Origin of the sequence: Microbacterium oleivorans, assembly GCF_001691565.1 — a bacterium.
GTDB lineage: Bacteria > Actinomycetota > Actinomycetes > Actinomycetales > Microbacteriaceae > Microbacterium > Microbacterium oleivorans_B.
On the sequence record NZ_MAYO01000002.1, the window covers coordinates 423,818 to 478,796 of the forward strand.

The 54,979-nt window shown below is 70.5% G+C and carries 59 protein-coding genes, 1 tRNA gene and 1 pseudogene (2 of these 61 cut by a window edge); 29 read left to right on the forward strand and 32 right to left on the reverse strand.

From position 1 onward, the window contains the following. Together BBA86_RS02340 and BBA86_RS02345 are read left to right on the forward strand one after the other, a co-directional pair. Positions 1–20: the final stretch of an MMPL family transporter gene (locus BBA86_RS02340; protein WP_065570080.1), read on the forward strand. Its footprint begins 2,173 nt before the window's first position; the window shows 20 of its 2,193 coding nt (coding positions 2,174–2,193); its start codon lies off the left edge, out of view; the stop codon is at positions 18–20. Between the two features lie 112 nt (positions 21–132). Next, a complete protein-coding gene (locus BBA86_RS02345; RefSeq protein WP_065570081.1) occupies positions 133–645 on the forward strand; it encodes a MarR family winged helix-turn-helix transcriptional regulator in 513 nt (170 codons plus the stop codon). Between the two features lie 12 nt (positions 646–657). Here the strand turns inward: BBA86_RS02345 and BBA86_RS14235 are convergent, their stop codons facing one another. Next, on the reverse strand, positions 658–1,047 hold the full coding sequence (locus BBA86_RS14235) for a DUF2510 domain-containing protein (protein ID WP_083199417.1): 390 nt from the start codon (positions 1,045–1,047) through the stop codon (positions 658–660). A 41-nt stretch (positions 1,048–1,088) separates the two neighbouring features. Beyond that, positions 1,089–1,370, reverse strand: a complete 282-nt coding sequence (locus BBA86_RS02355) for a hypothetical protein (RefSeq protein ID WP_065570082.1) — start codon at positions 1,368–1,370, stop codon at positions 1,089–1,091. A 76-nt stretch (positions 1,371–1,446) separates the two neighbouring features. Between BBA86_RS02355 and BBA86_RS02360 the strand changes: the two are divergent. From BBA86_RS02360 to BBA86_RS02370, 3 genes and pseudogenes are all read left to right on the forward strand, one after another. Then, positions 1,447–1,760, forward strand: a pseudogene (locus tag BBA86_RS02360) (glyoxalase); the annotation flags it as partial. A 35-nt stretch (positions 1,761–1,795) separates the two neighbouring features. Beyond that, entirely contained in the window at positions 1,796–2,839 is a 1,044-nt protein-coding gene (locus tag BBA86_RS02365) for a DUF1266 domain-containing protein (RefSeq protein ID WP_065570083.1), read from the forward strand. Continuing rightward, a complete protein-coding gene (locus BBA86_RS02370; protein WP_065570084.1) occupies positions 2,836–3,237 on the forward strand; it encodes a GNAT family N-acetyltransferase in 402 nt (133 codons plus the stop codon). Before BBA86_RS02365 ends, BBA86_RS02370 begins: the two co-directional genes overlap by 4 nt. Before the next feature lie 15 nt (positions 3,238–3,252). Here the strand turns inward: BBA86_RS02370 and BBA86_RS02375 are convergent, their stop codons facing one another. Continuing rightward, positions 3,253–3,549 carry a rhodanese-like domain-containing protein gene (locus BBA86_RS02375; RefSeq protein ID WP_065570085.1) on the reverse strand — a complete coding sequence of 99 codons (297 nt, stop codon included), beginning with the start codon at positions 3,547–3,549 and terminating at the stop codon, positions 3,253–3,255. A 62-nt stretch (positions 3,550–3,611) separates the two neighbouring features. Between BBA86_RS02375 and BBA86_RS02380 the strand changes: the two genes are divergently transcribed. The 7 genes from BBA86_RS02380 to BBA86_RS02410 are packed head-to-tail and all read left to right on the forward strand — an operon-like array spanning position 3,612 to position 9,960. Beyond that, a complete protein-coding gene (locus tag BBA86_RS02380; protein WP_065570086.1) occupies positions 3,612–4,490 on the forward strand; it encodes a hypothetical protein in 879 nt (292 codons plus the stop codon). Between the two features lie 44 nt (positions 4,491–4,534). Beyond that, positions 4,535–5,167, forward strand: coding sequence for a LysE family translocator (locus BBA86_RS02385; RefSeq protein ID WP_065570087.1), 633 nt, complete (start codon positions 4,535–4,537; stop codon positions 5,165–5,167). A gap of 42 nt (positions 5,168–5,209) precedes the next feature. Beyond that, positions 5,210–6,079, forward strand: a complete 870-nt coding sequence (locus BBA86_RS02390; RefSeq protein ID WP_065570166.1) for an aldo/keto reductase — start codon at positions 5,210–5,212, stop codon at positions 6,077–6,079. Positions 6,080–6,128: 49 nt separating this feature from the next. Next, a complete protein-coding gene (locus tag BBA86_RS02395) occupies positions 6,129–6,455 on the forward strand; it encodes an antibiotic biosynthesis monooxygenase family protein (protein ID WP_223247000.1) in 327 nt (108 codons plus the stop codon). 1 nt (position 6,456) lies between these two features. Continuing rightward, positions 6,457–7,248: an MOSC domain-containing protein gene (locus tag BBA86_RS02400; protein WP_065570088.1), complete on the forward strand. Its 792-nt coding sequence runs from the start codon at positions 6,457–6,459 to the stop codon at positions 7,246–7,248. A gap of 42 nt (positions 7,249–7,290) precedes the next feature. Then, a complete protein-coding gene (locus BBA86_RS02405) occupies positions 7,291–9,600 on the forward strand; it encodes an acyltransferase family protein (RefSeq protein WP_065570089.1) in 2,310 nt (769 codons plus the stop codon). 60 nt (positions 9,601–9,660) lie between these two features. Next, positions 9,661–9,960, forward strand: coding sequence for a Dabb family protein (locus tag BBA86_RS02410; protein ID WP_065570090.1), 300 nt, complete (start codon positions 9,661–9,663; stop codon positions 9,958–9,960). A 17-nt stretch (positions 9,961–9,977) separates the two neighbouring features. Here the strand turns inward: BBA86_RS02410 and BBA86_RS02415 are convergent, their stop codons facing one another. The 4 genes from BBA86_RS02415 to BBA86_RS02430 form a co-directional block, all read right to left on the reverse strand. After that, positions 9,978–11,069 (reverse strand): alkene reductase, encoded by a 1,092-nt coding sequence (locus tag BBA86_RS02415; protein WP_065570091.1) that lies wholly within the window; start codon positions 11,067–11,069, stop codon positions 9,978–9,980. A gap of 44 nt (positions 11,070–11,113) precedes the next feature. Further along, complete coding sequence (locus tag BBA86_RS02420) at positions 11,114–13,153, reverse strand: ABC transporter ATP-binding protein (RefSeq protein WP_065570092.1); 2,040 nt, start codon at positions 13,151–13,153, stop codon at positions 11,114–11,116. Further along, entirely contained in the window at positions 13,150–14,877 is a 1,728-nt protein-coding gene (locus BBA86_RS02425) for an ABC transporter ATP-binding protein (protein WP_065570093.1), read from the reverse strand. The genes BBA86_RS02420 and BBA86_RS02425 overlap by 4 nt, the downstream gene beginning before the upstream one ends. 75 nt (positions 14,878–14,952) lie before the next feature. After that, a complete protein-coding gene (locus BBA86_RS02430; protein ID WP_223247001.1) occupies positions 14,953–15,327 on the reverse strand; it encodes a response regulator in 375 nt (124 codons plus the stop codon). Positions 15,328–15,399: 72 nt separating this feature from the next. Between BBA86_RS02430 and BBA86_RS02435 the strand changes: the two genes are divergently transcribed. From BBA86_RS02435 to BBA86_RS02450, 4 genes are all read left to right on the forward strand, one after another. Continuing rightward, on the forward strand, positions 15,400–15,549 hold the full coding sequence (locus tag BBA86_RS02435) for a hypothetical protein (RefSeq protein WP_223247002.1): 150 nt from the start codon (positions 15,400–15,402) through the stop codon (positions 15,547–15,549). Between the two features lie 93 nt (positions 15,550–15,642). Beyond that, complete coding sequence (locus BBA86_RS14735) at positions 15,643–17,307, forward strand: ParA family protein (RefSeq protein WP_065570094.1); 1,665 nt, start codon at positions 15,643–15,645, stop codon at positions 17,305–17,307. A gap of 7 nt (positions 17,308–17,314) precedes the next feature. Next, entirely contained in the window at positions 17,315–17,704 is a 390-nt protein-coding gene (locus tag BBA86_RS02445) for a hypothetical protein (RefSeq protein WP_065570095.1), read from the forward strand. A 50-nt stretch (positions 17,705–17,754) separates the two neighbouring features. Then, positions 17,755–18,597 carry a hypothetical protein gene (locus BBA86_RS02450; protein WP_065570169.1) on the forward strand — a complete coding sequence of 281 codons (843 nt, stop codon included), beginning with the start codon at positions 17,755–17,757 and terminating at the stop codon, positions 18,595–18,597. On the opposite strand, the gene BBA86_RS02455 is transcribed toward BBA86_RS02450, so the two are convergent. Beyond that, the gene (locus BBA86_RS02455) at positions 18,598–18,867 is read right to left on the reverse strand and encodes a hypothetical protein (RefSeq protein WP_065570096.1); all 270 of its coding nucleotides are present in this window, start codon (positions 18,865–18,867) and stop codon (positions 18,598–18,600) included. Positions 18,868–18,972: 105 nt separating this feature from the next. Then, entirely contained in the window at positions 18,973–19,851 is an 879-nt protein-coding gene (locus tag BBA86_RS02460) for a LysR family transcriptional regulator ArgP (protein ID WP_223247003.1), read from the reverse strand. A gap of 85 nt (positions 19,852–19,936) precedes the next feature. Here BBA86_RS02460 and BBA86_RS02465 point away from each other — a divergent pair, with 85 nt between their 5' ends. Further along, on the forward strand, positions 19,937–20,602 hold the full coding sequence (locus BBA86_RS02465; RefSeq protein WP_189318409.1) for a LysE/ArgO family amino acid transporter: 666 nt from the start codon (positions 19,937–19,939) through the stop codon (positions 20,600–20,602). A 70-nt stretch (positions 20,603–20,672) separates the two neighbouring features. On the opposite strand, the gene BBA86_RS02470 is transcribed toward BBA86_RS02465, so the two are convergent. Both BBA86_RS02470 and BBA86_RS02475 read right to left on the reverse strand, forming a co-directional pair. Further along, a complete protein-coding gene (locus BBA86_RS02470) occupies positions 20,673–21,035 on the reverse strand; it encodes a histone-like nucleoid-structuring protein Lsr2 (protein ID WP_065570097.1) in 363 nt (120 codons plus the stop codon). Between the two features lie 28 nt (positions 21,036–21,063). After that, complete coding sequence (locus tag BBA86_RS02475; RefSeq protein WP_065570098.1) at positions 21,064–21,912, reverse strand: helix-turn-helix transcriptional regulator; 849 nt, start codon at positions 21,910–21,912, stop codon at positions 21,064–21,066. A gap of 125 nt (positions 21,913–22,037) precedes the next feature. Here BBA86_RS02475 and BBA86_RS02480 point away from each other — a divergent pair, with 125 nt between their 5' ends. Both BBA86_RS02480 and BBA86_RS02485 read left to right on the forward strand, forming a co-directional pair. Then, the gene (locus BBA86_RS02480; RefSeq protein ID WP_065570099.1) at positions 22,038–22,388 is read left to right on the forward strand and encodes a DUF485 domain-containing protein; all 351 of its coding nucleotides are present in this window, start codon (positions 22,038–22,040) and stop codon (positions 22,386–22,388) included. Next, positions 22,385–24,004 (forward strand): cation acetate symporter, encoded by a 1,620-nt coding sequence (locus tag BBA86_RS02485; RefSeq protein ID WP_065570100.1) that lies wholly within the window; start codon positions 22,385–22,387, stop codon positions 24,002–24,004. Before BBA86_RS02480 ends, BBA86_RS02485 begins: the two co-directional genes overlap by 4 nt. 59 nt (positions 24,005–24,063) lie before the next feature. On the opposite strand, the gene BBA86_RS02490 is transcribed toward BBA86_RS02485, so the two are convergent. Next, positions 24,064–24,588 carry a methylated-DNA--[protein]-cysteine S-methyltransferase gene (locus BBA86_RS02490; protein WP_065570101.1) on the reverse strand — a complete coding sequence of 175 codons (525 nt, stop codon included), beginning with the start codon at positions 24,586–24,588 and terminating at the stop codon, positions 24,064–24,066. A gap of 193 nt (positions 24,589–24,781) precedes the next feature. Here BBA86_RS02490 and BBA86_RS02495 point away from each other — a divergent pair, with 193 nt between their 5' ends. Then, positions 24,782–28,474 carry a DEAD/DEAH box helicase gene (locus tag BBA86_RS02495; RefSeq protein ID WP_065570102.1) on the forward strand — a complete coding sequence of 1,231 codons (3,693 nt, stop codon included), beginning with the start codon at positions 24,782–24,784 and terminating at the stop codon, positions 28,472–28,474. Positions 28,475–28,644: 170 nt separating this feature from the next. Here BBA86_RS02495 and mscL read toward each other — a convergent pair whose 3' ends face one another. The 3 genes from mscL to BBA86_RS02510 are packed head-to-tail and all read right to left on the reverse strand — an operon-like array spanning position 28,645 to position 30,017. Beyond that, positions 28,645–29,103 carry a large conductance mechanosensitive channel protein MscL gene (mscL, locus tag BBA86_RS02500; RefSeq protein ID WP_065570103.1) on the reverse strand — a complete coding sequence of 153 codons (459 nt, stop codon included), beginning with the start codon at positions 29,101–29,103 and terminating at the stop codon, positions 28,645–28,647. A 36-nt stretch (positions 29,104–29,139) separates the two neighbouring features. Beyond that, positions 29,140–29,412 (reverse strand): FmdB family zinc ribbon protein, encoded by a 273-nt coding sequence (locus BBA86_RS02505; RefSeq protein WP_065570104.1) that lies wholly within the window; start codon positions 29,410–29,412, stop codon positions 29,140–29,142. Between the two features lie 14 nt (positions 29,413–29,426). Continuing rightward, a complete protein-coding gene (locus BBA86_RS02510) occupies positions 29,427–30,017 on the reverse strand; it encodes a 5-formyltetrahydrofolate cyclo-ligase (RefSeq protein ID WP_065570105.1) in 591 nt (196 codons plus the stop codon). 76 nt (positions 30,018–30,093) lie between these two features. Here BBA86_RS02510 and galU point away from each other — a divergent pair, with 76 nt between their 5' ends. The 4 genes from galU to BBA86_RS02530 all read left to right on the forward strand — a co-directional run bounded on the left by galU (position 30,094) and on the right by BBA86_RS02530 (position 32,813). Next, entirely contained in the window at positions 30,094–30,972 is an 879-nt protein-coding gene (galU, locus tag BBA86_RS02515; RefSeq protein ID WP_065570106.1) for a UTP--glucose-1-phosphate uridylyltransferase GalU, read from the forward strand. A 22-nt stretch (positions 30,973–30,994) separates the two neighbouring features. Next, a complete protein-coding gene (locus BBA86_RS02520) occupies positions 30,995–31,615 on the forward strand; it encodes a GNAT family N-acetyltransferase (protein WP_065570107.1) in 621 nt (206 codons plus the stop codon). 72 nt (positions 31,616–31,687) lie between these two features. Further along, complete coding sequence (locus tag BBA86_RS02525; RefSeq protein WP_223247004.1) at positions 31,688–32,683, forward strand: large exoprotein; 996 nt, start codon at positions 31,688–31,690, stop codon at positions 32,681–32,683. A gap of 54 nt (positions 32,684–32,737) precedes the next feature. Continuing rightward, positions 32,738–32,813, forward strand: a tRNA-Ala gene (locus BBA86_RS02530). Positions 32,814–32,893: 80 nt separating this feature from the next. On the opposite strand, the gene BBA86_RS02535 is transcribed toward BBA86_RS02530, so the two are convergent. The 4 genes from BBA86_RS02535 to BBA86_RS02550 are packed head-to-tail and all read right to left on the reverse strand — an operon-like array spanning position 32,894 to position 36,375. After that, complete coding sequence (locus BBA86_RS02535) at positions 32,894–33,304, reverse strand: lipase chaperone (RefSeq protein WP_065570109.1); 411 nt, start codon at positions 33,302–33,304, stop codon at positions 32,894–32,896. A 28-nt stretch (positions 33,305–33,332) separates the two neighbouring features. Then, complete coding sequence (locus BBA86_RS02540; protein ID WP_065570110.1) at positions 33,333–34,895, reverse strand: glycerol-3-phosphate dehydrogenase/oxidase; 1,563 nt, start codon at positions 34,893–34,895, stop codon at positions 33,333–33,335. Continuing rightward, the gene (locus BBA86_RS02545) at positions 34,892–35,704 is read right to left on the reverse strand and encodes an aminoglycoside phosphotransferase family protein (protein ID WP_065570111.1); all 813 of its coding nucleotides are present in this window, start codon (positions 35,702–35,704) and stop codon (positions 34,892–34,894) included. The genes BBA86_RS02540 and BBA86_RS02545 overlap by 4 nt, the downstream gene beginning before the upstream one ends. Further along, a complete protein-coding gene (locus BBA86_RS02550; RefSeq protein ID WP_065570112.1) occupies positions 35,701–36,375 on the reverse strand; it encodes a class II aldolase/adducin family protein in 675 nt (224 codons plus the stop codon). The genes BBA86_RS02545 and BBA86_RS02550 overlap by 4 nt, the downstream gene beginning before the upstream one ends. A gap of 46 nt (positions 36,376–36,421) precedes the next feature. Between BBA86_RS02550 and BBA86_RS02555 the strand changes: the two genes are divergently transcribed. Further along, a complete protein-coding gene (locus BBA86_RS02555; protein WP_065570113.1) occupies positions 36,422–37,057 on the forward strand; it encodes a TetR/AcrR family transcriptional regulator in 636 nt (211 codons plus the stop codon). A gap of 20 nt (positions 37,058–37,077) precedes the next feature. Here the strand turns inward: BBA86_RS02555 and BBA86_RS02560 are convergent, their stop codons facing one another. The 5 genes from BBA86_RS02560 to BBA86_RS02580 are packed head-to-tail and all read right to left on the reverse strand — an operon-like array spanning position 37,078 to position 41,667. Further along, complete coding sequence (locus tag BBA86_RS02560) at positions 37,078–38,235, reverse strand: MFS transporter (protein ID WP_065570114.1); 1,158 nt, start codon at positions 38,233–38,235, stop codon at positions 37,078–37,080. Position 38,236: 1 nt separating this feature from the next. Beyond that, positions 38,237–39,502 (reverse strand): aminotransferase class III-fold pyridoxal phosphate-dependent enzyme, encoded by a 1,266-nt coding sequence (locus tag BBA86_RS02565; protein ID WP_065570115.1) that lies wholly within the window; start codon positions 39,500–39,502, stop codon positions 38,237–38,239. Beyond that, complete coding sequence (locus tag BBA86_RS02570; RefSeq protein ID WP_065570116.1) at positions 39,499–40,278, reverse strand: hypothetical protein; 780 nt, start codon at positions 40,276–40,278, stop codon at positions 39,499–39,501. The genes BBA86_RS02565 and BBA86_RS02570 overlap by 4 nt, the downstream gene beginning before the upstream one ends. After that, a complete protein-coding gene (locus BBA86_RS02575) occupies positions 40,259–40,885 on the reverse strand; it encodes a TetR/AcrR family transcriptional regulator (RefSeq protein WP_065570172.1) in 627 nt (208 codons plus the stop codon). Before BBA86_RS02575 ends, BBA86_RS02570 begins: the two co-directional genes overlap by 20 nt. An 8-nt stretch (positions 40,886–40,893) precedes the next feature. Further along, the gene (locus BBA86_RS02580; protein WP_065570117.1) at positions 40,894–41,667 is read right to left on the reverse strand and encodes an SDR family NAD(P)-dependent oxidoreductase; all 774 of its coding nucleotides are present in this window, start codon (positions 41,665–41,667) and stop codon (positions 40,894–40,896) included. Positions 41,668–41,789: 122 nt separating this feature from the next. On the opposite strand from BBA86_RS02580, the gene BBA86_RS02585 reads away from it, so the two are divergent. Genes BBA86_RS02585 through BBA86_RS02595 form a run of 3 tightly spaced genes read left to right on the forward strand, consistent with a single transcriptional unit; the run spans position 41,790 to position 44,125 of the window. Next, positions 41,790–42,152: a PadR family transcriptional regulator gene (locus BBA86_RS02585; protein ID WP_065570118.1), complete on the forward strand. Its 363-nt coding sequence runs from the start codon at positions 41,790–41,792 to the stop codon at positions 42,150–42,152. Continuing rightward, complete coding sequence (locus BBA86_RS02590; RefSeq protein WP_065570119.1) at positions 42,149–43,537, forward strand: hypothetical protein; 1,389 nt, start codon at positions 42,149–42,151, stop codon at positions 43,535–43,537. Before BBA86_RS02585 ends, BBA86_RS02590 begins: the two co-directional genes overlap by 4 nt. Continuing rightward, on the forward strand, positions 43,538–44,125 hold the full coding sequence (locus BBA86_RS02595; protein ID WP_065570120.1) for a hypothetical protein: 588 nt from the start codon (positions 43,538–43,540) through the stop codon (positions 44,123–44,125). 40 nt (positions 44,126–44,165) lie between these two features. On the opposite strand, the gene BBA86_RS02600 is transcribed toward BBA86_RS02595, so the two are convergent. The 8 genes from BBA86_RS02600 to BBA86_RS02635 form a co-directional block, all read right to left on the reverse strand. Further along, the gene (locus BBA86_RS02600) at positions 44,166–45,239 is read right to left on the reverse strand and encodes a Glu/Leu/Phe/Val dehydrogenase family protein (RefSeq protein ID WP_065570121.1); all 1,074 of its coding nucleotides are present in this window, start codon (positions 45,237–45,239) and stop codon (positions 44,166–44,168) included. A 136-nt stretch (positions 45,240–45,375) separates the two neighbouring features. Then, positions 45,376–45,720 (reverse strand): UBP-type zinc finger domain-containing protein, encoded by a 345-nt coding sequence (locus BBA86_RS02605; RefSeq protein WP_065570122.1) that lies wholly within the window; start codon positions 45,718–45,720, stop codon positions 45,376–45,378. A 17-nt stretch (positions 45,721–45,737) separates the two neighbouring features. Continuing rightward, positions 45,738–47,384 carry an FAD-dependent oxidoreductase gene (locus tag BBA86_RS02610; RefSeq protein WP_223247005.1) on the reverse strand — a complete coding sequence of 549 codons (1,647 nt, stop codon included), beginning with the start codon at positions 47,382–47,384 and terminating at the stop codon, positions 45,738–45,740. Between the two features lie 10 nt (positions 47,385–47,394). Further along, positions 47,395–49,227: a Na+/H+ antiporter NhaA gene (nhaA, locus tag BBA86_RS02615; RefSeq protein WP_065570123.1), complete on the reverse strand. Its 1,833-nt coding sequence runs from the start codon at positions 49,225–49,227 to the stop codon at positions 47,395–47,397. A 56-nt stretch (positions 49,228–49,283) separates the two neighbouring features. Then, positions 49,284–51,188 carry a glycogen debranching N-terminal domain-containing protein gene (locus tag BBA86_RS02620; RefSeq protein ID WP_065570124.1) on the reverse strand — a complete coding sequence of 635 codons (1,905 nt, stop codon included), beginning with the start codon at positions 51,186–51,188 and terminating at the stop codon, positions 49,284–49,286. Next, on the reverse strand, positions 51,185–52,099 hold the full coding sequence (locus tag BBA86_RS02625; RefSeq protein ID WP_065570125.1) for a carbohydrate ABC transporter permease: 915 nt from the start codon (positions 52,097–52,099) through the stop codon (positions 51,185–51,187). The genes BBA86_RS02620 and BBA86_RS02625 overlap by 4 nt, the downstream gene beginning before the upstream one ends. Further along, a complete protein-coding gene (locus tag BBA86_RS02630) occupies positions 52,096–53,217 on the reverse strand; it encodes a carbohydrate ABC transporter permease (protein ID WP_065570126.1) in 1,122 nt (373 codons plus the stop codon). The genes BBA86_RS02625 and BBA86_RS02630 overlap by 4 nt, the downstream gene beginning before the upstream one ends. A gap of 1 nt (position 53,218) precedes the next feature. After that, entirely contained in the window at positions 53,219–54,481 is a 1,263-nt protein-coding gene (locus BBA86_RS02635; protein ID WP_065570127.1) for an extracellular solute-binding protein, read from the reverse strand. A 136-nt stretch (positions 54,482–54,617) separates the two neighbouring features. On the opposite strand from BBA86_RS02635, the gene BBA86_RS02640 reads away from it, so the two are divergent. Further along, positions 54,618–54,979: the 5' portion of a LacI family DNA-binding transcriptional regulator gene (locus tag BBA86_RS02640; RefSeq protein WP_065570128.1), read on the forward strand. 646 nt of this gene lie beyond the right edge of the window; only the first 362 of its 1,008 coding nucleotides appear in the window; it begins with the start codon at positions 54,618–54,620; the stop codon falls past the right edge of the window.

Sequence of the window (54,979 nt, forward strand, 5' to 3'; positions counted from 1 at the left end):
GGGAACCAGCGCTCACCTGAGCGGGGATGCCGGCCGGTGGACCTCCTCCCCCCGGACGCCGGCCGGCGTTCCTCACCTGGCACACTGGGTGCAGAGCGACACCCGCGATCGACCCGAACGGCTGGACGAAGCATGACCGACACGGCGCTGACGCCTTCCGAGGCAGACCCTGCGACCCTCGCTCCCTTCGAGCTGCGCTACCTCGTGCTCGCCGCTCAACGAGAAGGCAACCGCGCTCTCGGCCGCCAGCTGGCGCCGCTCGGCCTCACCTCGTCGCAGTTCGAGATCATCCTGGTGCTCGACCAGTACGGTCCGGTGTCGCTCAAGGAGCTCGGCGAGCTCATCGTCTGCGAGACAGGAAGCCCGAGCAGGATCGTCGACACCCTCGTCAAGCGGGGCTACGTCGAGCGCTCGCCCCACGAGAAGGATCGGCGGGCCCTCGAGCTGAAGCTCACCGACGCCGGACGTCAGATCGTCCCGCACCTGCGCGAGATCGACCGGGTCATCGACGAGGGTGCGCGTCTGCTGCTCGACCCCGCCGACCTCGCGGGCCTCGCGACGGCGCTGCGCATGTACCTCGCGGGAAGCGAGTCCGGCGCCGTGCTCGAGCGCCGATTCCACGGCGCCCCGCTCGCGGAGGACTGACGGCAGCCTCGGTCAGACGAGCTTCTCGAAGACGAGCGTCGCCTGGATCCGGTCGCCGCCGCCGAAACCCGTGCTGCCCGATGATGCGGTCGTGATCGTATGCAGTCGGTATCCGAGGGCCGCCTGCGCATTGATCGCCCGCTCGAGCTCCGTGAGGTTCCCCGAGCCGCTGCCGAAGAACTTCTCCTTCAGCACCACCTGCAGCACGACGTAGCTCATGCCCGCCTGCGCCGGCCGCGGCTGCGCGCCGGACACCGCGTCGGCCTGCGCCTGCGCGATGAAGCCGCCGATCCCGGGTTGCGGGGGAGGAGGCGGCTGCGTCCGCTCGGTCCAGGCGGTCCCGTCCCACCACCGCATCGTGCCGGAACCGTCGTCGTACCATCCTGCTGCCGTATCGCTCATGCGGTCACCGTAGCGGGACGGATGCCGCGGGCAGAAGTGCGTCAGGCGTTACCGCTGAGCAGCCACATCATGAGGGCGCTCGTCGAGATCAAGCCGGTGACCGCGGCGATCGATCCGAGCGAACCGCCCACCAACGCCATCACCTTCGACTGGCCGCGCGTGAGGGCGTAGATCCCGAGCCCGAACGCCGTCAGACCGAGGAGCAGACCGAGCCACGGGACGAGCCCGGTGAGGAACGCGACGATCCCGACGACCAGGGTCGCGACCGCGAGTCGGTTCGACGGTCGCGCAGCGGCGGGCTGACTCATCGGCGTCTCGGTCATCTTTCCCCTCTCATCGGGTGGTGCTCACGCTACCTCGAAACGATGGCGGAGGCCCTACTCGCAACGGAGGGTGCGACGACTCGGCTTCGTCCGCGAGAGCGTGTGGCCCGAGGGGAGTCGTGGGCAGCGGGCGGCGCCTATCTGACCCTCACGACCTCACCGAACCTGTCGACCACCGTGCACGACCGGCGCGCTCCCGGGGTGAACCGCCTCGCCTTCTCCGGCGGATCTCGCGCCGCCGTCGACGCGATCATGGCCGCTGCCCCCGACTACGGCTGGCGCCCGCTGTACCAGAAGCGGTACCCGCGCGCCGGCGGACCGGATCACTACGCCGGATGGCTCGAGAACTCCGCGGGGTTCACGGCCGAGGTCGTCGCCGACGCCCCCTGACGCGATCGCGTCCGCAGCGGTGCCAGGATGGTCCGGTGGCCCCTGACGTGAACGCGCTCCAGAACCATCCCGGTGACGTCGAGTACCCCGTCCGGTCCCGTCGCCGCTACGCGCAGGCCCTCGAAGCCAAGCGCAAGGCCGATCCCGCCGAGATGCGCCGGCGCGCGCTGCCCGTCACCCTGATCGCCGCCCCGTTCGGCATCGCGGCGTTCATCCTGTCGTTCGTGTGGGAGGTCGACGAGATCATCGTCAGCTTCTTCATGTTCGCCGTCGGCATGGCGGTCGGCCTGATGATCGCCTCGATCATCCTCGCGAAACGGGATGCCGGTGCTCCCCGCCGTGCACAGCTCGCCTACATCGCGGCATCCGGTCGGCAGGCACTCACCCCGCGGCAGCAGCAGATCCTCGCGCTCGATGCCGCGAGCGACTTCGCCGTCCGCGGCTGGAACGGCTCGCTCGCCTTCACGCCGACGTTCGCCGAGCTCCCGCAGGAGCTGCGCGCGAAGCACCAGGACGGCGAGAAGGGCTCGCCGTGGTTCTCGCTGCCCGTCGCACCGCTCAAGCAGTTGCGTGGCGCGCTCGATGAGCAGTTCAAGATCGTCACGAAGGCCGATGCCGAGCTCCTCGTCGCCGACACCCTCGTCATGGGGCTCAACTCGCAGCGCTTCGCCGAGGTCGTGCACAGCGACAGCGCCGAGCACATGATGTCGCGCGTCGCCGCCCTCACCGAGCTGCCCGTCTTCGACATCCAGGACCTCGCCCGCGGCACCGAGGAGCACCCCGCGCGGTTGCTTCTCGCCGCCGACATCGAGCGCGGCATCGGCGGCATCCGCTACGCCTACGTCGCCGGCTACCTCACCGCCGACGAGACCTGGTCACTGCTCGAGCCGCTCGCCGAGAAGGCGTTCACCACCTACCGCAGCTGGGACGAGTACTGGCGCGAGGTCCTCATCGCCACCGCGTTCCGCACCGATTCACTGCAGGCCGTGCAGAGTCAGCGCGACGCACTAGCCGAACTCCGGACGACGCCCTGGCCCGCGGCATCCGTCGCCTGGCCGACGAACGGATCACGCGCATGAGGGTCACGACCGACCTCGCCGAGATCAACCTCGGCGTCGTCCACCGGTGGCTCTCCGAGGGCGCCTATTGGGCACTCGGACGCAGTCGCGAGACCGTCGAGCGCGCCGCGCAGAACTCGATCAACTTCTGCGCCCTCGACGACGACGGCACGCCCCTCGGCTACGCGCGCGTCGTCACCGACTCTGCGACGTTCGCCTGGCTGTGCGACGTGTACGTCGATCCGGGAGTGCGCGGCAAGGCCGTCGGCAAGGCGCTCGTCGGTGCCGTCGTCGACACGCTCGAGCCCATGGGGCTGAAGCGCACGCTGCTCGTCACCGCCGACGCGCACGGACTCTACGAGCAGTTCGGGTTCGAGCTGTACCCGACGCCCGAGCGCCTCATGCAGCGCGGCGGCTGACGACGTCAGCCTCAATCACTTCTCGACGTCGCGGCCCTCCGCGATCCACGAACCCGTGCCCCCCTCGACGTTCGTCGTCTCGAGACCGTGGTGCTCGAGGAACGCGGCCGCACGGGCGCTGCGTCCGCCGGCCTGGCAGATGAGGTGCAGGTCGTCGAGTTCGCGCAGCTCGTCCACGTGATCGGGGACCGTGGCGAGGGGGATGTTGCGCGCACCGGGCACGTGACCGGCGGCGAATTCGTCGGGTTCGCGCACGTCGATGATGTTCGCGGGGGAGGCCTCGGCGAGCTGCGCCGTCGTGATGGAGTGCATACCTCGATGGTCGCAGATCTCGCGGGCCGCGGCGCGGAGTCGGCGATCGTTACCCTCGGAGTATGCCGATCCGCTCCGCTCTTCGTGCCCTGAACGATTCCACCTCCATCACCCACGGCGTCGTGTCGTCGTGCGTCGTCGGCGCCCTCACCCTCATCGACCCCCGCCGTCTCACCGTCGGGCAGCGCCTCGTCTACCGCCTGGCCAACGCGGGGCTCGCCGCCTGGACCGTCGGCGTCGGTCTCCGCAGCAGCGATCCGAGCGGCGCCGTCCCGCCGGTCGGGCGGGCGGCCCTCGTCGCGGGCACCGCCGGTGCGGCCCTCGGCTTCGCCGATGCAGGCGAAGCGGTGGATGCCCGCGTGCAAGGCGCGATCGCGCGCACCGGCGCCCGGCATCCGCGCCGTTGGCTGGCAGCAGGAGGGGCCATCCTCGCCTTCGGCTCGTGGTGGGCGAGCCGCACCCTCGACACTCCGGAGGACACCCCCGAGGCGCAGGAGATCGCCGTCGACCTGCCGGAGGACGTCCGGGCTCTCGCTGCGCACCTGCTCGCCGCCACCGACCTGTTCGGTGCGCCGGAGCTCCGCGCCCAGCTCGCGCATGCGGAGCGTCTCGTCTTCGACGACAGCGACGGCGGGTTCTGGCCGGACGCGCAGCTCCTCGTCGCCGACGACCTGCCGCGGGCCGTTCCGGCGCACGCGACGTTCCCGGTCGTCGGTCGGTTCCGCGCCCTGGGCGATGTCACCTTCGACGTGCGGCTCATGGTGACGGACGGTGTGCTCACGAGTGTCTTCGTCGACGAAGGCGCCGACTGGACGTCCGAGCAGCGCGACGCCTGGTACGAGTCCGGCGGCGACCTCGGAGAGCTCGGCGACTGGCCCGCGCTCGGCGACCTGGAGATGCTCATCGAATCGCCCGCGGGGCTTCGCCCGATCGGCGCCTAGGCGCAGGGTCGGGGACGGATGCCGGGGCGCGATAACGTTCCCTCATGATCCCGATCGAGAACCTCCTCGCCTTCGCCTTGGCGTCGATCGTAATCATCGTGATCCCGGGTCCCGGGGTCCTGTTCGTCATCGGCCGTTCCATCGCGCTCGGCCGCCGCGCGGGAGTGCTCAGCGTCCTCGGGAACTCGCTCGGGAACATCCCCGCGATCCTTCTCGTCGCCTTCGGCGTCGGGGCGGTCGTCGCCTCGTCGGTCGTCGCGTTCACGGCGATCAAGATCATCGGCGCGATCTACCTCGTCTACCTCGGCGTCCAGGCGATCCGGCACCGGAAGCACCGAGCCGAGCGGGACGGGCGAGCATCGGCATCCGTCGTCACCCTCCTGCGCCAGGGCTTCATCGTCGGCCTCACCAACCCGAAGACCATCGCGTTCTTCGTCGCCGTCCTGCCGCAGTTCGTCGTGCGCGACGCGGGCCCGATCTGGGCGCAACTGCTCCTGCTCGGCCTCATCTTCCAGGTGCTCGCCGTCGTCTGCGACAGCACCTGGGCCGTCGCCGCCGGGACCGCCCGCACCTGGTTCGGGCGGTCACCGCGGCGACTGTCCACCCTGTCGGGCGCGGGGGGATTCCTCATGATCGGGCTCGGCGGTGCGCTCGCCCTCACCGGCGCGAAAAGCTGACGAACGGGAATGTTCCGGCGCGCTCGTGCGCTGGAACACCCCATGACGAACAACACGAAGCCTGCGCAGTCGTCCGGCACGTTCCGCATCGGCGGAGACCTCGAGGTCAACCGGCTCGGCTACGGCACCATGCAGCTCACCGGCCCCGGCGTCTGGGGTCCGCCGAAGGATCGCGATGAGGCCATCCGCGTCCTCCGTCGCAGCGTCGAGCTCGGCGTGAACTTCTTCGACACCGCCGAGTCCTACGGCCCCTACGTCGCAGAGGAGCTCCTCAAAGAGGCCCTGCACCCCTACGCCGACGACATCGTCATCGCGACCAAGTCCGGCCTCACGCGCACCGGCCCGAACGTGTGGCCCCCGCTCGGACGCCCCGAGTTCCTGCGTCAGGGTGCGGAGATGAGCCTCCGGCGCCTCGGTCTCGAGCGCATCGATCTGTTCCAGCTGCACCGCATCGACCCGAAGGTTCCGCTCGAGGACCAGGTCGGCGAGCTGAAGGCGCTGCAGGACGAGGGGAAGATCCGGTACATCGGCCTCTCCGAGGTCGCGGTCGACGAGGTCAAGGCCGCGCAGGAGATCGCCGAGATCGTCACCGTCCAGAACCTCTACAACCTGCAGCACCGCGACGCCGAGGCGCTCCTCGACTGGTCCGAGGAGCAGGGCATCGGATTCATCCCGTGGTTCCCGCTCGCCACCGGCGGCCTCACCGGAGCGGACTCGCCGCTGACCGACATTGCCGAGCGCAAGAACGCGACGCCCGCCCAGGTGGCTCTTGCCTGGCTGCTGAAGCGCTCGCCGGTCATGCTCCCGATCCCCGGCACGTCGAGCGTCGCCCACCTCGAGGACAACCTCCAGGGCGCCGTCATCGAACTCACCGACGAGGAGTTCGCGGAGCTCTCGAAGCTCGGCAGCTGAGCCCCGGCATCCCTCGCGTCACCCGTCCACCCTCTGCCAGGGTGGGCGGGTGACGTCTTTCACCCCGCAGAGCCCGCCGGTCGTCCGCATGTGGAGCGGCGTGGTCCGCGCCGAGGACCGGGACGCCTACGCCGACTACGTGGAACGCACCGGGATGAGCGCCTACCGCGCGACGCCCGGAAATCTCGACGCGTGGCTGCTCACGCGCGACCTCGGCGGCGGACGCACCGAGATCACGACCGTGTCGCGGTGGGAGAGCCTCGACGCGATCACCGCATTCGCCGGCGACGACATCGAGCGGGCGGTCTTCTACCCCGAGGACGATGAGTATCTCGTCGAGCGCGACGAGCGCGTCCGGCACTACCGGCAGGCGTGACATGGCCGTCGTCTCATCGCTCTACCGCTACCCGATCAAGGGGTTCACGCCCGAGCCGCGCGCCGAACTCGTCGTGCAGGCCGACGGCCGCATCGCCGGAGACCGCGTCCTCGCGTTCCGCTTCGCCGACGCGACGACGCCCGAGGACGACGACGGCCTCGACTACTGGCCCAAGAATCGCGGTCTCGCGCTCATGGACTTCCCCTCCATCGCCCGCCTGCACGTCGAACTCGAGGACGGTGTCGTCCGTATCAGCGAGAACGGCAGCCTGCTGGTCGAGGCGGGTCTTGATGACCCGGGCCGCCGCGTGCTCGAGGACGCCGTCACCGCGTTCGTCGAGCGGTCCTCCGACGCGAGGCTGCTCGACCGACCCGGCGTCCTGCCGCTCCGCCTCATCGGCGACGGCGTCGCACCGCGGTTCCAGGACCGGGCACGCGGCTACATCTCCCTGCACGGCGAGGCGACGGTGGCGCAGGTGGATGCCGCTGTGCCCGCCCCCGTCGACGATCGCCGCTTCCGCTCCAACATCGTCGTCTCCGGCACCGCGCCGTGGGAGGAACTCGACTGGTCGGGTCGTGTGCGCATCGGCACCGTCGAGTTCGAGGTTCAGCGGCCGATCGGTCGCTGCGCCGCGATCACCGCCAATCCGGACACGGGCGAGCGCGATGCGCGCCTGCTGCGCGTGCTGACCACCGAGTTCGGTCAGAGCGAGGCGACTCTCGGCATCCTGCTGCTGCCCATCGGCGACGGCGGGACCGTGCGAGTGGGGGATGACGTCGTCGTCGTGTCGTGACCGCGTGGGACCGATCCCATAGACTCTCCGTCGGCTTTCTTCATGGACTCCCCGACCCACACTCCCGCTCCACCGCGCCGCGACATCCAAGGCCTCCGCGCCCTCGCCGTCCTCGCGGTGATCGGCGCACACGCCGCCGGATGGCCCGCGGGCGGCGTCATGGGCGTCGACGTCTTCTTCGTCATCTCGGGATTCCTTATCACCGGCATGCTGCTGCGCGAAGCGCGCGACACCGGGCGGGTCTCGCTCGGCTCGTTCTACGCGCGCCGAGCGCGCCGCCTGTTGCCGGCGGCGCTGACGGTGTTGATCGCCGTCGCGGTCGCCGGGTGGTTCCTCTTCAACCGCGCCCGCGGGACGCAGACGCTGTGGGATGCCGCCTGGGCGGCCGTCTTCGCCTCGAACTGGAACTTCGCCGCGCAGGGCACCGACTACTTCGCCGACACCGGCGCCGTCTCGCCGTTGCAGCACTTCTGGTCGCTGTCGGTCGAGGAGCAGTTCTACCTCGTGTGGCCGCTGCTCCTCCTCATCGTCGTCGCCCTCACCGGTCGCACGCGGGTCAGGATCATCGCGGGCGTCCTCGCCGCGACGGTCGTGGCGGGGTCGTTCGTCTGGGCTCTCGTCCAGTCCGATGCGCAGGCGACCGTCGCGTACTTCTCCACCCTGACCCGCGCGTGGGAGCTCGGCCTCGGCGCGCTCGTCGCCGTGCTCGTTCCCCTGCTGCGCCGCATCCCTCGCACGCTCGGCGGGATGCTGCAGTGGACCGGCGTCGCGGGGATCGCCGCCTCGCTGCTGCTCATCGATCCGACCAGCGGAGGCTTTCCCGCCCCGTGGGCTGCGGCGCCCGTCGCCGCCACGGCGCTCGCGATCGCGGGAGGTGTCGGGGGGGACCCCCGGCACCGTCACCTCTTCCCGCTCACGAACCCGGTCACCGTCTTCGTCGGTGACGCGTCGTACTCGCTGTACCTCTGGCATTTCCCGGTCGTGGTCTTCGCGGCCGCTCTGCTCCCGGCATCCGAGTGGCATCTCTGGATCGTCCTCGGCGCGAGCGTCGTCCTCGGGCTCGCGTCGTACCTGATCATCGAGCAGCCGCTGCGCTACGCGCCGTTCCTCGGTGGGATGCCGCGGGTCGACGCGCCCGCTTCCGCACCGGACGCCGAGCCGGAGCCGGCTCCCGCGCCGGTCGTCGCGGTTGCGACGACCCGTCCGACGGGATGGACGCCGGGGACGCGGTACTTCCCGGGCTCTTCGCGCCCTGCGCCTGTGCGCGTCGAGCCGGCGGCTGTGTTCGCCGCGCCCATCGTCTCCGCGGCCGTGGTCGAACCGGAGCCCCAGCCGCGGGGGAGCGCCCTGACAGCTTGGCGCGAGCGGTTCGCCGCGCAGGTCTTCCTGGCGACGGCCGGGCTCGTCGTCGTGGCTCTCGCGGGCGCGCTCTGGGCGACGGCATCCGGTCACGGTCCGCGGTTCGGCCTCCCCGAACCGGCCCCGGCGGCGTCGGCTCCGCCGGTCTCGGGCGATCCGACGGCCGACCTGCAGGCCGAGCTGACGGCGGCAGCGAGCGCCGACGCCTGGCCCGACCTGAATCCTTCGCTCGACCGCGTCATGATCGCGTCGTCGGGCGCGAACCCCGCGCATGACTGCTTCTCTCCGGGTGCGGCGACAGCGTGCGGGTGGGGGAGCGGCGACGCGCCCGTGCACATCTGGCTCGTCGGCGACTCGACCGCGATGGCCTACGCGCCCGCCTTCCGCCGGATCGCGGACGACAGTGCCGGCGGGATCCGCGTCTCGGCCATGGGCATGTACGGATGCCGCTTCACCGACGTCCTCGTCCAGAACGACGACCCCCAGGTGATGGCGGGATGCCAGGAACGCAAGGCCGCGGTGCGAGCGGCGATCCTCGCCGACAAGCCGGACCTCGTCGTGATGTCGAACGCGTTCACCCTCGGCCAGTCCGTCGACGGCACCGACCTCTCGGCTGAGAACCTCATCGCCGCGCAGCGCCGCGAAGCGGCCTCGTACGAGGTCGGTTCCCGGATGCTGTACCTCGCGCCGCCGCCGCAGGGCGTCAGCCTCGCCGCCTGTTACACGCCGTCGTCGTCGCCGAAGGCCTGCGACAGTGCGGTCGACAGCACGTGGCGTCAGATGGAGGCGGCGTCAGAGCACGCGGCCAAGGCCGCCGGCGACCACGCCGTGTCGTCGCTGCCGTTCACCTGCGCCGGCGACGTGTGCCCGCCGTTCGCCGGGTCGATCCCGACGAAGTACGACCAGACACACCTGACCGTCGAGTACGCCGAGCACATCGCGCCCGCGCTGCGGCAGGCGCTCGACCGGATGGGCGTGCTGACGGAGCGCTGAGCTCATCCGCCCAGATGGCGGAACGCCTCTTCTCCCCGTCCGGGGTTAGCCTTGGTCACCATGACCATCCAGCACACCGTCGTCTTCGCCCTGCACCACGCGGAGGACTCCTCCGAAGAGAAGACGTTCCTGACGGACGCGCAACGGTCCCTCACGGCCATCCCCGGCGTCCAGCAGTTCCGCATCAACCGTCAGATCAGCCCGAAGAGCGATCTCCGCTGGCAATTCACGATGCTCTTCGACGACCAGGCCGCCTATGACGCCTACAGCGCCCACCCCGACCACGTCGCCTTCGTCGAGAGCCGCTGGAGCCACGAGGTCCGTGACTTCCAGGAGTTCGACTTCGTCGCCGGCGACTGATCGGGGCGGGCGTCGGCTCAGCGCTCGGCGCGCACCTCGGCGAGCGATGGGTAGTCCGTGTAGCCCTCTGCTCCGCCGGTGTAAAAGAGTTCCGGGCGGGGCTCGTTGAGCTCGGCGCGCTGCTCCCAGCGGGTCGGCAGATCCGGGTTCGCGATGACCGGGCGGCCCACCGCGACGGCATCCGCCCATCCTTCGAGCACGAGCTCTTCAGCCTCTTCACGCGTCGTGACGACGCCGAAGCCCGAGTTCAGGATCGTCGGAGCACTCGCCGTGTGGCGGATGTGCTGCACGAGCTCGGTCTTCGGCTCGGCGTGCAGGATGTCGATGAACGCCAGGCCCAGCGGGGCCAGCCCCTCTGCCAGGGCCGTGTACGTCGCCCGCGCGTCGGCGTCGTCGCTCTCGAAAACACCCGGGATCTGATGCTGCGGTGAGAGACGGATGCCGGTGCGCTCCGCTCCGACCGCCTCGGCGACCGCTCGGGTCACCTCGATGCCGAAGCGCGCGCGGTTCTCCGGCGATCCGCCGTAGACGTCGTCGCGCACGTTCGACTCGGGGGAGAGGAACTGGTGCACGAGGTAGCTGTTCGCACCGTGGACCTCGACGCCGTCCATGCCGGCCGCAATCGCGTTCCGCGCCGCCTGCACGAACTGTTCGACGACATCGCCAACCTCGGCGGTGGTGAGGGCGTGCGGTACGGGGAGGTCGACCTTCTCGCCCGAGACGGTGCGTCCCTGCCCCGGCGAGGCGATCGCGCTCGGCCCGACGACGAGGTCGACGCCGGAGATCGCCGGGTGCGATACCCGTCCGCCGTGCATGAGCTGCATGACGATCGTGCCGCCCTCGGCGTGCACCGCATCGGCGACCTTGCGCCATCCCGCGATCTGCTCCTCGGTCTCGATGCCGGGCTGTCCCGGGTAGGACTTCCCCGCGACGACCGGCCAGGTGCCCTCCGTGACGATGAGGCCGACACCGGCGCGCTGGCGGTAGTACTCCACCATCACGTCGTTCGGGATGCCGTCCTCCGCAGCCCGGGTGCGGGTGAGCGGGGCCATGACGACTCGGTTGGACAGATCGAGGGCGCCGAAGACGGCGGATTCGTACAAACTCATGCTGAGGGGAAACGACACGTCAGCCCGGTCGTATTCCCTCTCGCTCACTCAGCCGGCGGAGTGCCCTCCTCAGCCGGTGTCGCCTCGACCAGGTCGTCGTGCGCCTGCTCGAACTGCGAACGGTAGAGCCGGTAGTACGCGCCCTGCTGCGAGATTAGCTCCTCGTGCGTGCCCTTCTCGACGATGTCGCCGTGCTCCATCACGAGGATGAGGTCCGCGTCTCGGATCGTCGACAGGCGGTGGGCGATGACGAAGGACGTGCGGCCTTCGCGCAGTGCCGCCATTGCGTGCTGCAGCAGCAGCTCCGTGCGGGTGTCGACCGAGGAGGTCGCCTCATCGAGGATCAGCACCGCGGGCTGCGCGACGAAGGCGCGGGCGATGGTGATCAGCTGCTTCTCACCGGCCGAGACGTTCGAGGCGTCCTCGTCGAGCATCGTGTCGTATCCGTCGGGCAGCGAACGGACGAACCGGTCCACGCGCGTCGCGACCGCGGCATCCACGATCTCGTCGTCCGTCGCCGAGGCGCGGCCGTAGCGGATGTTCTCGCGGATCGTTCCCGCGAACAGCCAGGGGTCCTGCAGGACCATGCCGGTGCGCGAGCGCACGTCGTCGCGCGAGAGCTGGGCGATGTCCTGCCCGTCGAGCAGGATGCGGCCGCCATCGAGCTCGTAGAAGCGCATCAGCAGGTTGACGAGCGTCGTCTTGCCGGCACCGGTCGGGCCCACGATCGCTACGGTCTGACCGGGTTCGACCCGGAAGGACAGGTCGGTGATCAGCGGGTGGTCGGGCGCATACGCGAACTTCACATGCTCGAACTCGATGACGCCGCGGCCGTCGCCACGTGCGGGAGCGTCGGCGGCATCCGGTTCCTGCTCGTCGGCGTCGAGGAGCTCGAACACGCGCTCGGCCGACGCGGTGCCCGACTGGACCACGGCGGCCATGCCGCCGAGCTCCGACAGCGGCTGCGTGAACTGCTGCGAGTACTGGATGAACGCCTGCACATCGCCCAGGCGCAGCTGGCCGCTTGCGACCATCAGCCCGCCGAGCACGGCGATGCCGACGTAGGTGAGACTGCCGACGAACGTCATCGACGGCATGATCATGCCGGAGAGGAACTGCGCCTTGAAGGCCGCCTGATAGAGCTCCTCGTTCTCCTCCTGGAACTTCGCACGGGCGTCGGCCTCGCGCCCGAACACGCGCACGAGCGAGTGGCCGGAGAAGGACTCCTCGACCCGTGCGTTGAGGCGGCCGACCTTGCGCCATTGCACGCCGAAGGCCTTCTGGGACTTCGGGCCGATGACGCCGAAGATCACCGCCATGAGCGGAAGAGCGATGAGGGCGACGATGGCGAGCTGCCACGAGATCGAGAACATCATGACGAGCACGCCCACGACCGTGAGCACGGCGGTCAACGCGCCCGAGAGCGACTGCTGCATCGTCTGCGTGATGTTGTCGATGTCGTTCGTGACGCGCGAGATCAGTTCGCCACGCTGCACGCGGTCGAAGTGCGACAGCGGGAGGCGGTTGAGCTTCGCCTCGACGTCCTCGCGCAGGCGCCACATCGTGCGGACCATGATCACGTTGATGACGTAGCCCTGCGCCCACGTCAGGATGGCCGACACGACGTAGATGACGAGCACCCACGTGATGACGACCTTGAGGGCATCGAAGTCGACACCCGAGCCGGGCGTGTAGTTCTGCATCGCGGCCACGATGTTCGCGAAGTCGTTCTGTCCCTGACTGCGGAGGGCCTCGACCGTCTGGCTCTGGGTCAGCCCGGCGAACGCCGGGTTGGCACCGAGGGTCTTGGACAGGAATCCCTCGAAGACGATGTTCGTCGCCTCGCCGAGCACCTTCGGCGCGATCACCGCGAGGACCACGCCGACCGCTCCCGCGATCGTGACGAGGCCGAAGAGCCACTTGAACGGGGCGAGCAGCCCGATCATCCGGAGGAAGCTCGGGCCGAACTGCGACGCCTTCCCGGGGGCGACCGAGTCCCACGACCCGCTGTTCAGACGCGCCTGCTCAGCGAGTTCCGCTTCGAGCTTCTCGTCGTCGGTCATCTCCGTCTCCAGCGCGCTCATGCGTCCACCCCCAGCTGCGATTCGACGATCTCGCGGTACGTCTCGTTGGTCGCGAGGAGCTCGGTATGAGTCCCCACGCCGACCATCCGGCCCGCATCGAGCACCACGATGCGGTCCGCGTCGATGATCGTCGAGACGCGCTGGGCGACGACGATCTTGGTGACCTCCGGCAGCTCGCGCCAGAGTGCCTGCCGCAATCGGGCGTCGGTCGAGAGGTCGAGGGCCGAGAACGAGTCGTCGAAGACGAGGATGTCGGGGCGGTGCACGATCGCACGGGCGATCGACAGCCGCTGACGCTGACCGCCGGAGACGTTGGTGCCGCCCTGGGCGATACGGGCGTCGAGCCCGCCTTCCATCTGCTCCACGAAGTCGCGGCCCTGTGCGATCTCCAATGCGTGCCAGATCTCGTCGTCGGTGGCTTCTTCACGTCCGAAACGCAGGTTGGACGCAACGGTTCCGGTGAACAGGAACGCGCGCTGGGGGACCAGCCCGATGCCCTTCCAGAGCTCGTCGAGATCGGCCTCGCGCACGTCGACACCTGCGACCTTCACCGAGCCCCCGGTGACATCGAACAGGCGGGGGATGAGTGAGACGAGCGTCGTCTTGCCTGCCCCCGTCGAGCCGACGACGGCTACCGTCTCGCCCGGCGCCGCCGCGAAGGTGAGTCCTTCGAGCACGGGGGAATCCGCGCCGGGATAGGTGAAGGACACGTTCTCGAACTCGACGGCTCCGGGGCGAGGGAACTCCTTCACGGGCCGCTCCGGACGGACGAGCCCGCCGTCGACGGCGAGGACCTCGCCGATGCGATCGGCCGAGACCGCCGCGCGAGGGATCATGATCGTCATGAAGGTGGCCATCAGGACGCCCATGAGGATCTGACCGATGTACTGCATGAAGGCGAACAGGGTGCCGATCTGCACACTGCCCTCGTTGACCTCGATGCCGCCGAACCAGATGACTCCGACGACCGTGACGTTGAGGACGAGCATCGCGAGCGGGAACATGAGGACGAAGAGCGACCCGACCTTGCGGCCCACGACGAGGATGTCGGTGTTCGCGCCGCGGAACCGCTCCTCCTCAATCGGCTCGCGGACGAAGGCCCGGACGACACGGACCCCGGTGAGCTGCTCGCGCAGGATGCGGTTCACGGCGTCGAGTTTGGTCTGGTAGCTGCGGAACAGCGGCACCATACGGCTGATGATGAGGACGCCGATCACCAGGAGCACTGGGACCGAGACGCCGATCAGCCAGCTGAGGCCGACGTCCTGCTGCAGCGCCATGATGATGCCACCGATGGCGAGCAGGGGAGCGGTCACGAGCATCGTCGCGCCCATCATCGCCAGCATCTGCACCTGCTGCACGTCGTTCGTGTTGCGGGTGATGAGCGAGCCCGCTCCGAACTGCGTGACCTCGCGCTCCGAGAAACCGCTGACGCGCTCGAACACGTCGCGCCGGATGTCGCGGCCGACGGCCATCGCCGCGCGGGCGGCGAAGAAGGTGGCGACGATCGACGCGACGATCTGACCGAGCGCGATGGCGAGCATGAGCAGGCCGTGCGACCAGATGTAGCCGACGTCGCCCTGGGTCACGCCCTTGTCGATGATGTCGGCGTTCAGGCGGGGGAGGTACAGCGCCGCCATGGCCGACGCGAACTGGAAGATCAGCACGCCGATCAGCAGCAGGCGATAGGTCCGGAGGTACCGGACCAGAAGGGTTCCGAGCATGGATCTCAGAGTGCCACTACCTGCCGACATCCGCGTCCCCCCGCGGGTGGATGTCCGCTGACGGCGTAGCAGGGCTCAGCTCGCGAGCTCGAGCAGCTCCCGCACGTGCCCGACGATCTCGCGCGGACGGAACGGCTTCGCGACGACCTCGTCCACGCCGGCGCGGAGCGCCACCTCCTGGTCGCTGCTGTGCACTCGAGCGGTCAGCATGATGATGTGCGGCTGCGGGATGTCGACGCTCTGACGGATCTCCTGGGACGCTTGGATGCCGTCCGTCCCGGGCATCATCCAATCCATCAGGACGACCCGCGGTCGGTGTGCGCGCACCCGTTCGACGCCCTCTCGGCCGTTGCCGGCCCGAGCGACGGAGATGCCGGCGCGCTCGAGGCTCGAGACGAGGAGCATAGCGATGTCGTCGTCGTCGTCAACCACCAGCACCGAAATCGCCACCCCCGTACTCTGACACGATCCGGGGGGCCGGGGTAATCGCGGGGACACCGCCGGGGATGCGATCTGACGGTCATGACCGACACGGTCACGTTGCGCTCGCCGCTGTTCGGCTGGACCGTGGAACCCCTGCTCCTGCGCCCCTATCTGCAGCGACTCATCCGCTCGCGCAACGCCGTCCTGGTCGCGTCCCTGAGGGGTTCGGCGCCCGATCAGGCACGCTGAACCCGTGTTCCTCCCCGTCCACCGGGGATTTTGACGCCGGTCGCGATAGCGTGGGAGCGGTCCGTCCCCGCGGTCGGCCATCGAAAGGAATCCATGAGCACTGGCAGCGACCCGGCACGCGCGTCTGCGCACGTCACCGGCGGAACCGCGCGGTTCACGGCGACCGACGGGGCGGAGGAGACGTTCGAGGCCGCTGACGCGGACGCCGTACGTCGGCTGATCGTCGATCGCGTCCGAGCGGATGCCGCTGCCTCCGGTGCGCCCATCGAACTCGCCACGAGCGGGGACCGTGGCGAGCACCGACTCCTCGTCGATCCGGCCGGTGCCATCGACGTGGAGCTCGACGACCGTACGGTGACGCGCTCCGAGCTGCGACAGCAGGCGTGGTGGACGACCGATCCCGAGCCGGCCGACGGCTCGGAACCGCAGACCGGGCCCGACTCAGGGTCTGGACCCGAGCCGGCGCCGGAACCCGAGCCGGAGTCCGAGCCGCTCGTCGAGCCCGCCCTCGTCGCCGAGGTGCCCGCCTTCTTCCCCTCCTCCTCGTCCGCCGTCGACGACGGCGACGACGACGACCTCGACGACCCCGTTCCCGCGGGCTGGGAGCCTGCCCGGGTGACGGAGATCCCCGCTGCCGCGCCCGCGCCCGAGCCCACCCCCGAAGCGGAGACCGACGGTCGTCCGACCGCCGGCACCGACCCCGTCGATGTGGCTCGCGCGTCCTTCGCGGCCGAGGTTCAGCCCGCGGACGAGGTGGACGACGGGCACATCTCCGCCGCAGAGCCCGTGGCCCCCGAGGGCGCACCCGCGCCCGACACCGCGTTCGAGGCATCCGCTTCTCACGGTCCCCGTCCCTCGTTCATCGAGCCCCCCAGCGATCACCCCGCCACTGTGACCGGCTGGCGCGCGTTCTTCGTGCGGATCGGCGTTCCCATGAAGCCGTCGAAGGCGGAGATCGAGCGCGCGGAACGCGAGAAGGCGGTGTCGCGCCAGTGGGCGGGATGCCGCGCGATCGCGGTCGCCAACGGCAAGGGCGGCGTCGGCAAGACGATGACCACAGCGGTCCTCTCGGCGGTGTTCGCACGGCACGGTGGCGGAAACGTCCTCGCCTGGGACAACAACGACACCCGCGGCACGCTCGGCTGGCGTACCGAACAGGGTGACTACGACACGACGATCCGCGATCTCCTGCCCGAAGCGCCGCGGCTGCTCGAAGCGACGGCATCCGTCTCGGACATCGCGCGGTTCGTCCACCACCAGTCCGTCGACCGCTACGACGTGCTGCGCTCCAACCCCGAACTGCTCGCGGCCGACCAGCGCATCACCACGGCGGACTTCGACCTCCTCGCTCAGGTCGCCGCCCGCTACTACCGCATGGTGATCTTCGATTCCGGCAACGACGAGTCGGCCGACCGCTGGCTGCGGATGATCGACTCCGCGCACCAGCTCGTCGTCCCGACTCTCGCCGCTCCGGAATCCGCCGAGTCCGCGGCGCTCCTGCTCGACGCCCTCCGAAAGCGCGACGAGCACTCGCGTCGTCTCGCCGACGGCGCCGTCGTCGTGGTCGGGCAGTCCGAACGGGCGGGGATCGGCGCCGCGCAACGCATCGCGGCGGGCTTCGAGGGCCACGTCCGCGCGGTCGAGATCATCCCCTTCGACGACTCCCTGAAGGCGGGCCGCATCCGCTACGACGCACTCCAACCCCGGACGAAGGATGCCTGGATGCGCGCCGCCGCCGCGGTGGCTCAAGGGCTGTAGGTTCCGCGTGCGTGCGGCCACGGGGGTCATGCTCGTCCTCGCTGTGCTCGCAGGACTGATCCTCGTCGGGGGCCTCTTCGTCGACACCCGCGAGAACACCGAATCGCGGTGCTGGAACGACGATCACCCGGCGGGTGTCTTGGTGTCCGAAACGGCCCTCCTCTCCGCGGAGGCGACCATGTGGCCCGTGGGGCGGCAGTGCACCTGGGAGGCGGCGTCGGGTGACGTCGTGATCGTGACGCAGACGGGATGGCCGAGGACGATCGGCTTCGTCGCCGTGAGTGCGATCTCGGCGGTTCTGGCCGTCGTCGGTGCGATACGCCGGCGCGCCGGCGCTGTCGCCCCGTTGATCGTCTGCGTCCTCGCTCTCGGGGCCGCCGCATTCTGGGCGAACTGATCAGGCGCGGACCGCTCGAGGGGGCGACGGGCATGCGAGAGGATGGCGAATTGACCGGTGCCGATCGCGACACGCGGCTGATCGAGGTCGCCGCGCGGCTCAGCGTAGCTCCCGCCGGTGATTTCGTTGCGCTCCGGAAAGCTGCGGCGGAGGAGGTCGAGGACCGGGACCTCGCAGCGGCCATCCGCGGTCTGCGCAAGCCCGTGCTCGCCGCCTGGGTGGTCAACCTCCTCGCCGCCGACGACCCCGAGGCACTGGTGCCCGCCGCTGAGCTCGCCGAGGCGTTCCGGGAAGCCGCGGATGCCGGCGACGCACGTGCCCTCGCGGAGCTCACGACGCGGCGCCGCAGCATCCTTCGTGACCTCGTCGAGCGCGCCGTCATCCTCGCAGGCGACAACGGCGCGGACGTCGGCGCGGCGGTGCGTGCCGCTGTCGAGCAGACACTCGACGCGGCGCTGCGGGATTCGGATGCCGCCGCTGCCGTCGCGAGCGCTCGACTGCTGCGTTCCATCGAGGCGACCGGGATGGACGCTCCCGACCTATCGGGTGCGGTGTCGGGTCCGTTCGACGCGGGTTCTGCCCGGACCGACGGCGACGACGAGCTCGCCGAACGGCGCGCTGCCCGCGAGGTCGCACGGGCGGCGGCCGACGCCCGCCGCCACGCTGAGAGTGCGGAGAAGGAGCTCGCCCGGGTGGAGGAACACCTCGAAGCGGCCCGGACGCGCGCGACCGAGCTCGAGGAACGCCTCGCCGAGATCGACCGGGAACGCGCCCGGACGGCGAACGATCTGGACGCGGCTCAGAGGGCGGTGGACGGTCTCACTGACGAGCGCACCGTCGCCCGCGACGCCGCGCGCCGGGCGAGGAAGGCCGCCGATAAGGCGGCCACGTGATCAACCGCGTGAACGGAGTTGATCGAGAGCGGTCGTCGCGGTCGACCAGACGAGCGTCTGCGCGACTTCTTCGGCCCGGTCGTATCGCGGACCGGTGAGGACGACGTACACGGCTCCGACGACGTCGATGTAGCCGACGACCTCGCCGCCGATCCGCACTTCGTACCGATCCTCGGCGATCAGGTCCCATTGGATGCGGGACGCTCGAGGCGGGGCATCCGCCGGCCGACGGGTGGGCAGCGCACGCAGCGTCTCAGAATCCACGTACATGTTCCGCACCTCGTCTCTCGCACCCAGCCGACGCTTATCCCAGGGGACCACCATCACTCGGGGGGTGGGGTTGGCGGAGGGGATTGACGACGTCGTCTCCGGCGGCTACGCGAGGACGGGAGATGCGGCAGCGGTGCGGCGGACGGCGTCCGTCACGGTGTCGAGCAGGTCGGAGGACAGGTTCCACCTCTGCCAGTAGAGCGGGACGTCGACGGTGTCCTCGGCGAGGATCGTCAGCGATCCGGCGGCGACGCCCGCTTCGAATTGACCCGGAAGCAGCATCCCCCACCCGAGTCCCAGGGCGACCGCCTGGGCGAACTCGGCGGACGCGCTGATGATGTGCCGGGGTGGCTCGTGACGCGCGCCGTGTCGACGGGCGAAGGCGCTCTGCAGGCTGTCGTGCCGGTCGAAGTCCACTCGGGGCGCGGTTTCGAGGCCGGCGCTGCGCACCCCGTCGGGGAACCAGCGGTCAGCGAAGGCCTGGGTCGCCACGGCGGTGTACCGCATGCGGCCGATGGGCGAGGCGACGCAACCTGCCACCGGATCCCGCTGAGATGTCACGGCTGCCATCACCGTGCCAGCGGCGAGCAACTGCGCGGTGCGCTCCTGATCCTCGCGGTGCAGTTCGAACGTCACGTCCTGCGCGCCGGTGACGGCTGCCAGGGCGGGAAGGAACCACGTGATGAGGGAATCCGCGTTGACCGCGAGCGTGACGTGCGCCGGGCCGTCGTCGCCGAGCGCGCTCCGAGCGTCGTGCTCGAGCAAGTCGAGCTGCCGTGCCAGGCGGACGAGCGGCTCACCGGCCGGCGTCGCGGTCACGGGTTTCGTCCTTCGGAGGACCACCCGTCCCACCCGCTGTTCGATGACGCGGATCCGCTGGCTGACGGCACTCGGCGTGATGCCCAGCCGCGCGGCCGCGCGGTCGAGAGTGCCTGCATCGACGGCGGCGGCGAGCGTTCGCAGGTGCTCCAACGGGATGTCCACGATCCCGAGCGTACTGAAGCATTCCTTCAGATCGTGCACAATCCTTCGCTGTACTGCATCGACAAGCACCCGTACGGTCGATGACGTGCCCCCCGATCTCGTCGCCCTCCTCTCCGGCCTGGGTCTGTGCCTCGGACTCATCATCTCGATCGGCGCGCAGAACGCCGTGGTTCTGCGACAAGGCCTGCGACGCGAGCACATCGGCATCGTCGTGCTGGTCTGCGTCGTCAGTGACGCGATCCTGCAGACCGTCGGCGTCGCCGGCATCGCCACCGTCGTGACCGCGCACCCGTGGCTCGAAACCGCTGCGCGGTGGGCGGGCGCGATCTTCATCGTCGGGTTCGCGATCGTGAGTGCGCGTCGCGCATGGCGAGGCGGCGGGAGCCTCGAGGTGGCCGCGGACGAGGAACAGACGGATGCCTCCTCCGCCCGCGCGGTGCTCACGCGAACCCGCTCACGGACGACGACCCGGACCGCCACGCTTGTGACCATCCTCGCCGTCACCTGGTTGAACCCCCACGCGATCGTGGAGACGACGGTCGTTCTCGGTTCCGTCGCCGCGACACACGGCGACGCGCGATGGTTCTTCCTCGCCGGAGGGATCGCCGCCAGCACCCTGTGGTTCGTGCTCTTCGGTTATGGCGCCCGCTACCTCGCGCCCCTCCTGCGAACCGAACGCGCGTGGCGGATCCTCGACGGCGGCATCGCCGCGATCATGGTGGTCATCGCGGTGACGCTCGTGCTCGGCTAGCGCCGGGAGATGCGGCAGCGGTGCGGCGTGACGGCTCGTTCCCGGTCAGCGCCGGGGGAGTGTGACCGGGTCAGTGCGCGGCGTCGTACGCGTCGAGCACCTGCGCGGGGACGCGCCCGCGCTCAGAGACCTGATAGCCGTTCTTCGCCGCCCACTCGCGGATCGGCGCGTAATCGCGCTGACCGCCGCGCTTCTGCGTGCGGCTTCCGCTCGAGGATGCCGCGGGGCGGCCCGAGCTCGCCCGGTTCGAGACGCGTCGGGCCGCGTCGACGTACGGCGCCAGCGCGTCGCGGAGCGCATTCGCGTTGTCGTGGGTGAGATCGATCTCGTAGGCAGTGCCGTCGACGGAGAAGAGGACGGTCTCGCCGTCGCCGACTTCGAGGACGGTGCCGTCCAGGTCGTCGACGAGCTGGTGCACGATTTTGCGGGCCATGCGCCGAGCCTAGTGGTGCGGACGGCCGCTACGGCAGCAATCCGGCCCGGCGCGCCTTGGCCACGGCGGCATGACGGGTCGAGGCATCCAGCTTCGCCATCGCCGCCTGCAGATAGGACTTGACCGTCCCTTCGCGCAGCGACAGCGACGCGGCGATCTCGGCATTCGTCGCGCCGAGGGCGCAGCACGCCAGGACGTCCAGCTCCCGCGGCGAGAGGGCGACGTCGAGCGATGCCTCCCCGGCGGCCGGGCGGGTCATCCCCGTCAGCCTCTTCTCGACGGCGGCGATCCGGTCGCGGATGTCGGGGTCGGAGACGGATGCCGCGATGCTCCGCAGCTCGGCATAGCTCTCGCGCAGGTCCTCCTGCGCGGCGGCGGGGAGAGCGGGCTCAGCGGGTAGGAGTGCGGCCACTCGGCGCTCCACCTCCTCGCGGACACGCAGCTCGGTGGCGAGCATGTCGGCCGCTTTGAAAGCCGGGCGGCTGACGAGGTCACCGACGGGACCGGGGGTCCACGAGCCGCAGTACACGATGCCGCGCGGGCGCCCGGTGACGACCACGGGGACGGCGAGGAGCGTCGAGATGCCTTCGCCCAGGATCGCCCGGTCGTAGTCGTGGGTGATCGTGCGGGCGGTCCGATAGTCCAGAGCGAGGCGGGGCCGCTTCTCGAGCATGGCTGCACCACCGAGTCCCCGGCCGGCTTCGACGACGAGGCCTTCGATGCTGCGGGTCCGCGTTCCGGCGATGGCGGTCACGTGCACGGCGCCGCCTCGTTCGAGGCCTCCGAAGACGACGGGAAACCGGGTCTGACGAGCCAGATCCGACACGGCTCGGGAGACGAGCCGCGTGTCCGCGTCGCTCTCTGCCGACGATCCCACGCGTACCTACTTCCGGGGGTGACGGCACCTCTGCCGCCTTCGTACGGTCGAACCTACCACGCGGCTGATTCTCAGGAACGGCCGGTGAGAGCATCGCAGCTCACCCCATGAGGCAAGGAGGCCACATGTCGTCGCAGTCACCCCACGGAGGCGTCGAAGGGAGTGCCATCGACTACGTCGCGGTCGAGGAATCGCCGCGGTTCGTCGAACTGAAGAAGAAACATCGCAGCGTCGTTTTCCCGCTCGCTGTGCTCTTCCTCGTCTGGTACTTCGTCTACGTCCTGCTCTCGTCCTTCGCGCCCGACTTCATGGCGCAGGAGGTCTTCGGCCACATCACCATCGGCCTGCTCCTGGGGCTCGGCCAGTTCATCACGACCTTCGCGATCACGATGGGCTACGTCGCCTTCGCGAACCGGACGCTCGACCCGATCTCGTCCGAGATCCGCGCCGACCTCGAGAGGCAGGAAGCCCGATGAGTCCCATCCTCGCCGCAGCGGCGCCCGCTACCGCAGCCGAGAACAATCCCGTCCTCAACATCTCGATCTTCGGCGCGTTCGTCGCGGTGACGCTGTTCATCGTGATCCGCGCGAGCCGCAACAACAAGACCGCCGCCGATTACTACGCCGCCGGTCGCTCCTTCACCGGCCCGCAGAACGGTTTCGCCATCGCCGGCGACTACCTCTCGGCGGCATCCTTCCTCGGCATCGTCGGCGCCATCGCGATCAACGGTTACGACGGCTTCCTGTATTCGATCGGCTTCCTCGTGGCGTGGCTCGTCGCCCTGCTGCTGGTCGCCGAGCTCATGCGCAACACCGGCAAGTTCACCATGGCCGACGTGCTGTCATTCCGCCTGAAGCAGCGCCCGGTGCGCCTCGCGGCCGCGATCACCACCCTCGCCGTCTGCTTCTTCTACCTGCTCGCGCAGATGGCCGGCGCGGGCGGGCTCGTCTCGCTCCTCCTCGGCATCACCGAGCAGATCGGACAGTCGATCGTGGTCGCGGTCGTCGGTGTCCTGATGATCGTCTACGTCCTCATCGGCGGTATGAAGGGCACGACCTGGGTGCAGATCGTGAAGGCGTTCCTGCTCATCGGCGGTGCCATCGTCATGACGATCTGGGTTCTCGCGATCAACGGGTTCAGCCTCGACTCGCTGCTCGAGTCCGCTGTCCAGAAGTCGACGACCGACCCGCAGGAGGCGATCCTCGGCCCGGGCCTGCAGTACGGCGCGAATCCGTGGGACTTCATCTCCCTCGCGATCGCCCTCGTCCTCGGCACGGCGGGCCTGCCGCACGTCCTGATGCGCTTCTACACGGTGCCGACGGCGAAGGAAGCACGTCGCTCGGTCGTCTGGGCGATCTGGCTCATCGGCCTCTTCTACCTCCTGACGCTCGTCCTCGGCTACGGCGCGGGTGCGATCGTCGGGTCGGAGACGATCAAGGCTGCGCCCGGCGGCGTCAACTCCGCGGCTCCGCTCCTGGCGGCGGCCTTGGGTGGACCGGTCCTGCTCGGCTTCATCTCGGCGGTCGCCTTCGCGACGATCCTCGCCGTCGTCGCCGGCCTCACGATCACGGCGGCGGCATCCTTCGCCCACGACATCTACGCGAACGTCGTGAAGAAGGGGAACGTCCCGCCGGACGGAGAGGTCAAGGTCGCCCGACGCACGGTCATCGTGATCGGCGTGCTGGCGATCCTCGGCGGCATCGGTGTGCAGGGGCAGAACGTCGCGTTCCTCGTGGCGCTGGCCTTCGCGGTCGCCGCCTCGGCGAACCTTCCGACGATCCTGTACTCGCTCTTCTGGCGGAAGTTCACGACCCGCGGGGCGGTGTGGAGCATGTACGGCGGCCTCGCTACCGCGATCGTCCTCATCGTCCTGTCGCCGGTGTTCTGGGGCACGGAGACGAGCGTGTTCAAGAATGTCGGCACGGCGATCTGGCCGCTCAACAACCCGGGCATCGTGTCGATCCCGGTGGGCTTCCTCCTCGGGTGGCTGGGGTCGGTGACCTCACGGAAGGCCGAAGACGCCACCAAGGCCGCCGAGATGGAGGTCCGCTCGCTGACCGGGTACGGCGCCGAGAAGGCGGTCGACCACTAACAGAGCGGATGCCGCGACGAGGCGGGCAGGGACGGCCTACACGTCCCTGCCCGCCTCCGTCATGCGCGGCCGGTCCCCGTCGCGACACGCTCCTCGAGGTCGAGGAGGAACCGCTTGTGCTCGGGCCTGCCGCCGTACTCGCCGATCGACCCGTCGCTGCGGATCACCCGATGCGCAGGAAGGACGATCGACCACGGGGTGCGGGCGCACGCGGTCCCCACCGCGCGATGCGCCCGGGGAGCCCCCGCCGCGATCGCCACCTCTGCGTACGACGCCGTCTGGCCGTACGGCACCTCGAGGATCGCCTCGAGCGCACGTCGGGTGAAGCCCGCTGTCAGTCCCCAGTCCAGCGGAACGGTGAAGTCCCGACGTTCGCCGGCGAAGTACTCGTCGAGCTCCCTCGCCGCGGCGGCGGACGGCCCGTCGTCCTCGAGCGGCACGTCGCGCAGCAGAAGGCTGAGCCGTGCCACCTCGGCGTAGGCGGGACCGTCCAGGACGGACAGCGCGACGAGGCCCTCACCGGTCGTCACCAGGAGGGCCTCGCCGATCGGTGTCGGGTGCACCGAGTAGGTTGCGTTCGTCATGTCCTCATCTTCGCGCGGCGACGTTCCCCGCGATGAGGGGACGCGGGAGCGGGGGAGAAGCGGCATCCCGAGTCGAATGTGGAGGAAACTCGGGCGCACATGACAGCCGATCCGCGAAACTCGGCCGTCGATCCCGATTTCCCAGCCCGACGCGCCTAATGTTTCTCGTGTGTGGCGAGCAGAGAGCGGTGCTGTGCGCGGCGAGACGGCCGAGCAGACGCCCGCGGTGACCCCGGCGGACGTGACCTTGTCCGACCCCGAGGTCCTCGTCATGCACGCTGCGGTGCCCGAGCGGAAGCGTCTGCGCGAAGAAGCCGCGCAGCTCGGCGGCGCCTCGACGCTGCTGCACTACCGCGACGACGGCGACGCCGGCATCGACATCACGAAGGCCCACCCGGGAAGCCTGCCGCAGTTCATCACCGGACGTCCGACACTGCTGTCGAACATGTTCCGCGACGAGGTGGCCCTGCGCACTGCGCGGCTGGCCGCCGAGCGCATCACGTCGAAGGACGTCGAGTTGCGCACCGCGCGAGGCCTGGACACCGTCCACCTGGCGATCGGCATGGCGTCCTGGCGCATCGGAGGCGTCAGCTGCACGGCTCCTGTCCTGCTCCGCCCCCTCACGATCCGGCGTCATCACACGGACTTCGATCTGCGGCTCCACGGGACGTTCCACATCAATCCGGAGCTCGTCACGGCCGCGCGCATCCACTTCGGCGTCGACATCGACGGCGACGCCCTGGCCGCCCTCGCGTACGACGGCGGAGTGTTCCAGCCGCAGCCGGTCATCGACCGCCTGCGTGCCCTGACGGCGCACGTGCAGACGTTCACCGTGCTGCCGCGCCTGGTCGTCTCCACCTTCGCCGACGTGGCCTCCGACATGGAACGGGATGCCGTCGACCTCGACCACCCCGTGCTCAACGCTCTCGCCGGGCACCCCGCTGATCGCGAGCGCCTCTCCTTCGTCCGGCCGCAGCCCGCCGCTGTCGGTCCCGATGACCGGACGCCCGCTGCGGATCGACTCCTCCTCGACGCGGATGCGGAGCAGGAGGCTGTGCTCGCCCGCATCACCGAGGGGCAGTCGCTCGCCGTCCACACCCTGCCCGGCACGGGCGGCACGCAGACGGTCATCAACGCCGTCGGCGAACTCGTGCGCTCCGGAAAGCGCGTCCTCGTCGTCAGCGCCCGGCGCTCGACGCTCGACGGCGTGCGGCACCGTCTGGCCGGCATCGGGCTCCCGGGACTCGCCGTCTCGCCGGCGCGCTTGCACCGCGATCTCGTCCGCGCGATCGGCCGGAACGAGAAGGCCGAGCAGCCCAAGGTCGCCGAGGTCGACGACGCGCTCGTCCGGCTTCGCACCGTGCTCCGCGACTACCGCGCGGCTCTCACCCAGCGGCACGCCTCGGTCGGCGTCTCGCCCCTCGAAGCGCTCCGTGAGCTGACCCGCATCGCCGAGCACGACCCGCAGCCGACCGCGACGACGCGGTTCGATCTGGCGACCGTGCAGCGGCTGGCGACCCGTCGCGTCGAGGCCGCGGAGGCGCTCGCCGCGTCCGCCCGCCTGGGAGAGTTCCGCATCGGACCGGACGACTCGCCCTGGTACGGCGTCGCGTTCACGACGACCGACGAGGCCCGCGCCGCGCACGCCCTGGCGGGTCGCTTGCACCGCACGGAGGTTCCGGGACTCCTGGAGCGCGGCTACGAGCTCATCGGGCAGACCCGGATGCGTCCGTTCACCTCGATCGCCGAGATGGGCTCGTACGTCCAGCTGCTGCAGGGCATCCGGGCGTCGCTCGACCGCTTCAGTCCCACGATCTTCGAGCGGCCGCTGACCGATCTGATCGCGGCTCACTCGTCTCGCCGCGACTCGGCGCAGATGACGCCCGCCAACCGCCGGCGACTGCGCCGGCTGTCGAAGGAGTACGTGCGTCCCGGCATGCACGTCACCGACATGCACGAAGCCCTGCTCCGCGTGCAGCAGCAGCGCGCCGCGTGGCAGAAGGTCGTCGACGCCGGTGTGACCCCCGAGATCCCCATCGGACTCGACGACGTCGCCGCTGCGTGGCAGCGGGCGAATGCGGACCTGGGCGAGCTCGACACCGCGCTCGGCCGCACCGAGAGCCTGGCCTCGCTCCCGATTCCGCAGCTGCTCCGCACGCTCGCAGGGCTCGCCGCGGCATCCGACGTCTTCGACAACCTCGTCGAACGAGCAGCGCTGCGCGGTGAACTCGCCCAGCTCGGACTCGAGCCGCTCCTCATGGAACTCTCGACGCGTCACGTGCCCGAGTCCGAGGTCGCGAGCGAATTCGAGTACGCGTGGTGGCGCTCGGCCCTCGAGGCGATGCTGCGCTCGGACCGGGCCCTGCTCGGCGCGAACACGACGGTTCTCGATCGACTCGAGCGCGACTTCCGTCTGGTCGACGAAGCCCACGCCTCGTCGGCCGGGCCCCTCCTCTCGTCGGAACTCGCCAAACGGTGGCGGATCGCGATCGTCGACGAGCCGCGCGAAGCCGCGTCCCTGAAGGCGGCCCTGCGCGGCGGGACTGCCTCGGCCGCGGAGCTGGTCGCCTCGGCTCCCACGCTCATGCGGGTCCTCGCCCCCGTCTGGCTCGCATCGCCGTACGACGTCCCGAACGTTCCCGATCACCCCGACTTCGACGTCGTGATCATCGCGGATGCCGCGGCCCTCTGCCTCGCCGAGGCGACGCCCGCTCTCCGCCGCGCGCGTCAGATCGTCGTCTTCGGCGACCCCGTGACGCAGAAGCCGACACCGTTCCGGCTCTGGTCGGGGCGCGGGGAGGACGTCGACGGGCCCGAGGTGCCCTTCGACGACACGAGCGTCTTCGACCGGCTGAGCGAGCTGATCCCCGTCGAGACCCTGACCCGCAGCTACCGCGCCGGTGGCGAGGACCTCGCGGAACTCGTCAACGACGCCTTCTACGGGGGAGCGATCAGCTCTCTGCCCTGGGCCGGGTCGTACCTCGGCCGCGGCAGCCTCAGCGTCGACTACGTCGAAGGCGGCACGGGGGCACCGGATCCCGACACCGGAGCGGTGGAGAGCCCGGATGCCGAGGTCGCCCGCGTCGTCACCCTGGTCGTCGAACATGCGATCAATCGCCCGGCCGAGTCGCTCATGGTCGTCACCGCCTCGGCGCGCCACGCCGATCGCATCCGCGCCGCCGTCGCGAGCGCGTTCGCGGGACGTTCGGACGTCGCCGACTTCGTGGGTCGCGAGACGGCCGAGCCGTTCGCCGTCCTCGGCCTCGAGGAATCCGTGGCGGAGAGCCGCGACCGCGTCATTTTCTCGCTCGGCTTCGGACTCACCAAGCACGGCCGCGTCCTGAGCGACTTCGGAGATCTCTCGACGCCCGACGGCGAGCGACTGCTGACGGTCGGCATGACGCGCGCCCGCAGGTCGATGGTCATCGTGTCGTCGATCCGGCCGTCGGCCTTCGACGAGGGGCGCCTCACGCACGGCGCCGCCACCCTCATGTCGATCCTCGGGCGCATCGCCGCCCGCGGGCGCGACGCCCGTCTCGAAGACCTCGCCGATCCGCTCACGCTCACCCTCGCGCAGCACCTGCGGAGCCTCGGCGTCTCGGTCGACGTCCACTACCGCGGGGGTCAACTGCCGCTGGTCGCGCAGTACAAGGGCAAGGCCGTCGTCGCGGACCTGGACGGTGAGGGCGGCCACGACAGCCTCCGCGAGACCCTCCGTCGCCGTCCGCAGCTGCTGCGACGCCTGGGCTGGCATTACGTCCGCGTGCACGCGTTCGACGTCTACAACGACCCGGCCGCCGTCGCGCTGCGCATCGCCGGTGTCATCGGCGTGCAGCCCGAGACGCCTGCGGCCCCCGGGTCGACTCAGCCGATCGATGTCGACTGAGCGCCAGCGCGTCGAGCGGGTGCCGGGGTCCCGACGCGCGAAGCTGACGCCCGCGCCCGGGACGGACACGACCCCGGATACGACGAACGGGCCGGAGGCGGGGGAACCCCCGGCATCCGGCCCGAACGATGATCGCTTGCGGAACGACGTCCCGCCGCACTACTGACGCGTCAGATCGACGGCGACGGCGGCTCGGCCGATCGCGTCGGTGCTGCCGTCGTGCCGCGCTGCTGCTCGAGCAGGTCGCGGATCTGGACGAGGAGCTCGGCCTCGGTGGGAAGCTTGGCTTCGGGCTCCTCCGTGACTCCGGCGCGCGCCGCCTGCCGTTCTTTCCACTTGTTCATCGGAAGGACGAACACGAGGTAGACGACGAGGGCGACCGCGAAGAAGCTGATGATCGCGGTCAGCAGCGCGCCCAATGGGAACGGAACCTTCTGCCCGTAGATGCCGGTCAGCGTCGGCCCGAAGTTGCCGAGCCCGTCCGGCTTGTAGAACAGGGCGATGATCGGGTTGATGACGCTTTCGACGATTGCGGTGACGAGCGCGGTGAACGCCGACCCGATGACGACCGCGACGGCCAGCTCGATCACATTGCCGCGCATGATGAAGTCTTTGAAGCCTTGGATCATGGCTGCTCCTTCCTCCGCCGGCGCAGGGGCCGGGTGTTACGAACCCGCGGGGGCGGGCGAAGCGGATGCTCCGGATGACGTCGATGATGCCGAAGAAGCGGGGCTCTCGCCAGTGGTCTTCGTCCCGCTCGACGAACGCGAGTCGGTGCGGTAGAAGCCCGAGCCGTTGAAGGTCACGCCGATCGAGCCGTACTGCTTGCGGAGCGTGCCGCCGCATTCGGGGCACTCGGTGAGGGCGGCGTCGGAGAACGACTGGACGGCGTCGAAGCGATGGCCGCACGCAGTGCAGGCATAGGCATAGGTGGGCATGAGACCTCGGTGGATCAGCGGGCGGGAAGGAGGACGGTGCGAGTGGGCGTGACGACACCCGAGACGGGCTGGTCGTGAACGTCCCGAGGGACGTCGTCGACGAGCTCGGAGTCGAAGATGACGGCATAGACGGGCGGGCACTTCTCCATGGACCCGATCGTCTTGTCGAAGTATCCGCGACCCCAGCCGAGCCGCATCCCGTGCCGGTCGACGGCGGCCGCCGGGATGACGAGCAGGTCGACGTCATTGACGGCGTCGGGGCTCAGCAACTCGCCGACGGGTTCGGGGAGCCCGAACATCCCCTCTGCCGTGGCGCCCTCCTCTTCGGCGACCGCCCAGTCGAGCAGTCCGTCCGCGCGGGTCACGGGAAGGAGGACACGGATGCCGCGGGCCACGGCGGCGGCGATGAACTCACGCGTGCCGGGCTCGGTCGTGGTGGAGAGGAAGCACGACATCGAGCGGATGTTGTGCTCGGCGACCAGGGCGTCGAGCTGAGCGCGGACGCCGGCGGCTGCCTCATCGAGGGCGGCGGCGGAGCGCTGCTGGCGGCGCTCGCGGAGCTCGGCGCGCAGGGCGCGCTTCTCAGTGTCCAACGGGCCGGTCATGGTCCGATTCTAAAGGGACACGCCCGCCGGTCAGATGTGTCCTCGGCGCGCTCCTCGCATCTGTAGGGTGAGGGGCATGTCTGCTGAGCGCATCAAGGCCGTCATCCCCGCCGCAGGGCTCGGGACTCGCTTTCTGCCCGCCACCAAAGCCATGCCGAAGGAGATGCTGCCGGTCGTCGACAAGCCGGCCATCCAGTACGTGGTCGAGGAGGCGGTCTCGGCAGGGATCGATGACGTCCTCATCATCCTCGGGCGCAACAAGAACAACATCTCGAACCACTTCGACTCCGTCCCCGAGCTCGAGTCCAACCTTTCCAAGAAGGGCGACCACGAGAAGCTCAAGCGGGTGCAGGATTCGTCGGAGATGGCCGACATCCACTTCGTCCGTCAGGGTGAGCCCAAGGGTCTCGGCCACGCCGTGCTCCGCGCCCGCTCTCACGTCGGTGACAGCACCTTCGCCGTGCTCCTGGGTGACGACCTGATCGATGCGCGCGACGTCCTCCTCGAGAAGATGCTCGAGGAGAACAAGAAGTCGGGTCTCACGGTCATCGCCCTCATGGAGGTGTCGCCGGACCAGATCCACATGTACGGCGCGGCAGCCGTCGAGGAGACGGGCGAGCAGGACGTCGTCAAGGTGACGGGGCTCGTCGAGAAGCCGAAGAAGGAGGACGCCCCCTCCAACTACGCGATCATCGGCCGGTACGTCCTGACGCCCGGCGTCTTCGACATCCTCGAACGCACCGAGCCGGGCAAGGGCGGCGAGATCCAGCTGACCGACGCGCTGCAGGAGCTCGCCTCGACCGAGGGCGTCCTCGGCGTCGTCTTCCGCGGCCGCCGTTACGACACGGGCGACCGTGCCGACTACATCAAGGCCATCGTGCAGCTCGCCGTCGACCGCGACGACCTGGGGGCGGAGCTTCGCCCGTGGCTGAAGGACTTCGCCTCGGGCCTGTGAGCCCGGCGGGTCGCTGATGGGCATGGAGGGGCCGGTCGTGCGTGCGCACGGTCCGATCTCGATCCGCCTCGTGCGTCCCCGCGATGCGAAGACGCTGCAGACCGAGCTCGAGCAGAACAGGTCCTGGTTGCGGCAGTGGGAGGCCACGAGCCCCGACGGCCCGGTCTCTCTCGACATGCGCAGCGGCGTGCGGCGGTTGCTGCAGCAGTACCGCGACGGTTCCGGTGTGCCCTTCGTCATGGAGTACGACGGCGAGGTCGCGGGCCAGCTCAATGTCTGGGGGATCGCGCGTGGTTCGCTGTCCTCGGCCACCATCGGCTACTGGGTCAGCGAGCGTTTCGCGGGCCGGGGCATCACGCCGACGTCCGTGGCGCTCGCAACGGATGTCTGCTTCGAGGATCTGCGCCTCCACCGCATGGAGATCTGCATCAGGCCGGAGAATGCCAAGAGTCTCCGCATCGTCGAGAAGCTCGGCTTCCGCTACGAGGGGCTGCGTCGTCGGTACATCCACATCGACGGTGACTGGCGCGACCACTACGCGTTCGCGCTCGTCCGTGACGAGGTCCGCGAGGGTGTGCTGAACCGTTGGCTGGCAGGGCGCGCGCCGGCGGATGCGGCATCCATTTCTCCCGCGGACCGTTAACCCTCAACCAGAAGTTCAGACACGCCCGTCGGATGCCGGTGCCAACCGCTCCGGGAACATACGGTGAGCGACATGGGTGAGCAGGTGATGGGTGGCGGGGTGATCGTGCTCGTCGCCGTCCTCTTGTGGCTGGTGTACCTCCTGCCGTCGTGGCACAGCCGTCATCAGTACCAGGCAGCCGAGCGAAACGCCGTGCGCCTCAACCAGGCGCTCCGCGTCCTCGCGGAGACGAGCGAGACTCCCGGCGAGGTCCGCCTCGAGTTGAACGCTCGCACCGCCCTCGCCCAGCAGAAGCTCGCGCGTCGTGTGCAGGCGGAGAAGGAGAGCGTCGGCCTCGAAGCCGCGCGCGCCGAACTCGCCGCTGCGAAGGCGCAGGCCGCCGTCGACCGCGAACTCGCCAAGGCCGAACGACGTCAGGCTGCCGCGGACGCCGCGGCCCAGCGCGAGAAGGCGCGAGCGGATGCCGCCCTCGCCCGCGAGCGTGCGATCGCCGAGGCTGTCGCGGCTCGTGCCACTCCCGCTGTCCGTCGGGCGCGGGCACGTCGTCGGGTACGCCTCGCCGCGACGATCATCGGTGTCATGGCCCTCGGAGTCGCCGGGTTCGGTGGATACCTCGGCGCCGTGGGCTCCGGCTGGAGCCTTCTCGCCGTGGGTGGCGCTGTGGCGCTGTCGAGCCTGCTGGTGCTCGGACGGATGAATGCGGTCGCTCGTCGCGCGGCATCCCGCTCTGTCGAGGTCGAGGTCGTCCGTGCGGCGACCGCGCTGCAGGACGTCGCCCTCGAATCGGACCGCGTCGAATGGACGCCGCGCACGCTTCCGCGTCCGCTCACCGCGTCGGCGGGGTCGCGCGCTGCGGCCGTCCTCGATGCCTCGGACGCTCGCGACGCGCTACGTCAGGCAGCCGTCGAAGAGGCGCTTCGGGAGCGGGTGGCGCAGGCCGCACCGCCGTCGATCGACGCCGCTCGTCGCACCCGCGCCGCCGAGGTCGCCTTCGCCGGACCGGCTGACGACGAGCGCATCGAAGCGCACGTGCGGGACCTGCTCGCACGGCGCGCATCGGGCCAGTAGACGCCTGCCTCGCGTTCGAGCGGCCCGATCGGTCGTGGTAATGTTGAGGCTTCCGGGCCTGTGGCGCAGTTGGTAGCGCGCTTCGTTCGCAATGAAGAGGTCAGGGGTTCGAATCCCCTCAGGTCCACCACCGGAAAGACCCCCGCTCGCGGGGGTCTTTCGCTGTCAGCGGGGAGTGATCGCCGTTCCGGGCTTCTCAGACTCGCAGCGCTACCGGGAGGGTGACTTCGTCCTCGCCATCGATTCCGCGAGAGAGCCGGCGGCGGCTATCAGACCGAGGGTGATCGAGCCTCCGATGGTGACGGCCGGGACACCCGCCTCCAACGTGATGTAGCCGAGCATCGCGCACCCTGCGGCGGCCACGACCGCGGCCGCGGCGGTCCAGACAGTCCGAGCTCCCCATCGCCGGGCGAGCGCGTGCACTTCGCGCGTCAGCAGCCAGACCACGACTCCGGCCACCGCGCCGATGCCGGCTCCGACCGGGCCGCCGTAGATCATCAGTCCCCACGGCGTCTCGACCCCAGCGTTGAGACTGGCGACCGCCGTCGCGGCGAGGCCGATTCCCGCTGCCGCGCCGATCGCGCCGCTGAACGCCATGCGTCGAACGGATCCCCCGGTCATGGCTCTACCGTAGCGGGCCTCGTGCTTCTCAGCGGGGGAGTGCGACGGCCGTGCGCGCCGCGTCGAGCTCGATCGCCCGACGTTCGGGAGACCAGTCGAGCTCCGTGCCCGCGATGTCCGCCGCCGCCGACAGGACGTCGTCGCCGGGGTCACCGCGGCGTCCGATGCCGGTGCGGTTCAAGAGCATGTCGGTGAGGTGCACCGCTGCCTCATGGCGCGCCGCGAAGGCGACGCCCGCGAGCAGTTCGCCGTCGTCTGTCGCGGGTTTCGACAGGACGGCGGACTCGGATGCCACGGCCCGGAGGGCACCGGCATCCGATCCGTACAGGCGGTCGATCAGGTCGGTCGTCCCCGTGTCGGCGAGGTCGGCGCCGTCGAGGGGGACGTCGGCGGTGCGGCTCGGGGCGGCCGTGCGGCCGATCGAGCGCGCGAGCGCGGGGACGACCTTCTCGGCGAACGCGCGCGCCGTCGTGTACTTGCCGCCGGTCGCGGTGACGATGCCGGGGATGCCGTCCGTCGCGTGGTCGACGAGCTCCGACGCGCGCGACGCGCGGTACGTGTCGGTGCCGCTCGTCTCGGTCAGGGGGCGGAGGCCCCCGTACGCGGCGACGACGTCCGACATCGACAGCTCCACGGGCAGGCGCCCCGCGGCGTTGATCTCGGCGAGGAAGCGCTCGATGGATTCCCGCGTCAGCCGCCAGTCGGCGACCTCGCCCGTGTACGGCGTCTCCGTCGGCCCGATGAGGGTCCGCCCGCGCCACGGGGCGAAGCTGAAATGACCGCCCGACGACACCGTCAGCACCATCGTCTCGGTGATCGGCTTGGTGATCAGGTAGATACCCTCCGACCGCACCTCGGGGCGGGGGCCGGCGGAAGGCCGCAGCAGCCCCTCGGCGGCCAGCACGTCGTACGCCCAGGGGCCGCTCGCGTTCACGGTGACGCGTGCGCGGATCTCATGCTGGGCGTCCGTGACCAGATCGGTCACGCGCGCCCCGCGCACGCGGCCCGCGGCGGACATCAGCCCGTCGGCCCGGACGTAGTTCGCCACCCGAGCGCCGTGGGCGACGGCCGACCGCACGAACGCGAACGTCAGCCGCTCGGGTGAGAGCATCATCGCGTCGTGGAAGAGGATGCCGCGCTCGAGATTGCCGAGTCCGCGCAGCCGCAGCTCCTCGCGGCTGAGGCTCCGATGGCGCGGGATGCGATGGCTCGCCGGCACGCGGTTGCGGTCGAAGGACAGCAGGTCATAGGCCGTGAGGCCGACATGCTCGATGAGGCCCGGATCGGGCAGCACCATCGCGATGGGGGAGACCAGTCCCGGAGCTACGCGCGAGAGGGTGCGGCGTTCGGCGAGCGACTCGCGGACGAGTCCCACCTCGAGGTTCTTCAGGTAGCGGAGACCGCCGTGGATGAGCTTCCCGGTCGCGGCCGAGGTCGCCGCACCGAAGTCGCCCTTCTCGACGAGCGCGACCGACAATCCGCGGCTCGCCGCCTCGTAGGCGATCGCCGCACCCGTGATCCCGCCTCCGACGACGAGGACGTCAACCGTCTCACCCGCGACGGGAACGGACCGGCGCACCGTCGTCGTCATCGGGTGATCACCGACCGGATGCCGCGCAGCAGGCGCTCGCGCTCGCTGGGGATGTCGAGCATCCCGAGCCGCAGCACGCGCGCCGCCGTCCCCCACTGGTCGAGTCGCGCCGTCGTCATGCCCGTCACCCGCAGATACTCCGTCAGATACATCCGCCCCATCGCCCCGCGCGCCGCCCCGTAGACGAGCAGCTGCGCCCTCGACGCGCCCGGGAACAGTTCGGCCTCGGTGAACAGCAGGCGTGTCATCGCCACATCGGCCGCCGGATCGCCGCATGCCGTGGACTGCCAGTCGATCGTCGCGATACCGCCGCCGTGACGGAACACGTTCATCGGGTGGAAGTCGAGGTGCAGCACGCTGTCACCGTCGGGGAGCGACGCGAGGTGGTCGAGCAGCGCTCCGCGCTCGCGCGCGGTGAGCGCAGCGAACGGTGCGGTCCCGACGAGGTCCGCGGCGACGTCCCGAACGTCGGGAAAGCGGTCGCTCGGCACGCGATGGACGCGTGCATGTTCCTGCGCCAGCGCGCGGGCGACGCGCCCCATCCGCAGCGGGTTCCGCTCGGCGACGGTGGTCAGGGCGACCCCCTCGATGCGGTCGAAGACGACGGCGCGGCGGCCGTCGGCATCCGTCCGCCCGTGACACCGGATCGGGGTGAGGCCCAGATCGAACGCGGCGGTGGCGTCCTCGACCTCGCGGTCGATCGCTTCGTCGGGCCAGTCGTCGTGGAAGATCTTCACCACGGTGGCCGTCGTCAGGGCGTGGACGTCGGCGGATCGCCCGTGCGCGACGAGTTCACCGACCCCACTCATGCCGGGACCGGCTTCGTCGTTCCGTACCCGAGGCGCATCGCGTGCGCGACGACCTCCTGCTGCTGCCCGGCGTCGAGCGCGCGCGGCGTGCCGACGGTCGCGGCGCGCAGGTACAGCTCGGCGAGCCACTCGACCAGCAGTGCGTGCTCGACGGCTGTCTGCAGGTCCGGCCCGAGCGCCACCGTGCCGTGATTGGCCATGAGCGCGGCGAGTCGGCCCTCGAGCGCCGCGCCGACGGCGGCCGCGAGCTCGGGCGTTCCGAACGCGTGGAACGGGGCGACGCGAAGCGATCCGCCCAGCACGAGCTGCTGGTAGTGGACGACGGGCAGCTCGTCGAGGACGAGGGAGAGCGCCGTCGCGTTCGGTGCGTGCGTGTGGACGACCGCCGACACCTTCTCGGCCGGCGCGGAGCGCAGGACCCCGAGGTGCAGGGCGAGCTCGGACGTCGGAGCGAGATCGCCCTCGATCGCGGTGCCGTCGAGGTCGACGACGGTCACGTCGTCGACGGTCGCCTCGCCGAGGACGACGCCGGTGGCCGTGACGGCGACGACATCGCCTGCGCGGACACTGACGTTGCCGGCGGTGCCGATGAGCAGGCCGTGACCGGCGAGGGTGCGGGATGCCGCGGCCACAGACGCGCGGAGATCGTGATGGTGCGACGTCGTCGTCATGCTGCTAACGTTGCCGCCACCCCTAACCAAAGTCAAGTTTGATTTCATGGACACGGACGACACTTCACAGGACTGGACCGCCCTCGGTCTGCGCCGGACGCCGACGCAGCAGCGATCGCGGCAGAAGCTCGCACTGGCGATCGCCGCCGCCGAGGACCTCGTCGTCCGCGAGGGCGTCGACGTCATCACGTTGCCGCGTGTGGCGGCCGAGGCGGGGGTCAGCGTGGGCGCGCTGTACCAGTACCTGCCCGACCGCGAGGCGATCCTCTCGGCCATCGTCGCGCGCTATCACGACCGACTCGAGCGGTTGCTCGACGACGCGATCGAGCGTCTGCGCACCGACCCGCGCAGCGAGGACCCCGTCGGCAGCGTGCTCCGTGCCGTCGCCGCCGTCTACCAGGACGAGCAGTCCGCCAGGTCGCTCGGCACGGTCGCGATCTCGGCGGAGGCGGATGCCGCGCGCCGCCGCCACAAGCGCGCGATGGCGGACCGGGTGCACACATTGCTGCGCGAGGCGGGCGTGCTCGAGGGCGTCGACGACGAGCGGGCGGCGGCCGTCGCCCGCGTCGCGTTCGCGTCGGCCGACGCCGTCCTGCACGACGCCTTCGCCGCGCCCGAGCCGGAGCGGGCCGTGCTGCTCACCGAGCTCGAACGCGCGCTCCGTGCCTCGCTGGGTGCGTGACGCGCCGGGGGCACGAGGTCTCAGCGCGCGGTCCGTCGCCACGCGGGGACGGCGGCGGCCAGCAGGAGGGCGGGGAGGAGGAACGCGAGCCCCGACCCCGTGACGTCGGTGAGCACCCCGACCCCGACCGCGCCGATGACGGCGCCCGCGTAGTTGAAGAGATTGACCCGAGCGATCACCTCGTCGCTGCGCGCGGGGTCGATCGATCCGGCGAGTCCGAAGGCGATGGGAACCAGGGCGCCGACGGCGAGGCCGCTCACCGCGAACGCGCCGATCGTGACGACGGGAGAGGGGACCGCCGCGACGATGAGCGCACCGGCGACCCCGAGGACGAGACCGACCGCGAGGAGCCTCGCCCGGCCGATGCGGCGGACGACGGCATCCGTCATCATCCGCGCGACGAGCACGCCGCCCTGGTACGCAGCCAGACCGACGGGAGCGAGCGCGACGGCCGCGCCGATCGATTCGAGATGGATCGCGCCCCATGAGCTCACCGCCGAGTCGACCGTGTACGCGGCGAGGATCACCAGCCCGACGACGGTGATCGCGCGCCCGTCCAGGCGTGGTCCCCGCGTTCCGCTCCGTTCGGGGCCCCGCGCCGCCCGCTCGCGACTGAGCAGACGCGCACCGCTCAGGACGAATACGACCTGCACGGCGGCGGCGGCCACGAGCGCGGCGAACGCGGGGGCCCCGGACGCGAGGATCCCCGCCATGCCGAGTGCGCCGACGATCGACCCGGCCGTCAGCGTCGCGAAGAAGCGCCCGAGGAGCGGCGTGGGCCGGCCGCGCTGGGCGAGGACGCCCTGCATGTTCGAGGACGCGTCGATCAGCCCCAACCCCAGGCCGTAAACCAGGACGGATGCCGCGAGCATCGCGACCGCCGGCGAGAACGCCGTGGCGACGAGTCCCGCCGCCTGCAGCGACAGGCCCGCGATCACGCCGTGTCGGCTGCTCGCCCGGCGTGCGATGGCATCGGCAGCGAGCGACCCGAGCGCCGCCGTGACGCAGACCCCGAGCAGGATCGCGGCGATCCCGGTCGAGTCGAGCCCCGTGCGCTCCTGGAAGGCGGGGAGCGCCGTGACGATGACGGCGTAGCCGAGTCCCTGGAGGCCGTACACGGCCGCGGTCGCGACGACGGTGCGTGTCGGCGCCGCGGGTGGTGCCGTCGTGCCGGTCACCTCACACCGCCGCGGGATGGTGCGTCCGGAGGGCCGCGAAGGCCTCCGCGGCGATCGCGACCGTGCGGTCGACGTCGGCTTCGGTGACCGCGGCGTTGAGGAAGTGATTGTGGTGGGAGGTCAGGTAGGCGCCGCGACGGACGCACTCGGCGATCCAGTCCTGGTGCAGCATGAGCGAGTCCGCCGGGTCCACCACCCGCAGGTAGAAGAGGGCGGGAGCCCCCGAGGCGATGAGCTCGTAGCCCGCGTCCGACGCGACCTCGGCGAGGCCGTCGGTCAGCCGTCGCCCGAGCCGGTCGAACACGGCGGGAGCGTCGAGCTCGCGGAGCTTCTTCTGCGTCGCGATCCCGGCGGCGAACGGCACGGCACTCATCCAGTAACTGCCCGTGTACGTGATCGAGCTCACCGCCTCCTTGAGCGACTCGCGTCCGAGCAGGGCCGACACGTTGTATCCGTTCGCGAGCGCCTTGCAGAAGCAGATGAGGTCGGCCTCGAAGCCGAAGTAGTGGTCGCTGCCGGCGAGGTCGAGGCGGAAGCCTGCGCGCACGTCGTCGATGATGAGGACGACGCCGTGCTCGTCGCACAGCTTCCGCACCGCCTGCCAGTACCCCTCGGCGGGCAGCTGGTTGTCGACGAAGTTGCCGTGCATGTAGGGCGTCGAGATGAGAGCGGCGACCTGACCGCGGTTCTCGGACAGCAGGGTGCGGAGCGCGTCGAGATCGTTCCACGGCACGTAGAGGTTGTTCGCGACGTCCTCCTCGAGGACGCCCGGGTAGTCGAGCTTCTGCGTCCACGGCGCGACCCCGTGGTAGAACCCCTTCACGAAGATCACCTTCTTGCGCAGCGTCGCGGCGCGGGCGGTCATGATCGCGAGCGTCGTCGTGTCGCCGCCGTTCTTGGCGAACATCGCCCAGTCGGCACTGGCGACCTGGTCGACCAGCAACTCGGCGAAGTCGATCATGACGGTGGAGGGCAGGGAGACCACGTCCTCCTTCTTCGCCTGCGCTTCGGCGGCGGCGACGACGTCGGGGTCGTTGTAGCCGAGGACGTTCGGCCCGTAGGCGCACATCCAGTCGATGAACGCGTTGCCGTCAAGGTCCCAGAACCGCGTGCCCTCGGCGCGCGTCGCGAACTTCGGGAAGCCCTCGTTCGGCAGGTGCAGTCCCTCGGTGGGGCCGAGGTGGCCCGGGATGCCGCCGGGGATCACCCGCTGGGCGCGGCGGAAGGCGGCGAGGCTCTTGTCGAAGGTGTACACGGGGAAGCTCACTTTCCGAGGTAGTGGCCGACGCGGTCGAGGATGCGGCTCGTGTTGTCGACGAGGGGGATGTAGCCGCGGATGGCGATGCGTCCGTCGCCGACGCAGGCAAGGGCGCTCTCGCGACCGGCCAGGACGTCGCCGGCGGTCTGCAGATCGGCGAACCGGAAGACGGCTCGGGGGGCGGCATCCGTCACCGGAACGCGCGAGAGCCGGTGCTCCCGCACCCGCAGGCGGTGGCGGAGCGCGTCGCCGACGGCGATGTCGAGGTCGCCGTCGCTCATCTGGTCTGCACTGAAGCGCCCGGAGCGGTCGCGGTTCGCGACGATCGCGATCGCCCCGACGGCGACCTCGAGGAGCAGGACGCGGTGCGCATCGGTGAACGCGGGATCGGCGAGATCCGTGTCGGTCGGGCGCAGGTGGCGACCCAGCAGGTCGCTGACCGGGGTGAACACCTGCGTCAGGAAGCGGATGCCGGCCGGTCCCGCGATCGGCAGCGGCGACCCCGAGCCGGCCAGTACGGCGTTCAGATGCGCGGGGGAGCGGAAGACGAGCGTCGCCCGCGTCATCCCGCCGGGATCGCCGTCCGCGGGTCGGATCCCGTCCCGCGCGAACACGAGGCTCATCGTCCCGCCGCCCACCACCCGTGCGGTCAGCCGCACCGGCTGAGCCAGTCCGGCGAGCAGTCTCGACGCGTCGGGCGCGACCTCAGACAGCTTCGGCAGCGCGCCGAGGACGGCGTGCAGGTTCACGGCAGCGAGGACGCGGTCATCGATCTCCGTCAGCACGGGGACTCCCTTCGGTCGAGGCCCCGAGCGGGGCGGATGCCGCGGCCAGGGCGGCGGCGGCGAACGATGCCGTGCGACGCGCGGCATCCGAATCCCCGTCGGCGAGCCACGTCGTCGTGATGCCGTCCACGACGACGACGAGGTGGCGTGCCAGATCGGCGAGGGGCTCCGTCCAGCGGTTCCCGGTGATCTCGGCGGCATACGACAGGACCTGCGCGGCCGTGTCGTAGTACGTCTGCCACTGCGCGCGCATCTGGCCCTGCGGGTCGCGCCGGCGGGCCACGAGGGCGAGCTCCAGGAGTGCGATCTCATCGGCGGGGTCGTGCTCGAGCATGTCGATGTAGCCCTCGAGGCCCGAGCGGATCGCGGCGGTGAGCGACGTCGGATCGATCGCGCGGGACTCCGCGGCGAACCGCTCCTCTGCGATGACGGCGTCGATGACGGCCGTCATGAGCTCGTCCTGCGTCCCGAAGATGTAGGTGAAAGCGCCGAGGGGCATGCCGGCCTCGGCGGTGACCGCGCGGGTGGTCGCCGCGGCCACGCCCCGCTGGGCGATCACGCGGATCGCGGCGGCGACGAGCTCGTCCCGTCGTTCCTCGGGCGGCATCCGGCGCATCATGCACCTCCGACCGCGCGGGCGGCGACGTGGAGGCGGAGCCGCCGCGGAGAGACGCGTGCCACCCACCCCTGCACGCGATTGGCGGCGCCGACTGTCCGAACCGGGGAGGGGCGCGAGGCGTCGAGGGCGTCGAAGGCCTCGTCGAGCACGTCGTCGACGGTCTTGGTGGCGCCGACCTTGAAGGTCTCGGAACCGGCCGCGGCGAAGAACTCCGTCTCGGTGGGTCCGGGGCAGAGTGCGAGGACCGTCAGGCCGGTGCCGCGCGTCTCCTGCCAGATCGCCTCTGTGAGGGAGGTCACATACGCCTTCGTCGCCGCGTAGACGGCGAGGCCCGGCAGCGGCTGGTGACCGGCGTTGCTCGAGACGTTGACGAGCACCCCGCGAGCGGCGATCAGTTGGGGGAGGAGCTCTCGCGTCAGCAGCGTCAGCGCCAGGACGTTGACCTGCACCTCGGCGGCGACACGGGCGGCATCCTCGTCGACGAAAGCGGACGCCGTGCCGAAACCCGCGCTGTTGACGAGACCTGCGGGACGGATGCCGCGTTCGGCGAGGTCGGCGGCGATCGCGGCCGGCGCGGCCGGGTCGGCGAGGTCGGCGGCGAGGACGGTGGCCTGCACGCGGTGGAGCCCGCGGACCTCCTCGGCGAGGGCCTCGAGCCGATCGGCGCGACGGGCGATCAGGACGACGTCGTGACCGCGTGCGGCGAAACGGCGGGCGAACCCGGCCCCGATCCCCGAGCTCGCTCCCGTGATGACGATCGCGCCGGACATGGGGCCTCCTCAGGAGTTGTACAGATGAACAAGTGCGGGTGGTCACCCAGTATGGCGACGGCGGAGGGCTGGGTAAAGGATCAATCATGGGAATATGCCCGCCGATGGAGTATGAAGGAGGTATGGCATCGACTCTCGGCCCGACGGGCTTCTGGATCCTCACCGCGCTCGCCGGGGGGCGCCGGCACGGCTACGACATCCTGCGCGACGTGGAGGCCGCATCCTCCGGGCGCGCTGCCATGAAAGTCACGACCCTGTACGCCGCCCTCGAGCGCCTCGAGCGCGAAGGCCTCATCCGCGCAGACGGCGAGGAGGTCGTCGGGGGTCGCGCCCGGCGGTACTTCGCGATCGTGGATGCCGGGAGCGCGGCGCTCGAGGCCGAGATCGCCGCGATCGAGCACCAGGCTCACGTGGCGCGCGAGCGGTTGCTCGCCGCGGGGCGTCCCGCGGTCCAGCCGGGTTTCGGACGGGCGGCCCTCGCGTGAGCGGGCTCGACCAGCGGCGGTTCCGCCGGCTGATGCTCTGGTACCCGCGCACGTGGCGGCGGGGGAACGGTGACGTCCTCCTCTCCCTCATGCTCGACGACGCCGAGCGCACGGGGCGGTCGCGGCCCACCGCGGCCGAGGCCCGCGCGGCGATCGTGCACGGCCTGGGTGCTCGGCTGGGGGCCACGACGGCGATGATCGCGGCATCCCTCGCGATCCTCGCGACCGCGGCGGGACAGGTCGGCATCCTGTTCCTCACCGGCGGCGGGCAGGCCGTCCACGAACCGATGCTGTTCGCGATGACGGGGCTCGCCCCCGCGGCGACCGGTATCGCCCTCATCGCTCTGCTGCGCGCCGTCGGGCTCCTCGGCGACGGTGCCGCACTGATCGCCGTGGTCTGCTCCGCGGCGGCAGGGACCTGCAGCGGGCTCGCGGGGATCGGGTGGGCTCGGGGATTCGACGCCGCGGACGCCGGGCTGCCCCAGACCGGTCTGGCGGCGCTGACCCTCCCGCTGGGGGCCGCCGGCATCCTGCTCACGGCGGTCGCGTTCGCGCTGCTCCTCACCCCAGCGCTGCGACGAACGGTGCTCGCGTCGGCCGCCTCGATCCTCGCGGTCGTCGTGGCAGTCATCGCCGCTCCGATCACGGGGACGATCGTCTTCTTCTCGCCCGGCACCACGGCGGTCGTCGCGATCGCCGTGCTCGTGGCGGCCGTGCTGCCCCGGGTGCGAGGTGCCCGGCGACGTGATCACGCCTCCGTGCCCGCGCCGCAGCCGCCGAGGCCCGCCGCCCACGTTTCCGCGAGCGGCGCCGCGCTGAGTCGCGTCCTCGCCGGGGTCGCTCTGATCGGAGGCGCGGTGGGGATGACCTGGGCCTTCGCCGGCGCGGCATGGTCGCCCGCCGCTCGAGGGGACGACACCGCGGCGATGCGCGAAGGGATCGTCATCCTCGCGATCAGCATGATCCCTGCACTGGCCGCGCTCGGCGTCGTGCTGCGGCGCTCGCGCCGGACGGCCGCCCGCGACGTCTGGATCCCGGTGATCGCCGCCTCGACGGGTTTCGCCGCGATCGCTGGGGACTACGCGGTCTCGGACGGCCGCGGCGACCTCACCGTCGGGTGGGTCGGTGGGGCGGTGGCGATCGGCGTGGCCCTCGCGTGGTGGATCGTCGCGCGGATGCCCGTGGGCACGGGGAGGGGTGACGCGATCGGCATCCGGATCGGCGTCGGCCTCGGCATCGTGCTCGCCTACGCGCTCGTGCTGGGCCTCGCCCTCACGCCGATGCTCGCCTTCGGGGCGCCGGTGGTCGCACTCGTGGTGCTCATCCTGCCGTGGCGGCGGGTATCCCGTGCGACCTCGGTCCCCGCCGCAGGTCGGGCTGCGTAGGTGGACCACCGCGGACCGGCGTGGGCGACGGCGGCGATCGTCGCGGCGTCCCTCGCTCTCACGGCGTCGATCGTCGGAGGGGTCGGATCGATCACCCCCGAGGGGCCGGATGCGTCCCTGTTCGTCTCCAGCGGGGTCGCCCCCGCCGCCGTCGGCGTCGCGCTCGCGGCGATCGCCCGCGTCGCCGGGCTGGTCGGTGCGAGGGGTGCCGGAGGGCTCATCGTCGCCGCCACGGTGGCGGGAACGGCCGGCGGCCTCGCGGCCACTGCGGTCCGGGTGTCCTTCCAGCGGAGCGATGACGGGCTCCCCACCGGTGCGGTCGACGCGCTCGCCGCGGGTCTCGCCGCCGTCGGTGTCCTCGCGCTCGCCGCGTTCCTGGCCCTCGCGGGGTTCCGGCTCCTCCGCCGTGCGGACCTTCCGGTGTGGGCGGCGGCGACGCTCAGCGCCGTCGGCGGGGTGATCGTCGGACCCGTCCTCGGTGTCATCGCCGTCGTGGTGCCTCCGTTGACTGCGGTCTCCGCCGTCGCGCTCATCGGCTGCGCCGTCGAGATGCGGCGCCGGATGCCGGTGGCCGCCGCGCGGCCCTGACCCCGCCCGGGACCCGTCGTCGCGGGCCCCGGGCAGCGGGTCAGACGCTCGCGGGAACGCGCGTGCCTGTTGCCAGGCGCTCGGCGGCGTACGCCTCGGCCGCGTCGAGCGGGGTGACGCCGCGAGCGGCCGCATCATCGAAGAGGCGCCGCAGCGTGTCGCCGATGCCGTCGATGCGGGTGGCGATCTCCTCGCGGTGGCCGGGAGTGCGCGCTTCGACGTCGAGGTAGATGACGCCGCCCGCGTTCGCGACGAAGTCGGGCGCGTACAGGATGCCGCGATCCGCCAGACGTAGGGCGCCGGACCGCTCCGCCAGCGGGTTGTTCGCGGGTCCGCAGACGGCCTTCGCGGCGAGGACGTCGATGACCTCCTCGGTCAGGACGCCGCCGATGCCGGCCGGGACGAACACATCGGCCGGCACGAGGTGCTCGGTGCCGGGATCGACCCAGGTCGCGCCGAGCTCCGCGGCGAGCGACATCTTCGCCGGGTTCACGTCGGTCACCGTGAGGACCGCGCCCTCACCGGAGAGCCGGACGGCGAGGCGGCTCCCCACCTGGCCGAGTCCCGAGATCGTGACGCGTCGGCCTGCGACCTCGGGCGAGCCCGCGATGCGCTCGAGGGTTGCGCGGAGCGCCGCGTAGACACCGCGGCTCGTGGGGCCGGCGGGCTCGCCCGAACCGCCGACCGAGTCGGGCAGACCCACGACGTGCGCCGTCCGCTCGCTGACGACGAGCATGTCGTCGGTCGTCGAGCCCACGTCCTCGGCCGTCCGGTACTGGCCGCCGAACGACTCGACCGCGTCGCCGAGGTCGAGGAACGCGGCACGGCGGCGATCGGCGTCGAGGGTGTCCGCCTCGCTCAGGGCGATGACCGACTTGCCGCCCCCGGCATCCAATCCCGCGGTGGCGTTCTTCAGCGTCATCGCCGCCGACAGACGCAGCGCGTCGCCCATCGCGTCGGACCAGTGCGGGTAACGCCACAGGCGCGCGCCGCCGAGGGCAGGGCCGAGCGTCGACGAGTGCAGGGCGACGGTGACGACCAGGCCGCTGCGCCGGCCCGTCATCACCTCCACGCGTTCGTGGGTGAAATCGGGCAGGGGCAGAGAATGCGTCATCGCGATCCTTGTCGACGGGCCTTGTGGGCGCTGCGGTGCGGATGCCGCCGATCTGCGGCATCCGTCATCATTCTGCCTCGCTTATGCCCGCCGGGCGAGATCGGCGGTCGGGTCGTTTCTGTCGTCTGACGTCCGCTCAGGTGTGGATGAGTTCGCGCCAGTTCAGGGGAACACGGCCGCGCGGGCCGGGAGCGGGCTGGTCGGCGGGGTGGCTGGTGGGTTCGGCGAGCTCGGGACCGGTGAACATGGTCTCGTCGACGTAGTCCCAGAACCAGTCCTCGCCGGGCTCGAAGCTCTGCACGAGGCGGTGTCCGCTCTCGCGGAAGTGCGCCGTCGCGTGCTGGCCGGGCGATGTGTCGCAGCATCCCACGTGTCCGCATGCCGCGCAGCGGCGCAGGTGCACCCAGAACCCGTCCTGCTGATCGCACTCGGCGCAGCCCGCGCCCGAGGGGGCGACGTTGGTGTCGATGTCGGAGCTCATGAGGTCCTTTCGAGGGGTCAGTAGGCCAGCGCGCGGTGCACCGAGGCGACGGCGCTCGAACCTTCGCCGACGGCTGCGGCGACGCGCTTCATCGATCCGCGACGGACGTCGCCCGCGGCGAACACGCGCGGCGCCGACGTTTCGAACGGGAACGGCTCCCGTCCGAGGTTCCGCCACTGCGCGATGGACTGCACGGCCACGTCGGCGCCGGTCCGGATGAATCCGTCGGTGTCGCGGTCGATGGCGGGCAGCCAGGACGTCGCCGGGTCCGCCCCGATGAAGCAGAAGAGCCCTCGCGCGTCGACGGCGCCGGCGGAGTCGATCGTGACGGACTCGAGAGTGCCGTCGCCGTCGAGCGCTGTGACCTGGGATGCCGTGTGCACCCGCACGCGCGGATCGTCGGCGAGCCGGTCGGCGAGGTAGCTGGACATCCGGGTGCGGAGATCGGTGCCGCGGATGACGAGGTGCACGGGGGAGCCGTGGGCGGCGAGGTAGAGCGCGGCCTGCCCGGCGGAGTTCGCGCCGCCGACCACGACGACCGGCTTGTTCTGCACCTGGCGGAGCTCGAGCGGTGTCGCGGCGTAGTAGACCCCGGAGCGCTCGAAGTCCTCCCAGCGATCGAGGGCGAGGCGCCGATACGCGGCACCGGAGGTGACGATCGCGCTGCGGGCACGGATGATGCGGCCGTCGGAGAGCGTCACGTCGAGGAGGTCGGTGCCCACCTGGGTCAGCCCCACCGCCTCGCACGGCGCGTAGACCCGAACGCCGAACTTCAGCGCCTGCAGGACGGCCTGACCGATGAGGTCGCCGCCGCTCACGCCGAAGGGGAACCCGAGGAAGTTCTCGATACGGGAGGTGGATGCCGCCTGCCCGCCGGGCGCCACGGCATCGAGCAGCACGGTACTCAGCCCCTCCGACGCGCCGTAGATCGCTGCCGCGAGCCCGGCGGGACCTCCGCCGACGACGACGAGATCGACGATCTCGTCGGACTCGGCCTGGTAGCTGAGGCCGAGGCGGTCGGCGACGAGTCCCGGCGTCGCGCGGGGGATCGGCTCACCCTGCACGTACGCGACGGGTAGGTCCTCGGCCGCGACCTCGTGCACGTCGAGCGTGTCGAGGTCGCTGGGCGCGAGGGCGACGGCCTTGTGGACGAGGTCGAGCCGCTCGGCGAACCGCCGGAGCGACAGGAAGTCGTTCGACGTGGTGGTCCCGACGAACTTGAGTGTCATCGCGGCCGGGCCTGTGCGAAGCGACTCGCGCCGCGCCCACAGCGCGTGCAGGATGAGGTCGCAGAGCTCGTCGTCCTCGCTCATGATCTCGCGGAGCGCCGCCCGGGACAGCCGGTGCACGCGGCCGGCTTTCGTCACCCGGGCTGATAAGAACGCGCTCTGGCCGTTCAGGATGCCGAGCTCACCGGCGAATCGGCCCGGGCCGACCGTCGTGATGACGGCCTCGCCGATCCAGCGCAACGCGTCGCGGACGATCTCGACCTCGCCCGACTCCACGAAGATCAGGTCGTAACCCGCATCGCCGGTGCGGAAGACGTAGTCGCCGACCTCGACATCCTGCGGGACGGCGGCGGCGACCAGTCGCCGCCAGTGCACGTCGGAGATGTCCGGCGACATCATCGCGTCCATCGTCATGGGAGCGTTCTCTTGCGCCATGGCGCCCAACCTACCGACCCGCGGGTGCGATCGGGGCGTCGGATCCCGACTGCAGTGCGCGGATGAGGGACTGCGCGTCGTACGGTCCCGTATGACGGCGTCCGTTCACGAAGAACGTCGGCACCGAGTGGATGTTCATCGCCTCGGCGTCGAACATGTCATCCCGCACGCGGCTCGCCACATCGGGTGCCGTGAGATCGCGTTCGAACCTCGGCACGTCGAGCCCGAGGCGGGCCGCGAGACGCACGATGTCGGACGGCAGCTGGTTGTCCTGGTCGGCGAAGAGGCCCCGCTCGAACTCGAAGAACTTCCCTTGCTTCGCCGCCGCCTCCGAAGCCTCCGCCCCCGCGAGGGCGTTGGGGTGCTGTTCGGTCAGCGGAGCGTGCCGCCAGACATAGCGCAGGTTCGGGCCGAGCTCGTCCATGACCTCCTGGATCGACCCCGACGCCTTGAGGCAGAATCCGCACTGGAAGTCCCCGTACTCGACGATCTCGTAGGCAGCATCGGCGGACCCGAAGATGTGGTCCCGACGCGGATCGACGGGACGCACGAGCACCTGGCCGACCTCCTCCTCGGGACTGCGTGCGTCGGCGATCCGGAACAGGACGGTGCCGAGGGCGAGGGCGATCACGGATGCCGCGAGCACTCCCACTCGCGCCTGGTTCTGTGCGTCCGGGTCCTCGATCGCAAGGTCGATGATGAACAGCGAGATCGTGAAGCCGATGCCGGCGAGGGCGGCTCCGCCGCCGATCCGGTCGAGGGAGAGCCCCGGCCCGAAGTCGCCGATCCTGAAGGTTTTCAGGACGGCGGTCGATCCCCAGATCCCCGCGAGCTTGCCGACCACGAGGCCGACGACGACACCCCAGGTGAGCGGCGAGGTCGCGGCGGCGGCGAGGATGTCGGGGCTGAGCGAGACGCCCGCGTTCGCGAGCGCGAACAGCGGCAGGATCACGTAGGCGACGTACGGGGCGTAGGCGGTCTGCAGGCGCTCGTTGATCGAGATCGATTCGCGGAGGCTGTTCGCGGCCGCGCGCGCGTACTCGGTGCTCGGCGACTGCCGGAACGTGCGGGCGAGTTCGAGCGCGTGTTCGACGTCGCGGCGGTCGGGCCGGTAGACCGGCACGAGCAGCGCGATCGCGACGCCGGCGAGGGTGGGGTGAACGCCCGAGGCGAGGAAGGCGAGCCACACGACGACGGCGAGGGTGGCGTAGATCGGACCGCGCCCGGCGCGAACGTAGCGGACGAGGTAGATGCCGATGAGGCCCACCGCCGCGACGAGGAGCGGCATCGGCGTGAACGTCTCGGTGTAGACGAGCGCGATGATGCTGAGCGCCCCGATGTCGTCGACGACGGCGAGGGCGAGGAGGAACACCCGCAGGCGGCCCGACCCGCGCGGGCCGATGAGCGCGAGAGCGCCCACGAGGAAGGCCGTGTCGGTGGAGATGACGACGCCCCAGGCATCCGCGTTCCCGCTCGGACCCGCGATGAGGACGAACAGGAGGGCGGGCAGCGCGAGTCCCGCGACGGCTGCCACGACCGGGACGACGGCGCGCGACCAGCTGGTGAGCTCGCCGATCGCGAACTCCCGCCTCACCTCGAGACCGACGGTGAAGAAGAAGATCGCCATCAGCGCGTCGTTGACGAGCGCGTGCAGCGTGAAGTCGAGGTGGATGTCGCCCAGCCCGATCATCAGGTGGGTGTCCCAGAACCCGTCGTACGTCGACGACGAGATGTTCGCCCACACGATGGCGGAGCCGGTCGCGATCAGCAGGAGGAGCGCACCCATGCGGGTGCGTCCCATCCTGCCGACGTGGTCCGCGATCGAAGCGAGTTTCCGCGCCATGCATCCTCCGGAGGGGTCGAGTCGGAAGCCAGTCTCCACCCCCTGCCGGGGTTCTGTCAGCGGGGAGCCGTGAGGATCTCGTGGCAGACGACGGCGGCGGCCGCCGACCACGCCTGCGGCCGACAGGCTGCGGGGTAGGGAGCCGGCACGGTGACGTCGCTCGCGGCGTCACCGGCGTGGAGTTCCGGCATGCGGTAGGCGAACGCCTCGGCGGCGGCGAGCATTCCGTCGACCAGCACGCGTGCGTGGTCGGTGAGGCCCGCCCGCGCCATGCCGCGCGCGACGATCGCCGTGTCATGCGCCCAGACGCTGCCGCCGTGATAGCTGAGCGGCCAGTAGCCCCCGGCATCCGTCGACATCGTCCGGAGGCCGAAGCCGGACGCCATGGACGGGCCGACGAGCAGATCGGCGACGTCGCGTTCCTCGTCGGGATCGAGGATGCCGGTGCCCAGCAGGTGACCCGCGTTCGAGGTCAGGGTGTCGACCGCCCGACCGTCGCAGTCGAGAGCGATCGCCGGGTACCGGCCCTCCGGCGTCTCGACCCAGAAGCGCTCGCGGAAGCGCGTGCGGAGGTCCGCCGCCCACGACCGCAGACGCTCGGCGCCGTCCTCTTTGAGCGCGTCCAGGAGATCCGCGGCGCGGACCGCGGCCTCGTAGGCGTAGCCCTGCACCTCCGAGAGCGCGATGGGCCCGTCCGCGAGCGACCCGTCGCGCCACTGGATCGAGTCGCCCGAGTCCTTCCACCCCTGATTCGACAGGCCGTGGCCGGTATCGTCGACGTAATCCAGGAAGCCGTCCGCGTTCGCCGACGCGATCATCCAGTCGAGCGCATCGTGCATCGTCGGGAGCAGATCGCGCACCTCGGCCTCCGGCATCCCGGCCTCGTGCGCCTCGGCGAGCAACGTGATCCACAGCGGGGTCGCGTCGACCGTGCCGTAATAGAGCGGCGGAAGCGAGATGCCCTCGCCGGGCATCGTGAGCGTGCCGGCGCGCAGCTCGTGGACGATCTTGCCCGGCTCCTCCGCGGTCGCCGGGTCGGCGGTGGAACCCTGCAGCCGTCCGAGCACGCGCAGAGTGGATGCCGCCATCCCCGGGTCGACGGAGAGGAACAGGCGTGCCGCCCACAGCGAATCGCGCCCGAAGAGGGTGAAGAACCACGGTGCGCCGGCGGCGAAGAACTCGTCGGGGTTGCCGGGCAGAGTCAGGCGCAGGGCGTCCAGGTCGTCGAGCGCCTGCCGGAGCCAGCGGAACAGCCGCGGATCGACGCCGTCGACGGGCTCGATCGCCCAGTCGACCTGCCGCGTCGTGCGCCGGACGACGAGCGACGGGTCGTCGAGGTCCACGTGCCAGGACACCGTCGCGGTCGACCGCGACGGGCAGGTCACGCGCCACGTGAGGATGAGGTCGTCGCCGCCTGCGGTCACCTCGGCGCCCGGCGCCTGCAGGCGCATCGACGCGTCGCCCGAACTCACCTCCACGGCGTCGCCCGAGAAGGTCCGTTCGACCGGAGCTGCGCCGTCGGTGCCGGATTTGACGTCCTGCATCGGCGTCGCGTCCGGAGTCACCGCGACCTCGAGAACGAGCTCGACCGCCTCCTCCAGATGCGAGACGAGGGTGAACTCCTCCCTCATCCGCCCGTCGGCGACGACGCGACGCCGCGTCAGTCGGATCTTCGGGTCCGGCGTGCGGTCGTCGAGGCGTCGCAGCAACGCCTCGAAGCGCGCATCGGATGCCGACGCCGCCGAGCGGGAGATCCACTCGGGCGCGTGGGTCGCGGCATCCGTCCCGTAGCGGACGCGGGTCGCGCGGATGAAGCGCGTGTCGCCGTGGAAGACGCCGTCGATCGACGCGGTGTCGAGCGAATGGCGGCCGATCTCACCGTCCTCGCGGGACCACACCTGGGTGGGCGCGCGGAGGACGACGACGGCGTCGGACAGGAAGGGCTGGAGGCCTGCGGTCATCCCTTGACTGCTCCTTCTGAGGTGTTCATGATGCGCTTCTGGAAGATGAAGAAGACCACGGCGACGGGGATCGTCATGAGCGCCGCGGCGGCGAGCTTCAACGGATACTGGGTGCCCTGACTCAGCTGCCCGGACGACAGGCTCGCGACACCGCGCGTCAGGGTGAACAGGCCCGGGTCCTGAACAGAGACGATGAAGTGGGTCAGCTCGTTCCATGACCCCTGGAACGAGAGGATCACGATCGTAATCAGCGCGGGTCGCGCCATCGGCAGGACGACCGACCAGAACACCCGGAAGGTGCCCGCGCCGTCGATGCGCGCCTGCTCCTCGACCGAGGGAGGGATGGACTCGAAGAAGTTCTTCATGATGAACACGCCCGCCGCGTCGACGAGCAGCGGCAGGACCATACCGGCGTACGAGTCGTACATCCCGAGCTGGTTGAGCACGAGGAAGCGCGGGATCAGGAGCACCACCGACGGCACCGCCATGACGCCGACGACGAGCGCGAAGATCAGACCGCGCCCGCGGAATCGCAGTCGGGCGAGCGCGTACCCGGCGAGGGAGACGAAGAACACGCGTCCGAGCGTGACGAGGATCGTGACCACCGCCGAGTTGGCAAACCACAGCGGGAAGTCGCTGTTCAGGAACAGCCGCTCGTAGGCGGCCGTCGTGAAGGTCTGCGGGATCAACGAGATGGGGTTGGATGCCGCCTCCTGCTCGCTCTTGAAGGAGGTCGCCACCTGCACGAGGAACGGATAGATGTAGACGAGGGCGAGCAGGGCGAGGACCCCGTACAGCGCGATCTGTCCGAGACGGGATGCCGGGGTGAGCCGGCGCCTCCGCTGCGGCGCGCGGTCGATCGGCTCGTCGGTGAGCGTCTTCGTGCGAGCGAGGGTTCTACTGTCGGTCACGACCGCGCCCCCTTCGGCGTGTAGGCGCGGATGCGGCGCTTCGAGACGGGGCGCTCCCGCAGGAGCCACCGCTGGAGCAGCGTGAACGCGATGATGATGAGGAACAGGATGAAGGCGATGGCCGCGCCGATGCCCCAGTCCTGATTGCTGAACGCCGACGTATACGACAGGTAGGCGGGGGTGATGGTGGTCTTGCCCGGTTGGCCCTTGGTGCCGGTGTAGATCTGGTCGAAGACCTGCCAGCAGCCGATCAGGCCGAGCGTGATGACCGTGAAGAGCGTCGGGCGCAGCTGGGGGAGCGTGATCCGCCAGAAGCGCTGCCAGGCGCTCGCGCCGTCCATCATGCCCGCCTCGGTCAGCTCGTAGCCGACGTTCTGCAGCGCCGCGATGAACAGGAGCATGAACGTGCCGCTCGTGGTGAACACCGCCATGATGATGAAGGCGCTCATCGCGACGGAGGGGCCCGCGATCCAGTCCCAGCCAGACAGCCCCAGGAAGCCCGGCTGAGAGATCGCGGCGGGCGCGGCATCCACCCCGAACACGCCGAAGAGCAGGTGCACGACGCCGCGGGGATCGTTGAACCAGTTCGGTCCCTTGCCTCCGGTGACCGCGGCGATGAGCGCGTTGACGGGGCCGGCGGCGCTGAAGAGGAAGATCCACAGCACGGTGATGGCGACCGAGCTCGTCACCGACGGGAAGTAGAAGGCGGTGCGGAAGAAGCCGCGCGCCTTCATCATCCGGCGACTGACGAGCACCGCGAGGAACAGCGACAGCGCCGTCTGGAGAGGGACGACGAGGAAGACGTACCAGGCGTTGTTCCGCAGGGCTGTGCCGAAGTCGCGGCTGCGGAGCCCTCGGCCCGAGGTCAGCTCGCCGTAGTTGTCGAGCCCCACGAAGTTGACGTTCGGTGAGAGGGGGCTGCCACGGCCGCCCCAGTCCGAGACGCTCACCCACAGCGCCATGAGGACGGGGAGGAAGAGGAACACCCCGAGGATCGCGACGACGGGAGAGACGAACAGCCACCCGGCGACACCCTCGCCGCGACGCAGACCGCGTGAGCGGTGGTCGCGGCGAGGGGTCTTCTCGGGTGCCCGCTCTGTGATGACGGGCGAGGCCATGTCAGCCGACGATCGCCTCGAGGTTGGACTGGACGCTCTTCAAGATCGCGGCGGGGTCGCCGTCCTTGAGGGTCGCCAGCTGCGCGTTGAAGTCGGTGAAGACGTCCGACACACCGTCGTTGGTCGGCACGCCCTGGGCGTAGTCCGCACCCGAGAGGAACGCCTCGAGGTCGGGGTTGTCGGTCGTCCACTGCTCGGCGGCCGACTGCACCGACGGCATGGGGCCGAACGCCTTCGAGAAGGCGAGCTGCTGCTCGGCGGTCGTCAGGTATTCGACCAGGCTGAGGGCTGCCTCCTGGTTGGGGCTGTCGGCGGCCATACCCCAGCAGTTCGTGAACTGCAGCGTGCCCTTGCCGGCGGGGCCGGCGGGCAGTTCGACGACGAGCGGGTCGACGTCGGGGTAGTCGCCGAGGGCGCCGGTGATCCAGTTTCCCTCGATGGTCATCGCGCCCAGCTGCTTGCCGAACGCCTCTCCGCCCCAGCCGGCACCCACGTCGGCCGCGTAGGCGAACGTGCCGTCGGCGAGGTGCTCCTTCACGTAGGCGAGGGCGTCGGCGTTCTCCTGGCTGTCGGCGACGGCCGTCGCGCCGTCCTCCGACACCAAGCGCCCGCCGGCTTCGGCCATGAAGACGCCCACCCGCTGGTATTCGCCGCTGAAGACGAGACCGGTCGTGTTGCCCGAGGTCAGCTTCTTCGCCGCTGCGGCCAGCGAGTCCCAGTCGGTCGGGATGTCGGCCTCGGTGAGGCCCGCCTTGTCCCACAGGTTCTTGTTGATGATCAGCTGGAGCGTCGAGAAGTCCTTCGGCGCGCAGAAGAACTTGTCGTCGTAGGTGAAGTTCTGCACGAGCGACGGGTAGAAGTCCCCTTTGTTCTCGAGCTGGTCGCCGTAGGCGATGACCGAGCCGTTGTCGGCGTAGCCGGCGAGCAGTTCGGTCGCGAGGTAGAAGAGGTCCGGCGGGTTGCCGCCGGCGAAGCCCTGCGAGAGCTGCTGGGTCAAGTCGGTGGCGGCGATGACCTCGGCGTCGACGCCCGAGTCCTTCGACCACGCTGCGACGGCCTCCTTGACCGCGGCCGTCTCGGCGTCGCCCGACGAGCCGATCATGATCGTGAGGGCGTCGTCGGATGAGGTGAGCCCGCCGCCGCCGTCGGCGGAGCCGGATGCAGCTGGGCCGTCGTCGAAGCCCGAGCCGCCGCATCCTGCGAGGGCGAGTGTGGCGGCGAGGCCGACCCCGCCGAGCGCCATGAGTCGTCTGCTGTGTCGCATGTCCGTATCTCCTTCGATCCCGGTGCTGCGATCGTTCCGACCGTGCTGATCTCGGTCGACTTTGAACGATCAAATTGTGGAATGATGCCCAAGGTAAGAGGGTGGTCCCATCACTGTCAAGGGGGCGGGGGCGTCGATGAGTGAGAAGTCGATAACGATCGAGGACGTCGCTGTCGCTGCCGGCGTCTCGCGCCAGACGGTCAGCAACGTGCTGAACACGCCCGCCATCGTGAAGGCCGCGACCCGCGAGCGGGTGCAGGAGGCGATCTCCCGCCTCGGCTATTCGCCGCACGCCTCCGCGAGGCGGCTCCGCACGCAGCGGAGCGCGACCATCGGCATCCACCTCGATCCGTACGCCGGCGGGATCTCGGGCGTCGTGCTCGACAGGTTCGTCCACGCCCTCACCGAGAGCGCCGGCGACCGGGGCCTGCGCGTGCTCGTGTACGCGGCATCCGATCAGGACGAGGAGATCCGGCGGATGTCGGACCTCGTCCACGC

Excerpts from the sequence above, each read along its gene's own strand:
- BBA86_RS02585 (WP_065570118.1), top strand. The coding sequence starts at position 41,790 with ATGGCATCGACTCTCGGCCCGACGGGCTTCTGGATCCTCACCGCGCTC.
- BBA86_RS02385 (WP_065570087.1), top strand. The coding sequence starts at position 4,535 with ATGATCCCGATCGAGAACCTCCTCGCCTTCGCCTTGGCGTCGATCGTA.
- BBA86_RS02630 (WP_065570126.1), bottom strand. The coding sequence starts at position 53,217 with ATGGCCTCGCCCGTCATCACAGAGCGGGCACCCGAGAAGACCCCTCGC.
- BBA86_RS02470 (WP_065570097.1), bottom strand. The coding sequence starts at position 21,035 with ATGGCCCGCAAAATCGTGCACCAGCTCGTCGACGACCTGGACGGCACC.
- BBA86_RS02480 (WP_065570099.1), top strand. The coding sequence starts at position 22,038 with ATGTCGTCGCAGTCACCCCACGGAGGCGTCGAAGGGAGTGCCATCGAC.
- BBA86_RS02355 (WP_065570082.1), bottom strand. The coding sequence starts at position 1,370 with ATGACCGAGACGCCGATGAGTCAGCCCGCCGCTGCGCGACCGTCGAAC.
- BBA86_RS02435 (WP_223247002.1), top strand. The coding sequence starts at position 15,400 with ATGACCGACACGGTCACGTTGCGCTCGCCGCTGTTCGGCTGGACCGTG.
- BBA86_RS02555 (WP_065570113.1), top strand. The coding sequence starts at position 36,422 with ATGGACACGGACGACACTTCACAGGACTGGACCGCCCTCGGTCTGCGC.
- BBA86_RS02520 (WP_065570107.1), top strand. The coding sequence starts at position 30,995 with ATGGAGGGGCCGGTCGTGCGTGCGCACGGTCCGATCTCGATCCGCCTC.
- BBA86_RS02525 (WP_223247004.1), top strand. The coding sequence starts at position 31,688 with ATGGGTGAGCAGGTGATGGGTGGCGGGGTGATCGTGCTCGTCGCCGTC.
- BBA86_RS02370 (WP_065570084.1), top strand. The coding sequence starts at position 2,836 with ATGAGGGTCACGACCGACCTCGCCGAGATCAACCTCGGCGTCGTCCAC.
- BBA86_RS02415 (WP_065570091.1), bottom strand. The coding sequence starts at position 11,069 with ATGAGTTTGTACGAATCCGCCGTCTTCGGCGCCCTCGATCTGTCCAAC.
- BBA86_RS02380 (WP_065570086.1), top strand. The coding sequence starts at position 3,612 with ATGCCGATCCGCTCCGCTCTTCGTGCCCTGAACGATTCCACCTCCATC.
- BBA86_RS02505 (WP_065570104.1), bottom strand. The coding sequence starts at position 29,412 with ATGCCCACCTATGCCTATGCCTGCACTGCGTGCGGCCATCGCTTCGAC.
- BBA86_RS02550 (WP_065570112.1), bottom strand. The coding sequence starts at position 36,375 with ATGACGACGACGTCGCACCATCACGATCTCCGCGCGTCTGTGGCCGCG.
- BBA86_RS14235 (WP_083199417.1), bottom strand. The coding sequence starts at position 1,047 with ATGAGCGATACGGCAGCAGGATGGTACGACGACGGTTCCGGCACGATG.
- BBA86_RS02425 (WP_065570093.1), bottom strand. The coding sequence starts at position 14,877 with ATGCTCGGAACCCTTCTGGTCCGGTACCTCCGGACCTATCGCCTGCTG.
- BBA86_RS02510 (WP_065570105.1), bottom strand. The coding sequence starts at position 30,017 with ATGACCGGCCCGTTGGACACTGAGAAGCGCGCCCTGCGCGCCGAGCTC.
- BBA86_RS02490 (WP_065570101.1), bottom strand. The coding sequence starts at position 24,588 with ATGACGAACGCAACCTACTCGGTGCACCCGACACCGATCGGCGAGGCC.
- BBA86_RS02400 (WP_065570088.1), top strand. The coding sequence starts at position 6,457 with ATGGCCGTCGTCTCATCGCTCTACCGCTACCCGATCAAGGGGTTCACG.
- BBA86_RS02405 (WP_065570089.1), top strand. The coding sequence starts at position 7,291 with ATGGACTCCCCGACCCACACTCCCGCTCCACCGCGCCGCGACATCCAA.
- galU (WP_065570106.1), top strand. The coding sequence starts at position 30,094 with ATGTCTGCTGAGCGCATCAAGGCCGTCATCCCCGCCGCAGGGCTCGGG.
- BBA86_RS02485 (WP_065570100.1), top strand. The coding sequence starts at position 22,385 with ATGAGTCCCATCCTCGCCGCAGCGGCGCCCGCTACCGCAGCCGAGAAC.
- BBA86_RS02610 (WP_223247005.1), bottom strand. The coding sequence starts at position 47,384 with ATGGCGCAAGAGAACGCTCCCATGACGATGGACGCGATGATGTCGCCG.
- BBA86_RS02545 (WP_065570111.1), bottom strand. The coding sequence starts at position 35,704 with ATGAGTGGGGTCGGTGAACTCGTCGCGCACGGGCGATCCGCCGACGTC.
- BBA86_RS02540 (WP_065570110.1), bottom strand. The coding sequence starts at position 34,895 with ATGACGACGACGGTGCGCCGGTCCGTTCCCGTCGCGGGTGAGACGGTT.
- nhaA (WP_065570123.1), bottom strand. The coding sequence starts at position 49,227 with ATGGCGCGGAAACTCGCTTCGATCGCGGACCACGTCGGCAGGATGGGA.
- BBA86_RS02390 (WP_065570166.1), top strand. The coding sequence starts at position 5,210 with ATGACGAACAACACGAAGCCTGCGCAGTCGTCCGGCACGTTCCGCATC.
- BBA86_RS02635 (WP_065570127.1), bottom strand. The coding sequence starts at position 54,481 with ATGCGACACAGCAGACGACTCATGGCGCTCGGCGGGGTCGGCCTCGCC.
- BBA86_RS02580 (WP_065570117.1), bottom strand. The coding sequence starts at position 41,667 with ATGTCCGGCGCGATCGTCATCACGGGAGCGAGCTCGGGGATCGGGGCC.
- BBA86_RS14735 (WP_065570094.1), top strand. The coding sequence starts at position 15,643 with ATGAGCACTGGCAGCGACCCGGCACGCGCGTCTGCGCACGTCACCGGC.
- BBA86_RS02420 (WP_065570092.1), bottom strand. The coding sequence starts at position 13,153 with ATGAGCGCGCTGGAGACGGAGATGACCGACGACGAGAAGCTCGAAGCG.
- BBA86_RS02605 (WP_065570122.1), bottom strand. The coding sequence starts at position 45,720 with ATGAGCTCCGACATCGACACCAACGTCGCCCCCTCGGGCGCGGGCTGC.
- mscL (WP_065570103.1), bottom strand. The coding sequence starts at position 29,103 with ATGATCCAAGGCTTCAAAGACTTCATCATGCGCGGCAATGTGATCGAG.
- BBA86_RS02410 (WP_065570090.1), top strand. The coding sequence starts at position 9,661 with ATGACCATCCAGCACACCGTCGTCTTCGCCCTGCACCACGCGGAGGAC.
- BBA86_RS02535 (WP_065570109.1), bottom strand. The coding sequence starts at position 33,304 with ATGACCGGGGGATCCGTTCGACGCATGGCGTTCAGCGGCGCGATCGGC.
- BBA86_RS02600 (WP_065570121.1), bottom strand. The coding sequence starts at position 45,239 with ATGACGCATTCTCTGCCCCTGCCCGATTTCACCCACGAACGCGTGGAG.
- BBA86_RS02620 (WP_065570124.1), bottom strand. The coding sequence starts at position 51,188 with ATGACCGCAGGCCTCCAGCCCTTCCTGTCCGACGCCGTCGTCGTCCTC.
- BBA86_RS02575 (WP_065570172.1), bottom strand. The coding sequence starts at position 40,885 with ATGCCGCCCGAGGAACGACGGGACGAGCTCGTCGCCGCCGCGATCCGC.
- BBA86_RS02375 (WP_065570085.1), bottom strand. The coding sequence starts at position 3,549 with ATGCACTCCATCACGACGGCGCAGCTCGCCGAGGCCTCCCCCGCGAAC.
- BBA86_RS02455 (WP_065570096.1), bottom strand. The coding sequence starts at position 18,867 with ATGTACGTGGATTCTGAGACGCTGCGTGCGCTGCCCACCCGTCGGCCG.
- BBA86_RS02345 (WP_065570081.1), top strand. The coding sequence starts at position 133 with ATGACCGACACGGCGCTGACGCCTTCCGAGGCAGACCCTGCGACCCTC.